Origin of the sequence: Streptomyces sp. Da 82-17, assembly GCF_046098215.1 — a bacterium.
In the GTDB taxonomy this organism is placed as follows: Bacteria; Actinomycetota; Actinomycetes; order Streptomycetales; family Streptomycetaceae; genus Streptomyces.
The window spans coordinates 163,637-209,152 of record NZ_JBJURH010000014.1 but is presented as its reverse complement, the minus strand read 5'-3'; the positions used below and the strand labels follow the sequence as shown (position 1 = coordinate 209,152).

45 protein-coding genes and 1 riboswitch (1 of these 46 running past the window's edge) are annotated in these 45,516 nt (G+C 71.7%); of the genes, 26 read left to right on the top strand and 19 right to left on the bottom strand.

Going from position 1 to position 45,516, the window contains the following annotated elements:
- The first annotated feature begins 82 nt into the window (after positions 1-82).
- The 10 genes from ACIDOF_RS24000 to ACIDOF_RS23955 all read left to right on the top strand — a co-directional run bounded on the left by ACIDOF_RS24000 (position 83) and on the right by ACIDOF_RS23955 (position 10,418).
- Positions 83-691, top strand: coding sequence for a CDP-alcohol phosphatidyltransferase family protein (locus ACIDOF_RS24000; protein ID WP_409008120.1), 609 nt, complete (start codon positions 83-85; stop codon positions 689-691).
- A gap of 111 nt (positions 692-802) precedes the next feature.
- Positions 803-3,298 carry a sugar phosphate nucleotidyltransferase gene (locus ACIDOF_RS23995; RefSeq protein ID WP_409008119.1) on the top strand — a complete coding sequence of 832 codons (2,496 nt, stop codon included), beginning with the start codon at positions 803-805 and terminating at the stop codon, positions 3,296-3,298.
- Positions 3,299-3,376: 78 nt separating this feature from the next.
- Positions 3,377-4,273, top strand: a complete 897-nt coding sequence (locus ACIDOF_RS23990) for a DUF881 domain-containing protein (protein ID WP_409008118.1) — start codon at positions 3,377-3,379, stop codon at positions 4,271-4,273.
- Positions 4,270-4,602 carry a small basic family protein gene (locus tag ACIDOF_RS23985; protein ID WP_019708255.1) on the top strand — a complete coding sequence of 111 codons (333 nt, stop codon included), beginning with the start codon at positions 4,270-4,272 and terminating at the stop codon, positions 4,600-4,602. The genes ACIDOF_RS23990 and ACIDOF_RS23985 overlap by 4 nt, the downstream gene beginning before the upstream one ends.
- A gap of 5 nt (positions 4,603-4,607) precedes the next feature.
- Complete coding sequence (locus ACIDOF_RS23980; RefSeq protein WP_409008117.1) at positions 4,608-5,540, top strand: DUF881 domain-containing protein; 933 nt, start codon at positions 4,608-4,610, stop codon at positions 5,538-5,540.
- Between the two features lie 85 nt (positions 5,541-5,625).
- The gene (locus ACIDOF_RS23975; RefSeq protein ID WP_409008129.1) at positions 5,626-6,579 is read left to right on the top strand and encodes an FHA domain-containing protein; all 954 of its coding nucleotides are present in this window, start codon (positions 5,626-5,628) and stop codon (positions 6,577-6,579) included.
- A 44-nt stretch (positions 6,580-6,623) separates the two neighbouring features.
- Positions 6,624-7,370: a MerR family transcriptional regulator gene (locus tag ACIDOF_RS23970; RefSeq protein ID WP_409008116.1), complete on the top strand. Its 747-nt coding sequence runs from the start codon at positions 6,624-6,626 to the stop codon at positions 7,368-7,370.
- A 53-nt stretch (positions 7,371-7,423) separates the two neighbouring features.
- Positions 7,424-7,897 carry a bifunctional nuclease family protein gene (locus tag ACIDOF_RS23965; protein ID WP_347731313.1) on the top strand — a complete coding sequence of 158 codons (474 nt, stop codon included), beginning with the start codon at positions 7,424-7,426 and terminating at the stop codon, positions 7,895-7,897.
- A 122-nt stretch (positions 7,898-8,019) separates the two neighbouring features.
- Complete coding sequence (locus tag ACIDOF_RS23960) at positions 8,020-8,697, top strand: MerR family transcriptional regulator (protein ID WP_409008115.1); 678 nt, start codon at positions 8,020-8,022, stop codon at positions 8,695-8,697.
- A gap of 71 nt (positions 8,698-8,768) precedes the next feature.
- A complete protein-coding gene (locus ACIDOF_RS23955; protein WP_409008114.1) occupies positions 8,769-10,418 on the top strand; it encodes a DNA polymerase IV in 1,650 nt (549 codons plus the stop codon).
- Here ACIDOF_RS23955 and ACIDOF_RS23950 read toward each other — a convergent pair.
- Positions 10,322-10,711, bottom strand: a complete 390-nt coding sequence (locus ACIDOF_RS23950) for a PRC-barrel domain-containing protein (RefSeq protein ID WP_409008113.1) — start codon at positions 10,709-10,711, stop codon at positions 10,322-10,324. The genes ACIDOF_RS23955 and ACIDOF_RS23950 overlap by 97 nt on opposite strands.
- Before the next feature lie 136 nt (positions 10,712-10,847).
- Positions 10,848-10,953: riboswitch (glycine riboswitch) on the top strand.
- A gap of 181 nt (positions 10,954-11,134) precedes the next feature.
- On the opposite strand from ACIDOF_RS23950, the gene gcvP reads away from it, so the two are divergent.
- Positions 11,135-14,020, top strand: coding sequence for an aminomethyl-transferring glycine dehydrogenase (gcvP, locus tag ACIDOF_RS23945; protein ID WP_409008112.1), 2,886 nt, complete (start codon positions 11,135-11,137; stop codon positions 14,018-14,020).
- A 96-nt stretch (positions 14,021-14,116) separates the two neighbouring features.
- Here gcvP and ACIDOF_RS23940 read toward each other — a convergent pair whose 3' ends face one another.
- Positions 14,117-14,323: a DUF5999 family protein gene (locus ACIDOF_RS23940; protein ID WP_409008111.1), complete on the bottom strand. Its 207-nt coding sequence runs from the start codon at positions 14,321-14,323 to the stop codon at positions 14,117-14,119.
- Between the two features lie 246 nt (positions 14,324-14,569).
- Positions 14,570-15,247 carry a hypothetical protein gene (locus tag ACIDOF_RS23935; protein ID WP_409008110.1) on the bottom strand — a complete coding sequence of 226 codons (678 nt, stop codon included), beginning with the start codon at positions 15,245-15,247 and terminating at the stop codon, positions 14,570-14,572.
- A 472-nt stretch (positions 15,248-15,719) separates the two neighbouring features.
- On the opposite strand from ACIDOF_RS23935, the gene ACIDOF_RS23930 reads away from it, so the two are divergent.
- A complete protein-coding gene (locus ACIDOF_RS23930; RefSeq protein WP_409008109.1) occupies positions 15,720-17,252 on the top strand; it encodes a glutamate--cysteine ligase in 1,533 nt (510 codons plus the stop codon).
- Between the two features lie 18 nt (positions 17,253-17,270).
- On the opposite strand, the gene ACIDOF_RS23925 is transcribed toward ACIDOF_RS23930, so the two are convergent.
- The gene (locus tag ACIDOF_RS23925) at positions 17,271-19,037 is read right to left on the bottom strand and encodes a substrate-binding and VWA domain-containing protein (protein ID WP_409008108.1); all 1,767 of its coding nucleotides are present in this window, start codon (positions 19,035-19,037) and stop codon (positions 17,271-17,273) included.
- A gap of 169 nt (positions 19,038-19,206) precedes the next feature.
- Here ACIDOF_RS23925 and ACIDOF_RS23920 point away from each other — a divergent pair, with 169 nt between their 5' ends.
- Positions 19,207-20,007 (top strand): CPBP family intramembrane glutamic endopeptidase, encoded by an 801-nt coding sequence (locus tag ACIDOF_RS23920; protein ID WP_409008107.1) that lies wholly within the window; start codon positions 19,207-19,209, stop codon positions 20,005-20,007.
- Between the two features lie 49 nt (positions 20,008-20,056).
- Here ACIDOF_RS23920 and ACIDOF_RS23915 read toward each other — a convergent pair whose 3' ends face one another.
- The 4 genes from ACIDOF_RS23915 to ACIDOF_RS23900 form a co-directional block, all read right to left on the bottom strand.
- Positions 20,057-20,866, bottom strand: a complete 810-nt coding sequence (locus ACIDOF_RS23915; protein ID WP_409008106.1) for a PhzF family phenazine biosynthesis protein — start codon at positions 20,864-20,866, stop codon at positions 20,057-20,059.
- A 202-nt stretch (positions 20,867-21,068) separates the two neighbouring features.
- Entirely contained in the window at positions 21,069-21,785 is a 717-nt protein-coding gene (locus ACIDOF_RS23910; RefSeq protein ID WP_409008105.1) for a class I SAM-dependent methyltransferase, read from the bottom strand.
- A 78-nt stretch (positions 21,786-21,863) separates the two neighbouring features.
- Positions 21,864-22,472 carry a DinB family protein gene (locus ACIDOF_RS23905; RefSeq protein WP_409008104.1) on the bottom strand — a complete coding sequence of 203 codons (609 nt, stop codon included), beginning with the start codon at positions 22,470-22,472 and terminating at the stop codon, positions 21,864-21,866.
- Between the two features lie 297 nt (positions 22,473-22,769).
- Positions 22,770-23,471, bottom strand: coding sequence for a VOC family protein (locus tag ACIDOF_RS23900; protein WP_409008103.1), 702 nt, complete (start codon positions 23,469-23,471; stop codon positions 22,770-22,772).
- A 302-nt stretch (positions 23,472-23,773) separates the two neighbouring features.
- On the opposite strand from ACIDOF_RS23900, the gene ACIDOF_RS23895 reads away from it, so the two are divergent.
- Positions 23,774-24,382, top strand: coding sequence for a PadR family transcriptional regulator (locus tag ACIDOF_RS23895; protein ID WP_409008102.1), 609 nt, complete (start codon positions 23,774-23,776; stop codon positions 24,380-24,382).
- 120 nt (positions 24,383-24,502) lie between these two features.
- Here ACIDOF_RS23895 and ACIDOF_RS23890 read toward each other — a convergent pair whose 3' ends face one another.
- Together ACIDOF_RS23890 and ACIDOF_RS23885 are read right to left on the bottom strand one after the other, a co-directional pair.
- On the bottom strand, positions 24,503-24,931 hold the full coding sequence (locus tag ACIDOF_RS23890; RefSeq protein WP_409008101.1) for an SRPBCC family protein: 429 nt from the start codon (positions 24,929-24,931) through the stop codon (positions 24,503-24,505).
- Between the two features lie 77 nt (positions 24,932-25,008).
- A complete protein-coding gene (locus ACIDOF_RS23885) occupies positions 25,009-25,494 on the bottom strand; it encodes a hypothetical protein (RefSeq protein ID WP_409008130.1) in 486 nt (161 codons plus the stop codon).
- 269 nt (positions 25,495-25,763) lie between these two features.
- Between ACIDOF_RS23885 and ACIDOF_RS23880 the strand changes: the two genes are divergently transcribed.
- Complete coding sequence (locus ACIDOF_RS23880; RefSeq protein ID WP_409008100.1) at positions 25,764-26,267, top strand: Clp protease N-terminal domain-containing protein; 504 nt, start codon at positions 25,764-25,766, stop codon at positions 26,265-26,267.
- Positions 26,268-26,461: 194 nt separating this feature from the next.
- Complete coding sequence (locus ACIDOF_RS23875; protein WP_409008099.1) at positions 26,462-27,511, top strand: EamA family transporter; 1,050 nt, start codon at positions 26,462-26,464, stop codon at positions 27,509-27,511.
- Positions 27,512-27,611: 100 nt separating this feature from the next.
- On the opposite strand, the gene ACIDOF_RS23870 is transcribed toward ACIDOF_RS23875, so the two are convergent.
- Positions 27,612-28,295, bottom strand: a complete 684-nt coding sequence (locus ACIDOF_RS23870; RefSeq protein WP_409008098.1) for a pyridoxamine 5'-phosphate oxidase family protein — start codon at positions 28,293-28,295, stop codon at positions 27,612-27,614.
- A 23-nt stretch (positions 28,296-28,318) separates the two neighbouring features.
- On the opposite strand from ACIDOF_RS23870, the gene ACIDOF_RS23865 reads away from it, so the two are divergent.
- On the top strand, positions 28,319-29,650 hold the full coding sequence (locus tag ACIDOF_RS23865) for an aminotransferase class I/II-fold pyridoxal phosphate-dependent enzyme (protein ID WP_409008097.1): 1,332 nt from the start codon (positions 28,319-28,321) through the stop codon (positions 29,648-29,650).
- An 18-nt stretch (positions 29,651-29,668) separates the two neighbouring features.
- On the opposite strand, the gene ACIDOF_RS23860 is transcribed toward ACIDOF_RS23865, so the two are convergent.
- Positions 29,669-30,616, bottom strand: coding sequence for a DMT family transporter (locus ACIDOF_RS23860; protein WP_409008096.1), 948 nt, complete (start codon positions 30,614-30,616; stop codon positions 29,669-29,671).
- Between the two features lie 74 nt (positions 30,617-30,690).
- Here ACIDOF_RS23860 and ACIDOF_RS23855 point away from each other — a divergent pair, with 74 nt between their 5' ends.
- The gene (locus ACIDOF_RS23855; RefSeq protein ID WP_409008095.1) at positions 30,691-31,605 is read left to right on the top strand and encodes a LysR substrate-binding domain-containing protein; all 915 of its coding nucleotides are present in this window, start codon (positions 30,691-30,693) and stop codon (positions 31,603-31,605) included.
- Here ACIDOF_RS23855 and ACIDOF_RS23850 read toward each other — a convergent pair.
- Positions 31,602-32,084: a pyridoxamine 5'-phosphate oxidase family protein gene (locus tag ACIDOF_RS23850; protein WP_409008094.1), complete on the bottom strand. Its 483-nt coding sequence runs from the start codon at positions 32,082-32,084 to the stop codon at positions 31,602-31,604. The two genes, ACIDOF_RS23855 and ACIDOF_RS23850, sit on opposite strands and share 4 nt — an antisense overlap.
- A 162-nt stretch (positions 32,085-32,246) precedes the next feature.
- On the opposite strand from ACIDOF_RS23850, the gene ACIDOF_RS23845 reads away from it, so the two are divergent.
- Positions 32,247-32,882: a cysteine hydrolase gene (locus ACIDOF_RS23845; RefSeq protein WP_409008093.1), complete on the top strand. Its 636-nt coding sequence runs from the start codon at positions 32,247-32,249 to the stop codon at positions 32,880-32,882.
- A 45-nt stretch (positions 32,883-32,927) separates the two neighbouring features.
- Here ACIDOF_RS23845 and ACIDOF_RS23840 read toward each other — a convergent pair whose 3' ends face one another.
- The 3 genes from ACIDOF_RS23840 to ACIDOF_RS23830 form a co-directional block, all read right to left on the bottom strand.
- Positions 32,928-33,422 carry a Rieske (2Fe-2S) protein gene (locus ACIDOF_RS23840; RefSeq protein WP_409008092.1) on the bottom strand — a complete coding sequence of 165 codons (495 nt, stop codon included), beginning with the start codon at positions 33,420-33,422 and terminating at the stop codon, positions 32,928-32,930.
- Between the two features lie 176 nt (positions 33,423-33,598).
- Positions 33,599-35,710: a prolyl oligopeptidase family serine peptidase gene (locus ACIDOF_RS23835; protein WP_409008091.1), complete on the bottom strand. Its 2,112-nt coding sequence runs from the start codon at positions 35,708-35,710 to the stop codon at positions 33,599-33,601.
- A 90-nt stretch (positions 35,711-35,800) separates the two neighbouring features.
- Complete coding sequence (locus ACIDOF_RS23830) at positions 35,801-36,799, bottom strand: SDR family oxidoreductase (protein WP_409008090.1); 999 nt, start codon at positions 36,797-36,799, stop codon at positions 35,801-35,803.
- A gap of 176 nt (positions 36,800-36,975) precedes the next feature.
- Here ACIDOF_RS23830 and ACIDOF_RS23825 point away from each other — a divergent pair, with 176 nt between their 5' ends.
- The gene (locus ACIDOF_RS23825; protein ID WP_409008089.1) at positions 36,976-37,785 is read left to right on the top strand and encodes a universal stress protein; all 810 of its coding nucleotides are present in this window, start codon (positions 36,976-36,978) and stop codon (positions 37,783-37,785) included.
- Between the two features lie 131 nt (positions 37,786-37,916).
- Here the strand turns inward: ACIDOF_RS23825 and ACIDOF_RS23820 are convergent, their stop codons facing one another.
- From ACIDOF_RS23820 to ACIDOF_RS23810, 3 genes are all read right to left on the bottom strand, one after another.
- On the bottom strand, positions 37,917-39,143 hold the full coding sequence (locus ACIDOF_RS23820) for an NADH:flavin oxidoreductase (protein ID WP_409008088.1): 1,227 nt from the start codon (positions 39,141-39,143) through the stop codon (positions 37,917-37,919).
- Positions 39,144-39,241: 98 nt separating this feature from the next.
- Positions 39,242-39,739, bottom strand: coding sequence for a hypothetical protein (locus tag ACIDOF_RS23815; RefSeq protein ID WP_409008087.1), 498 nt, complete (start codon positions 39,737-39,739; stop codon positions 39,242-39,244).
- 127 nt (positions 39,740-39,866) lie between these two features.
- Positions 39,867-40,292, bottom strand: a complete 426-nt coding sequence (locus ACIDOF_RS23810; protein ID WP_409008086.1) for a DUF1801 domain-containing protein — start codon at positions 40,290-40,292, stop codon at positions 39,867-39,869.
- Between the two features lie 69 nt (positions 40,293-40,361).
- Here ACIDOF_RS23810 and ACIDOF_RS23805 point away from each other — a divergent pair, with 69 nt between their 5' ends.
- The 6 genes from ACIDOF_RS23805 to ACIDOF_RS23780 all read left to right on the top strand — a co-directional run.
- Positions 40,362-41,213, top strand: coding sequence for a HipA family kinase (locus ACIDOF_RS23805; protein WP_409008085.1), 852 nt, complete (start codon positions 40,362-40,364; stop codon positions 41,211-41,213).
- On the top strand, positions 41,210-41,593 hold the full coding sequence (locus ACIDOF_RS23800) for a DUF3037 domain-containing protein (RefSeq protein ID WP_409008084.1): 384 nt from the start codon (positions 41,210-41,212) through the stop codon (positions 41,591-41,593). The genes ACIDOF_RS23805 and ACIDOF_RS23800 overlap by 4 nt, the downstream gene beginning before the upstream one ends.
- A 184-nt stretch (positions 41,594-41,777) precedes the next feature.
- Complete coding sequence (fabG, locus tag ACIDOF_RS23795) at positions 41,778-42,539, top strand: 3-oxoacyl-ACP reductase FabG (RefSeq protein WP_409008083.1); 762 nt, start codon at positions 41,778-41,780, stop codon at positions 42,537-42,539.
- Positions 42,540-42,574: 35 nt separating this feature from the next.
- Complete coding sequence (locus tag ACIDOF_RS23790; RefSeq protein WP_409008082.1) at positions 42,575-43,330, top strand: SDR family oxidoreductase; 756 nt, start codon at positions 42,575-42,577, stop codon at positions 43,328-43,330.
- Positions 43,331-43,482: 152 nt separating this feature from the next.
- Positions 43,483-45,066, top strand: a complete 1,584-nt coding sequence (locus tag ACIDOF_RS23785; protein ID WP_409008081.1) for an ABC transporter substrate-binding protein — start codon at positions 43,483-43,485, stop codon at positions 45,064-45,066.
- 120 nt (positions 45,067-45,186) lie between these two features.
- A protein-coding gene (locus ACIDOF_RS23780; protein WP_409008080.1) for a uracil-DNA glycosylase crosses the window boundary here: on the top strand, positions 45,187-45,516 show its start. Its footprint extends 369 nt past the window's final position; only the first 330 of its 699 coding nucleotides appear in the window; the start codon lies at positions 45,187-45,189; the stop codon falls past the right edge of the window.

The following is a 45,516-nucleotide window of genomic DNA, read 5'->3' as shown; positions in this document are numbered from 1 at the left end:
GGACCCCTCTGCAGGACCTTCCGGAGACGGCAGGTAAAGTCATGGGGCATCGTTGGCACGTTTCCCCACAGGAGGCCCCCGGGTGGAGGTCCAGGAGACCCGCGTACAGACCGACCGGGTCCTCACCATCCCGAACATCCTCAGCATGGCGCGTCTGGTCGGCGTGCCCCTTTTCCTGTGGTTGATCCTCAGGCCGGTCTTCGGGGGCCCCAACAGCGACGGCTGGGCGTTGCTGGTGCTGATGCTCAGCGGCGTCAGCGACTATTTGGACGGCAAGCTCGCCCGTCGCTGGAATCAGATCAGCAATCTGGGCCGGCTCCTCGACCCCGCCGCGGACCGGCTCTACATTCTTTCCACGCTGCTCGGGCTGACCTGGCGAGAGATTCTGCCGATCTGGCTGACGGCGCTCTTGCTGGCGCGCGAACTGCTGCTGCTGGTGATGGTCGGTATCCTCCGGCGGCACGGATATCCGCCGCCGCAGGTGAACTTCCTTGGAAAAGCTGCGACGTTCAACCTCATGTACGCCTTCCCGCTGCTGCTTCTCAGCGACGGCACGGGGTGGCTCTCGTCGTTGGCTGCTATTTTCGGCTGGGCGTTCGCCGGATGGGGTACAACGCTGTACTGGTGGGCAGGGATCCTCTATGTGGTTCAGGTCCGCCGGCTCGTCAAGGCGGACTCCAAGGCCGATTGAGCCTGTCGAATCTGCGACCGAAGACCGGTACGCGGTCCGCGCTTGAGGCGGACCTGCTCGGACGGGCTAAGTCGGCAAGACAGTCGTCTCTTCGAGGAGGACGCTTCCGACATGAAAGCCGTCGTGATGGCCGGCGGCGAAGGCACTCGTCTTCGCCCCATGACCTCGAGCATGCCCAAACCGCTCCTGCCGGTGGCGAATCGGCCAATCATGGAGCACGTGCTGCGGCTGCTCAAACGGCATGGGCTCAGCGAAACCGTCGTCACCGTTCAGTTTCTGGCGTCGCTCGTCAAGAACTATTTCGGTGACGGTGAAGAGCTCGGAATGGAGCTCACCTATGCCAATGAGGAGAAGCCACTAGGCACCGCAGGGAGCGTCAAGAACGCGGAAGAAGCACTCAAGGACGATGCGTTCCTCGTCATCTCCGGGGATGCGCTGACCGACTTCGACCTCACCGAACTCATCAATTTCCACAAGGAAAAGGGCGCACTGGTCACGGTTTGTCTGACCAGGGTGCCCAATCCGTTGGAGTTCGGCATCACCATCGTCGACGAAGACGGCAAGGTCGAGCGCTTCCTCGAGAAGCCCACCTGGGGACAGGTCTTCTCCGACACCGTCAACACCGGCATCTACGTCATGGAGCCGGAAGTCTTCGACTACGTACAGCCCGACGTCCCCGTCGACTGGTCCGGTGACGTGTTCCCGCAGCTGATGAAGGACGGAAAGCCGATCTACGGCTTCGTCGCCGAGGGCTACTGGGAGGACGTTGGCACCCACGAGAGCTACGTGAAGGCCCAGGCGGACGTCCTCGAAGGAAAAGTCGACGTAGAACTCGACGGATTCGAGATCTCGCCCGGAGTGTGGGTCGCCGAAGGGGCGGAAGTGCACCCCGACGCCGTGCTGCGCGGGCCGCTCTACATCGGGGACTACGCGAAGATCGAAGCCGACGTGGAAATTCGCGAGCACACCGTCGTCGGCTCCAACGTCGTCGTGAAGAGCGGGGCGTTCCTGCACAAGACCGTGGTGCACGACAACGTGTATGTCGGGCAGCAGTGCAATCTGCGCGGTTGCGTCATCGGGAAGAACACCGACGTCATGCGGGCCGCGCGGATCGAGGACGGGGCCGTCATCGGGGACGAGTGCCTCATCGGTGAAGAGTCCATCGTGCAGGGCAACGTACGCGTCTATCCGTTCAAGACCATCGAAGCCGGCGCGTTCGTCAACACCTCCGTGATCTGGGAGTCCCGCGGCCAGGCGCATCTGTTCGGGGCCCGCGGAGTGTCCGGAATTCTCAACGTCGAGATCACGCCGGAACTGGCCGTTCGACTGGCCGGGGCCTATGCGACGACGTTGAAGAAGGGGGCCACCGTCACCACCGCCCGTGACCATTCGCGTGGCGCGCGGGCGTTGAAGCGGGCCGTGATCTCCGCGTTGCAGGCGAGCGCCATCGACGTACGGGATCTGGAGAATGTGCCGTTGCCCGTGGCGCGGCAGCAGACCGCGCGGGGCAGTGCCGGCGGAATCATGATCCGTACGACACCAGGGGTGCCGGACTCCGTCGACATCATGTTCTTCGACGGGCGCGGGGCCGACCTTTCGCAGGCCAGTCAGCGGAAACTCGACCGGGTCTATGCGCGGCAGGAATACCGGCGGGCGTTCCCCGGGGAGATCGGGGATCTGCGTTTCCCGGCCAGCGTGTACGACTCGTACACCGGGTCGTTGCTGCGGAATGTCGATACCAGCGGGATCGCGGAGTCCGGGCTGAAAGTCGTGGTCGACGCGTCCAACGGAAGTGCCGGACTCGTGCTGCCCAGCCTTCTCGGGAAGCTCGGGGTCGACGCCCTGACCGTCAATCCCGGACTCGACGAATCGCGGCCCACCGAATCCATCGAGGCGCGGCGGGCCGGGCTCGTACGGCTCGGGGAGATCGTCGCGTCCGCGCGGGCCGCGTTCGGTGTGCGGTTCGACCCGGTCGGCGAACGCCTGTCGCTCGTCGACGAGAAGGGGCGGATCATCGAGGACGACCGGGCGCTGCTCGTGATGCTCGACCTGGTGGCCGCGGAGCGGCGCAGCGGGCGCGTGGCGCTGCCGGTGACGACGACGCGGATCGCCGAGCAGGTCGCCGCGTACCACGGCACGCAGGTGGAGTGGACGACGACGTCGCCGGACGATCTGACCAGGGTCGGGCGGGACGACGCGACGATCTTCGGCGGCGACGGGCGCGGCGGGTTCATCGTTCCGGAGTTCAGCAGCGTCTTCGACGGTACGGCGGCGTTCGTACGGCTCATCGGACTGGTGGCGCGTACGCAGCTCACGCTCAGCCAGATCGACGCGCGGATCCCGCGGGCGCACGTGCTGCGGCGGGACGTGCCCACGCCGTGGGCCGTGAAGGGGCTCGTGATGCGCCGGGTCGTCGAGGAGGCGGGCGAGCGGTCCGTGGACACCACCGACGGCGTGCGGGTCGTGGAGGCCGACGGGCGCTGGGTGATGGTGCTGCCCGACCCGGCCGAGGCCGTCACCCATCTGTGGGCCGAAGGGCAGGACGACACCTCCGCTCAGCATCTGCTCGACCAGTGGTCCGCGGTGGTGGAGAGCGCCGGACGCTGACCTCGGGGCGTGCCGGGCGGCGCCCCCGCCCGGCACGCCGGTGGGGCCATTCGGAGGTACGGGGCGCGACGTGCGACGATGTGCGGCATGCCGCAGCCCCCCGTTCGGAGCACACCCTCCCCGCCCTCGCGCCCGGACGCTTCGATGTCGCTGCTCACCAACGTGATGGACCACAGCCTCGACGACGGCTACGCGGAGGCGGCGGCCCGCAAGCAGGCCGAGGGCAACGGCGGTCTGCCGCGTACGCTGCGGGCCAAACTGGGCCTCGCCGCAGGCCTTGTGCTGGCCGCGCTGGTCGTGACGGTCGGGGCGGCGCAGGCGCGGATAGCGGCGCCGGTCGTCGCGAAGGAGCGCGAGGAGCTCATCGACCGCATCGAGCGCGAGACGGACGCCGCCGAGAAGCTCGAGGGCGACGTCGACGCGCTGCGTGACGACGTCGGCCGGCGCCAGCGCGCCGCACTGCAGAAACACGGCGGTGACAAGGGCGAGTTGACGGCCCTGCTCTCGGGCGCGACCGAGGTGTACGGGCCGGGCGTCCGCCTGGTCGTCGACGATGCGAAGAACACCGAGCAGGGCGGGGGCGGGCCGCGCGAGAGCAGCGGCTTCTCCGACAACGGCCGGGTGCGCGACAGGGACATGCAGCAGGTCGTCAACGGCCTCTGGCAGTCCGGCGCGGAGGCCATCGCCATCAACGGCCAGCGGCTGACGTCGCTGTCGGCGATCCGTGCGGCGGGCGACGCCATACTGGTCGACAACAAGCCGCTGGTGCCCCCGTACACGGTGCTCGCGGTGGGGAACGGGCAGCAGTTGAGCACCGAGTTCCAGGACAGCGTCGACGGGCAGTATCTGCACGCGCTGCAGGAGAACTTCAACATCAGGGCGCGCATCTACGTGGAGGACGAGGTGCGGCTGCCCGCCGCGCCGAGCCTCATCGTTCGCAATGCTGAGCCGCTAGCAGGAAAGGGCACATCGTGATCGCCGTACTGGGCCTCGTCGTGGGAGTCGTGGTCGGACTTTTGGTCCGGCCAGAGGTTCCCGCGGTGGTCGAGCCGTATCTCCCGATCGCCGTGGTGGCGGCACTCGACGCGGTGTTCGGTGGCCTGCGCGCGATGCTCGACGGGATCTTCGACGACAAGGTGTTCGTCGTGTCCTTCCTGTCCAACGTGGTCGTGGCCGCGCTGATCGTGTTCCTGGGCGACAAGTTGGGCGTGGGCGCGCAGCTGTCGACGGGCGTGGTCGTCGTGCTCGGCATCCGGATCTTCTCCAACGCTGCCGCGATCCGGCGGCACGTGTTCCGGGCGTGAGGCCGATGCGGAGCGAACTGCCCCCAGAGGAGCCCAACAAGCCGGAGCAGTCCGGGGAAGCGGCGAAGCCCGCCGAGGCCGAGACACCGCCGTCCGCTTCATCTCGTACGGATCGTGCGGATGGTGCGGAAGGCGCGGATCGTACGGAGAAGTCGGCGGCCGACGCGGGAGCTCCGGCCGGTGACGCGACCGGTACGAAGGAGAGCGGCGGCGAGGCGGAGCTGACCGGTCGGCAGCGTCTCGCGCGGAGCCTGTGGCCGCCGAAGGTGTCGCGGGCCCAACTCATCGTCGCGCTGCTGCTGTTCGTGCTCGGGCTCGGTCTGGCGATCCAGGTGCGGTCCAACAGCGAGAGCAGTGCTCTGCGCGGCGCGCGACAGGAAGATCTTGTCCGCATTCTCGATGAACTCGACGACCGTACTCAGCGTCTTGAGGACGAGAAGCAGCGTCTCGACGACCAGCGCACCGAGTTGGAGAACAGCTCGGACCAGGCCGAGGAGGCGCGTAAGCAGACGATCGAGAAGGAGCGGCAACTGGGCGTGCTGGCGGGCACGGTGGCGGCGCAGGGACCGGGCATCACCCTGACCGTGACCGACTCCAGGGGCGCGGTCGAGGCGGACATGCTGCTCGACGCGATCCAGGAGCTGCGCGCGGCCGGTGCGGAGGCGATTCAGATCAACGACGTACGGGTCGTGGCGGGCACCTATCTCGAGGACGCCGCAGGGGGAGTGAGGGTGGACGGCCGCAAGGTCGCGGCGCCGTACCGCTTCAAGGTCATCGGCAAGCCGCAGGACCTGGAGCCGGCGCTCAACATCCCTGGCGGCGTTGTCCAGACGCTGGAGAAGGAGCAGGCCACGGTCGCGGTGGCACAGGCCGAGAAGATCGTCGTTGATGCCTTGCGACGGGCGAATCGTCCTGACTACGCTCGGTCGTCCTCCTAGTGAGGCGGGGGTACATGAGGGCAGTTGTGCAGGGACAAGGAGTAGCGGGGGGTCGACGCATCGGAAGCATGGTGCGTGGTGGAAACTGTCGGGTGGATACGGACGTTGTGACTATGTCCGTGTTTCCGATGTACGCCGGTGTGAGCATTCAGGGTTCGTCCTGCCCCACGGGCGGGTCTGTTTCGGTCAAGGGGAATCGCCCGTGAAGTTGTTTGCGAAGTTGTTCGGCAAGAGCGGCCGGGAGGACGGTGGCGACGCCACCGCTCGGCACCGCGCGCCGCACCAGGGAGACGCCGAGGCGCAGGGCGCCGAGCGGCCGTTGTTCCGTGACGAGGTGTCCGGCGGCAGCGGTGACCTTTCCGGCGGCCGGGGCGCGTCTTCTGTTGACCCTGCGGCGTCCGGCCGCATAGGTTTCGGGGAACCGTCAACCTCAAGTACGGGTGGAGAGTTTGCCTCCGGCCCGTACGCATCCGACGCCGCGCGGCAGGAGGATCCGTCCATGTCGGCCTTGCCGGTTTGTACCAGGTGCGGGCATCGGAACGCCGAGGCCAGCAGGTTCTGTTCCAACTGCGGTTCGCCGCTGCGCGCGGGCGCGGCCGCGGAGCGTCCCTCGGAGACGACGTCGACGATCTCGATCTCCGGCATCGAGGCGTACGACGCGGAGGCGACAGGGCAGACGCAGTCGCCCGCGCTGTCCCCGGAGGCCCAGGCCGCCGTGGACGCGCTGCCGCTCGGCTCGGCCCTCCTGGTGGTCCGCCGGGGCCCGAACTCGGGCAGCCGCTTCCTCCTCGACGGCGAGCTGACGACGGCGGGCCGGCACCCGCAGAGCGACATCTTCCTGGACGACGTGACGGTGTCGCGCAGCCATGTGGAGTTCCGCCGCGGCGCCGACGGCACGTTCACCGTCGCCGACGTGGGCAGCCTCAACGGCACGTACGTCAACCGGGAGCGGATCGACTCGGTCCCGCTGTCGAACGGCGACGAAGTGCAGATCGGTAAGTACCGGCTGGTCTTCTACGCGAGCCAGCGGAGCATCTGACCCTCCCCCTGGCTCCGTCCGGGGGAGCACTCCAGGGAAGGTCCATGCGTCAATCACCGAGGGGCGGTGCCGAATCCGGCACCGCCACCGCGGGCGGTCGCCTGGTGAGCATCGGTTCGGTGCTCAATCAGCTGCGCGACGAGTTCCCCGAGGTCACCATCTCCAAGATCCGTTTCCTGGAGTCCGAGGGGCTCGTCGAGCCGCAGCGCACACCGTCCGGGTACCGGAAGTTCAGCCCCGAGGACGTCGAGCGGCTCGCTCAGGTGCTGCGCATGCAGCGCGACCACTACCTGCCGCTGCGGGTCATCAAGGAGCACCTGGACGCCGCCGAGCGCGGCGAGGACGTACAGCTGCCCTCCGTGGGCCCGCAGCGCAGCCACGGGGATCTGGCGGACGACCTGCCGGAGGTCGTCGTGCACGCCGCCGCCCTGGTCGGGCGGGCGGAGTTCCTGGAGGCGGCCGAGGTCAGCCCGGAGCAGCTCGACGAGTGGGAGTCGTACGGCCTGATCACGCCGGTGGCGGACGGTGGGTACGACATCGAGGCCGTGCAGGTGGCACGGCTGATCGCGCAGCTGGGCGATTTCGGGATCGAGCCACGGCATCTGCGGGCCATGCGCGCCTCGGCCGAGCGGGAGGCGGGCCTGGTCGAGCAGGTCGTCGCACCGCTGCGCCGGCACCGTAATCCGCAGACCAGAGCCCATGCGGAAGCCCGTACGAAGGAACTGGCGACCCTGACGGTCCGGCTGCATTCGGCGCTGGTGCAGACCGCTCTGCGGGTCCGGTTGCACTGACGAGAAGTCGGCCCGACTACCCAAACCTGCCTGGCAGGTCCTAGGGTTGCTGTGTGAATGAGCTCGACGTCGTCGGTGTCCGGGTCGAAATGCCCTCCAACCAACCGATCGTGCTCCTGCGTGAAGTGGGAGGCGATCGGTACCTCCCCATCTGGATCGGTCCAGGGGAGGCGACCGCCATCGCCTTCGCACAGCAGGGGATGGCGCCTGCGAGGCCGCTGACGCACGACCTGTTCAAGGACGTGCTGGAGGCGGTGGGTCAGGAGCTCACGGAAGTGCGCATCACGGACCTGCGGGACGGTGTTTTCTACGCGGAGCTGGTGTTCGCCAGCGGGGTCGAGGTCTCGGCCCGTCCGTCCGACGCGATAGCGCTCGCGCTGCGCACCGGTACGCCGATCTTCGGCAGTGACGGTGTGCTCGACGACGCGGGGATCGCGATTCCGGACGAGCAGGAGGACGAGGTGGAGAAGTTCCGCGAGTTCCTCGACCAGATCTCGCCGGAGGATTTCGGCACCAACAGCCAGTGAAGCGCCGCTCACGCGGACCTGTCAGACCATTCGGCTAGCCTTTCCCGGCGGTGGGGCACCGGAAACCACTCTCAGGGTGATTATCACTCGGCATGCCGAGTGTGGCGTTCGTTGACGCACCCATGGGTACTGCCTACCGTCGAGAAGGCAGGTCAAGGACGGAGGTCGGCGTGAGAAGCAGCGGCGACGGTACGGCTGGGGGAGCTTCCGGGCGCAGTCCGGGAGAGAGCGGGCCGTATCCGCTCCACGGCAGGGCAGTCGGGCAGGGGCCTCAGCGGCCTGCACTGAGCGGGGTGGACATGACCCCGGAACAGGTGGGGTACCGAGGGCCGACGGCTTGTGCCGCGGCCGGCATCACCTACCGGCAGCTGGACTACTGGGCGCGTACGGGGCTCGTGGAGCCCAGCGTGCGGCCCGCGTACGGATCGGGCACCCAGCGGCTCTACAGCTTCCGTGACGTGGTCCTGCTCAAGATCGTGAAGCGTTTCCTGGACACGGGCGTCTCGCTGCAGAACATCCGCACGACGGTCCAGCATCTGCGCGACCGCGGGTTCGCGGACCTGGAGCGGATGACGCTGATGAGCGACGGTGCGACGGTCTACGAGTGCACGTCGCCCGACGAGGTCGTGGATCTGCTCCAGGGCGGCCAGGGGGTCTTCGGGATCGCCGTGGGCGTCGTGTGGCGTGACGTGGAGGCGGCACTGTCGCAGCTGCACGGCGAGCGCATCGACACCGGAGAGACGCTCATCGGGCACAACCCCATGGACGAGCTGGCCCGGCGCCGCAATCGCGCCGGTTGAGGGCGGGCGCGCCGGGGCCTGCGGGGGCTGAACGCGCCGCGTTGTCAGTGGCGTAGGGCAAGCTCGGTCTTGTGAGATCGACGCCCACGATTCTGCATCTGGACATGGATGCCTTCTACGCATCGGCGGAGCAGGCGGCCAAGCCCAGCCTGCGCGGAAAAGCCGTGATCGTGGGCGGGCTCGGGCCACGCGGTGTCGTGGCCACGGCGTCGTACGAGGCCCGGCGGTTCGGGGTGCACTCGGCGATGCCGATGGGGCAGGCGCGCAGGCTGGCGCCGAACGCCGCGTATCTGGTGCCGAGATTCGGGCTCTACCGGGACGTCAGCGAGCAGGTCATGGAGTTGCTGCGGGGGCTCTCGCCGCTGGTGGAGCCGCTCAGCCTGGACGAGGCGTTCGTGGACCTGGAGGCCGGCGGGGTCGCCTCGGACGAGGCGTCGGCCCGGGCCGTGGGGGAGCAGCTGCGGGCGGACATACGGCAGGTGACGGGGCTGACGGGGTCGGTGGGTCTGGCCGCGTCCAAGATGGTCGCGAAGATCGCCTCGGAGGAGGCGAAGCCGGACGGGCTGCGGCTGATCGTGCCGGGCACCGAGCGGGAGCTGCTCGGGCCGATGTCGGTGCGGACGCTGCCCGGCGTCGGGCCGGTCACCGGGGACCATCTGCGGCGGGCCGGGATCGTCACCGTCGCCGAGCTCGCTGAGGCCGGTGAGGACGAGCTGGTGCGGCTGCTCGGCAAGGCGCACGGCGGGCATCTGTACGAGATGGCGCTGGCGCGGGACGAGCGGCCGGTGGTGGCCGAGCGGGACACCAAGTCGGTGTCGGTGGAGGACACCTTCGACATCGACATCCACGACCGGGTGCGGGTCCGCCTCGAGGTGGACCGGCTCGCGGAGCGGTGCGTGCAGCGGCTGCGCGCGGGCGGGCACTCGGGCCGCACGGTGGTCCTGAAGGTGAGGCGGTACGACTTCTCGACGCTGACCAGATCCGAGACCCTCCGCGGCCCCACAGACGACCCCGGTGTCGTACGGGAGGCCGCGGCGCGGCTGCTGGAGTCCGTGGACACCACGGGCGGGGTGCGGCTGCTCGGGGTGGGAGTGTCCGGGCTCGCCGACTACACGCAGGAGGACCTCTTCGCGCAGGCGGCACAGGCGGCGGCACTGGTGGCTCAGGCCGAGGCGCAGGCGGCTCAGGACGCGCAGGACGCCCCGGCCGAGGAGACGCAGGGCAAGGAGGAGCTGGAACGGCGGGAGCGGGGCGAGGAGGCGGCCGAGGGGGAAGGGCCGGGCCCTGTGTCCGGGGAGGGCGTGCCGGGGCCGGAGGCGGCCGTCGAGGCCCCGGCGGAGCGGCGTTGGCTGGCGGGGCACGACGTCCGGCACGCGGAGTTCGGGCCGGGATGGGTGCAGGGCAGCGGGCTCGGGCGGGTCACGGTGCGGTTCGAGACGCCGTGGTCGCCGCCGGGGCGGGTGCGGACGTTCCGGAGCGACGATCCGCTCCTGGAGCCCGGGGAGCCGCTGCCGCTGGTGGTCCCGCCGGACGGCCCCGTCCCGGAGGGTGAGGGCGTGCACGCGGCTCGGGCGGAGCCGCGGGCGGAGGGGGAGGCGGCCGGTCGGGCCGGGGCTTCTCCGGCTCAGGCGGGGGCGTCCGGGTCCTCCGCGCCGGCGATGCGGCCGAAGTCGCGGTCCGGAGGCGGCTCTTCCATGGGGGCGGAGACGTCGATCCCGTAGTGGTGGTAGAGCTGCAGTTCCTGCTCGGGTGAGAGGTGGCGGCCCACGCCGAAGTCGGGGGCGTCCTTGATCAGGGAGCGTTCGAAGGGGACGCGCAGGGCGCCCTCCACCAGCTCGCTCGGCTCCAGGGGTACGAAGGCGTCCCGGCTGAACAGCCCCGTCCGTATCGCCGCCCACTCCGGGGTGCCGGTGGCGTCGTCGAGATAGACCTCGTCCACGGTGCCGAGCTTGGAGCCGTTGCGGTCGAACGCCTTCCGGCCGATCAGGCTCCGCGGATCCATGTCGGTCTGCACGGTCCCTCCAGAAGGTCGCGAGTCATCCGTCATCACTACGAAAGAGCAGTTTTCCGGCGAAGGCCACTCGAGCCTCGATGGGTCCGGCTCTCCCTGACTGGCCGGATGTCCGCGCTGGTAGGCTGGCCACGGCTGCTGACCCCGTGCGGGAGAGCTCTCCGATCGACGAAGACGCTGATCGGAGGCGCCGAAGGAGCAAATCCTCCCCGGAATCTCTCAGGCACCTGTACCGCACGGACGAGGTCACTCTGGAAAGCAGAGCGGGTGTCGACGGCTTCCGCTCTCACCGACGGTGAAAGCCGGGTCGCAGCGAGCGGGCGGTCCGGTGAAGCTCTCAGGTTGAGATGACAGAGGGGGAGGCCGTCCGGGTACCCGCGCCGTGGTGCCCCTCGTAGGTCGCAATCGACCAGGAGGCCTCCGCAAATGAACGCCCCTCGCATTCCGCTCTCCCAGCTGGAGCGCGGCATCCCCTTCGAGCAGCGCCACATCGGCCCCGACGCCGAGGCCCGCGCCAAGATGCTCGCCCAGGTCGGGTACGGCTCGCTGGACGAGCTCACCGCGGCCGCCGTGCCGGACGTCATCAAGAGCGCCGAGGCGCTGCAGCTCCCCGCCGAGCGCACCGAGGCCGAAGTCCTCGCCGAACTGCGGTCGTTCGCCGACCGCAACGAGGTCCTCGCCCCGATGATCGGCCTCGGCTACTACGGCACGTTCACGCCGCCGGTGATCCTCCGCAACGTCATGGAGAACCCCGCCTGGTACACGGCGTACACCCCGTACCAGCCGGAGATCTCGCAGGGGCGGCTCGAGGCGCTGCTCAACTTCCAGACCGTGGTCGCCGACCTGACCGGGCTGCCCACCTCCGGCGCCTCGCTGCTCGACGAGGGCACCGCGGCCGCCGAGGCCATGGCGCTGTCGCGGCGCGTCGGCAAGGTCAAGGACGGCGTCTTCCTGATCGACGCGGACGCCCTGCCGCAGACCGTCGCCGTGATCGAGACGCGGGCCGAGCCGACCGGCGTCGAGGTCGTCGTCGCCGACCTCAGCGAGGGCATCCCGGCCGAGGTGGCCGAGCGCGGCGTCTTCGGCGTGCTGCTGCAGTACCCGGGCGCCTCCGGCGCCGTACGCGACCTGAAGCCGGTGATCGAGCAGGCGCACGAGCTGGGCGCGGTCGTGACCGTGGCCGCCGACCTGCTCGCGCTGACGCTGCTGACCTCGCCCGGCGAGCTCGGCGCGGACATCGCGGTCGGTACGACGCAGCGCTTCGGCGTGCCGATGGGCTTCGGCGGGCCGCACGCCGGATACATGGCGGTGCGCGAGAAGTTCGCCCGCAGCCTCCCCGGCCGCCTCGTCGGCGTCTCCGTGGACGCCGACGGCAACAAGGCGTACCGCCTGGCGCTGCAGACCCGTGAGCAGCACATCCGCCGCGAGAAGGCGACCAGCAACATCTGCACCGCGCAGGTGCTGCTCGCCGTGATGGCCGGGATGTACGCCGTGTACCACGGTCCGCAGGGCCTCAAGGACATCGCGCAGCGCACCCACCGGTACGCCACGATCCTCGCCGAGGGCCTGAAGGCCGGCGGCGCCGACATCGTGCACGGCACGTACTTCGACACCCTGACCGTGCGCGTGCCCGGCCGGGCCGCGGGCGTCGTGGAGACGGCGCGGGAGCGCGGCGTCAACCTGCGCCTCGTGGACGCCGACCACGTGTCGATCGCCTGCGACGAGACCACCACGCGGGCCCAACTGGCCGCCGTGTGGGCCGCGTTCGGCGTCGAGGGCGACATCGAGGCGCTCGACTCCGCCGTCGCCGACACCCTGCCCGAGGGCCTTCTGCGCACCGACGCGTACCTCACGCACCCGGTGTTCCACCAGTACCGCTCCGAGACGGCGATGCTGCGCTACCTGCGCAAGCTGTCCGACCGGGACTACGCCCTGGACCGCGGCATGATCCCGCTCGGCTCCTGCACGATGAAGCTGAACGCGACGACCGAGATGGAGTCCGTCACCTGGCCCGAGTTCGGCGCGCTGCACCCCTTCGTGCCGGCCGAGCAGGCGCAGGGCTATCTGACGCTGATCCGTGAGCTGGAGGAGCGGCTCGCCGAGGTCACCGGCTACGACAAGGTGTCGCTGCAGCCCAACGCCGGTTCGCAGGGCGAGCTGGCCGGTCTGCTCGCGGTCCGCGGGTACCACCGGGCCAACGGCGACGAGCAGCGCACGATCTGCCTGATCCCGTCCTCCGCGCACGGCACGAACGCCGCGAGCGCCGTGATGGCCGGCATGAAGGTCGTCGTCGTGAAGACCGCCGACGACGGCGAGATCGACGTCGAGGACCTGCGCGCCAAGATCGAGAAGCACCGTGACGAGCTCGCCGTGCTGATGATCACGTACCCGTCGACGCACGGTGTGTTCGAGGAGCACGTCGCCGACATCTGCGCGCAGGTGCACGACGCGGGCGGCCAGGTGTACGTGGACGGCGCGAACCTCAACGCCCTGGTGGGGCTTGCCAAGCCGGGCCGGTTCGGTGGCGACGTCTCGCACCTCAACCTGCACAAGACGTTCTGCATCCCGCACGGCGGCGGCGGCCCCGGCGTCGGCCCGGTCGGTGTGCGCGAGCACCTCGCCCCGTACCTGCCGAACCACCCGCTGCAGCCCGCCGCGGGCCCGGAGACGGGGGTCGGTCCGATCTCGGCGGCGCCGTTCGGCTCGGCGGGCATCCTGCCGATCTCGTGGGCGTACGTCCGGCTGATGGGTGGCGAGGGCCTGAAGCGGGCCACGCAGGTCGCGGTGCTCGGCGCGAACTACATCGCCAAGCGCCTGGAGCCGCACTTCCCGGTGCTCTACACCGGGCCCGGCAACCTCGTCGCGCACGAGTGCATCATCGACATCCGCCCGCTGACCAAGGCCACGGGCGTCACCGTCGACGACATCGCGAAGCGCCTGATCGACTACGGCTTCCACGCGCCGACCATGTCGTTCCCGGTGGCCGGCACGCTGATGATCGAGCCGACGGAGAGCGAGGACCTCGCGGAGCTGGACCGGTTCTGCGAGGCGATGATCGCGATCCGCGCGGAGATCGAGAAGGTCGGCTCCGGCGAGTGGCCCGCCGAGGACAACCCGCTGCGCAACGCCCCGCACACGGCCGCCGTGCTCGCGGGCGATTGGGAGCACGCGTACAGCCGCGAGGAGGCCGCGTTCCCGGCCGGTGTCGAGGCCGCCGACAAGTACTGGCCGCCGGTGCGCCGCATCGACCAGGCCTTCGGCGACCGCAACCTGGTCTGCTCCTGCCCGCCGATCGACGCGTACGAGAGCTGATCCTGGCCGCCTGAGGCGGTTCGGGCACAGAAATGGGCCGGTTCGGAGAGTGATCTCCGGGCCGGCCCGTTGTGTTCGGTACGCCTGCGGCGCCCTCTACGCGGCGCGCACCACCTGGTCGGTGCCGAGCGGGCGGTGCGGGGCGATGATCTGCCCGTCCGGCAGCAGCTCACCGGTGTCCTCGAAGAGCAGGACTCCGTTGCACAGCAGGCTCCAGCCCTGCTCCGGGTGGTGCGCCACGAGCCGGGCGGCCTCCCGGTCGGCGGATTCGGCTGTGGGGCAGGGTGGCTGGTGCTGGCACATGGCTGTGTTCTTTCGGTCCGTCGTGGTTGGGATCTGCGTCCTGCGACTCGATGCGGCGTTCATACCGCCCCCCGTTTGTGTGTCGGTCCGATCCAAGTGTTGCCCTACAGACGTGAATCCGCAGGCATTTGACGGCAGCGCTCCACACCGGAGTAGGACGCGTCACTCGTGCGGACGGTTCAGCCAACTCCGTTGTCTCTTCGGGTGGTTCGGGGTGGCCGGATGGGGCTAGTCCGGTCGGGCCGGTCAGGCGGGGGAGCCGAGCAGGGGCGGTGCGGGTTTGATCCGGTGGGTGAGGACCGGCAGGAGGTCCGCGGCCCGGTGCGGGAGGTGCGCGGCGATCCCGGGCGGCGCGGGCGCCAGCGGTACGAGCAGGTCGGTCGGCCGGAGCGGGCCCGCGCCGGGGTCGGCGGCGGGGTCGCCGTGCAGCCACAGGGTGAGCATGTACAGCTCGGGCACGGACAGGAGCCGGGGCTGGTAGGCGGCGGGCAGGGCTTCGGCCTGGCGTACGGCGCTTTCGGCGGACGTGACGTACGGGCCTTCGAGGAAGTGGGAGAACGTCCAGCCGTCGGGCGTGAGCCGGGTGTCGGCGGCGGCGACCGTGCGGTCTCCCGGGGCGGCGACGGTGCGGACTCCGTTGTGGTCGGCGGTGCGGTCTCCGTTGCGGTCTCCGTTGCGGCCGCGGGTGTCGTCGCTGCCGGTGCGGAGCAGGAAGCGCCAGCCGGTGTGCCGGGTGCGGGGCGGGCCGCCGGCGGGGGCGGTGCGGCTCAACACGTGGACGGGGAGGGCGAGTTCGGGCCGCACGGGGCCGGTGGCGGAGCACAGGGCGGGCGTGCGCGCCTCGCGCACGGCGGTGGGGGAGCCGAGTGCCGCTAGGACGCTGCGCAGGGCGGGCGCGGGAGCGGTCGTGAAGTGCAGCGGCATGATGGGTCGCCTCTCGTTCGACAGGCTGGGCGTGCGCGATGCGCGGATGCGCGGGTGGCGGTGGGGCGCACGGGGCAGAGCGGGACGACGCTGTCGGCTCTGGGGGACGGCGGGGCGGGGAACCGGTCCGGAACGCCGTCCCGGGAGCGCCAACTCTCCGTCTCGTTCGCGGAGTTTATACGACGGGTGTTCAGTCGTTGTTTCGTCTATCGGCTTCCGTGAGGGCCCGCAAGACGTTATTCGGTCTGCTCAATACGGGGTGTGCCCGGGGGTTTTACGGAGGCCCCGCGCATGACCTCGGGATCTGTTCCGCGAGGGGTCGGCCTGATGTCGTCGGCGTTTTTCACGAGGCATGTTCGGCGAGCAACTGCACTTTGTCTCTTGCCCCTTGAATGTGCCGGACGGCCACAGGGTTGAGCTTAGTGGCCCGTGGGCATGTGCGGGGCGTTATCTATCGAGGAGGGACGCTTCGATGGGGGAGAAGGTCGCGGCCGGTGTGTTCGACCTGGCCGACAGGCAGCGGTACCGCAGGAAGGTGCAGCAGTGTCTCGCGGCGCTGCGGCGACTCCTCGACGAGGAGCGTTTCGACCGTCCCAGGAATCTGATGGGGATGGAGATAGAGCTGAATCTGGCGGGGCCCGAGGGGCTGCCGAGGATGCTGAATGCGGAAGTGCTGGAACGTATCGCGAGCCGTGATTTTCAGACGGAACTCGGCATGTTCAACCTGGAAGTCAACATTGCCCCGCACCGACTGCACGGCCGGGTTTTCGATCAGCTCGCGGAGGAGTTGCGGACGGGGCTCGGGTACGCCCACCGAAAGGCCAACGAGGTCGCCGCCGGGATCGTGATGATCGGTATTCTGCCGACGCTCGGCGAGGACGATCTGGTGCTCAGGAACCTTTCCACGGTGGAGCGTTACCGGCTGCTCAACGACCAGATGGTCGCGGCCCGCGGCGAGCATTTCACCCTGGACATCGAGGGCGTGGAACGGCTCGTGTGCACGTCGGCGTCGATCGCGCCGGAGGCCGCCTGCACCTCCGTACAGCTGCATCTGCAGGTGACGCCGGACCGGTTCGCGGATGTGTGGAACGCGGCGCAGGCTGTGGCGGCGGTGCAGATAGCGCTGGGGGCGAACGCGCCGTTCCTGTTCGGGCACGAGCTGTGGCGGGAGTCGCGGCCGCCGCTGTTCCTGCAGTCCACGGACACCCGGCCGCCCGAGCTGCAGGCGCAGGGGGTGCGTCCGCGCACGTGGTTCGGGGAGCGGTGGATCTCCTCGGCGTACGACCTCTTCGAGGAGAACCTGCGGTACTTTCCGCCGCTGCTGCCGATCTGCGACGACGAGGACGCGCTGCGGGTGCTCGACGAGGGCGGTGTGCCGAGCCTGGCCGAGCTGGCGCTGCACAACGGCACGGTCTACCGCTGGAACCGGCCGGTGTACGGGGTGGTGGACGGCGTACCGCATCTGCGGGTGGAGAACCGGGTGCTGCCCGCGGGGCCCACGGTCACGGACGTGATCGCGAACGCCGCGTTCTACTACGGCGTGGTGCGGGCGCTCGCGGAGGACGCGCGCCCGGTGTGGTCGCGGCTGCCGTTCGCGTCGGCGGCCCGGAACTTCGACGCGGCCTGCCGGTACGGCATCGAGGCCGAGCTGGAGTGGCCGCGCGGTGGCCGGTTCGGCGGTACGCAGCTGCTGCCGGCGGTCGATCTCGTACGGGACGAGCTGTTGCCGTTGGCGGCGGCGGGCCTGGACGCGTGGGGGGTGGAGCCGGGGGACCGGGATCTGTATCTCGGTGTGATCGAGGGGCGGTGCACCCGGCGGGCCAACGGAGCCTCGTGGCAGGCGGCGACCTTCCACCGGGCGGTGCGGGGCGGGCTCGCGCGGGAGGAGGCTCTGGCGGCGACGACGCGGCGGTACAGCGAGCTGATGCGGTCGGGGGAGCCGGTGCACACGTGGCCGGTGGGGTTGCTGTCGGAGCTCGCTCCGGGGGAGCCGGCCGGATCGTGAACGCGCCCTCCCCAGGCGTCAGTTGCCGCCCGCCGCGATGATCGCCTTCAGGATGACCTCCTGCATCTGGGCGGGGTCGTCGATCTGGTAGCCCGTGCCGCCCGTGGCCGCCGCGATCTCCTGGACCTCGTTCTTGTCGGCGTCCGGGCCGACGGCGATCGCGATCAGCGGGACGGGCCGCTTCGGGTCGGCGAGCCGCTTCAGCTCCTTGACGAGGGCGGCGCGACTGATGGACCCCGGGTCCTGGTTGGCGCCGTCGGTGAGGATCACCAGGGCGTTGAACTTGCCCTTCACGTACGACTTCTGCGCGTCCTTGTACGCCGCGAGGGTCGTGTCGTACAGGCCGGTGTAGCCCGGCTTCGGCTGGAGGGCGCCGTACGCGGCGATGAGGCGTTCGCGCTGGGTGGTGCCGTTGCCGGCGCTGTCGCCGAGTCGGCGGGTGTCGACCAGCTTGCGGTAGTCCCGCTCGCCGTCGAGGTAGGTGGCGAACTCCCAGACGCCGATCTCGTCCTCGGACGTGAACTGCGACAGCGCCTTCGTCAGGGAGGCCTTGGTGACCTCCAGGCGGGACTGGCCGCGGGCGGGCACGGTGCGGCCCATGGAGTTCGACACGTCGACGACGGTGGTGAGCCGGGCGCTCTGCACCGTGATCGTCCACATGCCGAGGGTGGCCTGCAGATCCTTCGGCGACGGCGGCTCGGCCGACGCCGTCGCGTACGGCTGGGGCTCGCGGCCGCCCGCCGCCGTCACCAGGTCCTCGGACGGGTCCTGCGTGCCGGTGCGGAATCCGTGCTTCTCGAAGACGCCGCGGCTGTCCTCCTCGCCGAGCAGCGTCATGAACCGCAGCGCGGCCCGGCTCTCGTCGGTGGACATGCCGGGCTCGTCGACCAGCGTGTACGGATAGTCCAGCCGGGGCGCGCCGTCCTTCGGGTAGAACAGCTCCAGCCGGCCGTCCTGGTTCGCCGACCGGTTGTGCGCGAACGCGGCCTGCTCGGAGACGATCAGGGCCTGGTTGCGGCGCGGGTTGCCCTGTTCCGTGCCGGAGTCGTCGCGGGCCACGGTCTCCAGGGCGTGGGTGTCGCTGTCGGACACGCGCTGGGCGAGCAGCTTCGCGGTGGCGGCGACCTGCGTGTCGCTCTCCGGGCCCTCGGCCTTCGCGGCGGACTCGCCGATCTTCGTGAGCGCGAGCAGCCCGCTGGCGCTGCGCGCGGGGTCGGCGGCGCCGAGGCGCACCTTGTCGTCCTCGGTGGCGAGCGCGGTCAACTCGGCCCACGTGTACCGCTTCTCGGGCCAGCCCGCCGAGTCGGCGGCCGACGGCACCATGCCCATCGTGACCGGCGACGACGCGATGTTCCCCGCCGGGGTCAGGGGCACCCCGTCGTCGCCGAGGCCCGCCCGGTCCACCCACAGGTCGGAGTCGGGCACCCACACCTCGAACTCCGGTGAGTCGGTGGCCTGCAGGGATCCGGCCACCTTGTGCGCCTCCTTCGACTGCACCCGTACGTCGAGACAGCGGCCGTCGGACGTCACGTCCTGGTCGCGGGCGCGGTCGGCTGCCTCGTCCAGGGCGGGGGCGATGTCGGGGGAGGCGAGGACGTCGACCCGGACCGCGTCGTCCTCGCAGGCGCCGGCGAACGTGAGGAGGCCCTGCTTGGCTGCGACTCCGGCCCCCGTCGCCACGCCGAGCACCAGGACCGTCGCGATGGCCACGGTGCGGCGGCGGGCGCGGGGGCGCGATCGCGCCACGTCCGTCGCGTACGGTGCGGGCGATTGGTGACGTCCCATGACGGTTGGTGCCCCTCCTCAGGCGCAGCGACCGGGCGAACGGAACGAGGCGGCCCGCCTCGCGTCGACGTACGCTCCCCCTCGGTCCTGCACGATCTTCGTACCTGCTTTCGAGACCCTAGCGGGGCGAGGATGGGGATGCGGTGGGATTGAACAGATGGAGGCAGGAGTGCAGTCGGAGGCAGAGTCGGTGGCCGGTTCTTTTCGCCCGGAACGACCGACAAGACGGATCTTCCGGGACGAGACCTTGCTCGTCCTCGCGCTGTCCCTCGGCGCGAGCGCGGTGTCCGCGCTGATCAGCTTCGTCGGGTCGGCCACCAAGCCGGGGGGCCTGAAGGACCAGGCGGCCACGCTCAACTCCTCGGCGGCGCCCGGCCGTCCGTGGCTCGATCTGGCCTGGCAGCTGTTCGGCATCGCGACGGCCCTGGTGCCGGTCGCGCTCGTCGCCCATCTGCTGCTGCGCGAGGGCGCCGGGCTGCGCGTGATCGGCTTCGACCGGCGGCGGCCGCTCCCGGATCTGGGGCGCGGGGCGCTGATCGCGGCGGGCATCGGCAGCACCGGCATCGCGTTCTATCTGGCCACGCGGGCGCTCGGCTTCAATCTGACGGTGGTGCCGGAGGGGCTGCCGGAGGTGTGGTGGAAGTTCCCGGTCCTGATCCTGTCGGCGGCGCAGAACTCGATCGTCGAGGAGGTCATCGTCGTCGGCTATCTGCTGCGCAGGCTCGACCAGTTGGGCTGGTCGCCGGGGGCGTCGATGGCGGCGAGTTCGGTGCTGCGCGGCTCGTACCACCTCTACCAGGGCATCGGCGGGTTCGTCGGGAACATGGTGATGGGGGTGGTCTTCGTGTACCTGTACCGGCGGTGGGGCCGGGTCGGCCCGCTCGTCGTCGCGCACACGCTGCTCGACGTGGGCGCGTTCGTGGGGTACGCGCTGCTCGCGGGGAAGGTGGGGTGGCTGCCCACGGCTTGATGCGCGTGGGCAGCCGTGACCGGTGGATCGTCGCGCTCAAGTCGCCCGGTCAGGCGTGGAGTTCGCCCTCGATGACGGTGACCGCGCTCCCGGTGAGCAGAGTGCGGTCGCCGCGCAGCGCGGTCCGGACCCGGCCGGAGCGCGGGGACGCCTGCAGTCCGGTGAGCTCGTCCCGGCCGAGCCGCTGCGACCAGTACGGGGCGAGAGCGGTGTGGGCGCTGCCGGTCACCGGGTCCTCGTCGATGCCGACGCGGGGGAAGAAGCAGCGGGACACGAAGTCGTAGCCGCGGGTGGGGTCTTCGGCGCGGGCGGTCGCGATGATGCCGCGCTCCGAGTGGGCGACGAGCGCCTTGTGGTCGGGGCGCAGGGCGTGCACGGCCTGTTCGTCGGCCAGCTCGACGAGCAGGTCGCCGACGTTCCGCCCGGTGTCGACGGCGGCGACGGGCTCCGCGCCGAGGGCCTTGCCGATGGCCGGGTCGACGGCGACTTCGGTGAGCGGCGCGGTCGGGAAGTCGAGCGTGATCGAACCGTCGTCGTGGGCGGTGGCGGTCAGCACACCGGAGCGGGTGGCGAACCGCACGGGGCCGTCGGCGGCGTCGGTGGAGCGCAGCACGTGGGCCGTGGCCAGGGTGGCGTGGCCGCACATGTCGACCTCGGTGGCCGGGGTGAACCAGCGCAGCGCCCAGTCGGCCTCGCCGCCTTCGGGCAGCGGGTGCGCGAAGGCGGTCTCGGCGTGGTTGACCTCCAGGGCGACGTTCTGCAGCCAGTCGTCGGAGGGGAAGGCGTCGAGGAGGAGCACGCCGGCGGGGTTTCCGGCGAAGGGTCGGTCGGTGAAGGCGTCGACGATTCGAATCCGCATACCGGGGACGCTACGGGGGCCGGTCCGGACCCGGCCAAGGCCAATTCGGGACGGGTGGACTCCTTTCCGGGGCGTTGCCTGTGGTGCGTGGTCGGTGGCGGCTTCAGGCTCGGTCGGCTTCAGGATCGGTCTGGTTTCACGCTCCGTCCGGCTTCACGCTGGGTCGGCTTCACGCTCGGTCTGGCTGAACGCTCGGGCGGCTTCACGTTCGGGCGTCGGCCGGCCGTCTGGCCAGGAACGTGGCGAAGGAGCGTCTGGCGTCGCCCTCGTGGGCCTGGTCGGTGCGGGAGGTGATGAACAGGCCCGCGCCGACCAGGAGTTGGGCGATCTCGTCGGCGGGCAGCAGGTGGGACTCGTACGACACCGGGTGCCCGTAGGCCTGCTGGGGGCGGAAGTGGAGGCCGGCGCCGACGTGTCCCGCCAGCATCAGCGTGCCGCCCGGGGCGAGCGTGCGGCGGAACTCGGCGTACACGCCGGGCAGCGCCTCGGGCGGCAGGTGGTGGGTGGAGTAGTACGCGAGGATGCCGCCGAGTGCGCCGTCCCGCACGGGCAGGGCGGTCATCGAGCCGACGGCGAAGCGGGTGTGCTCTTCCGCGCCTCGGCGGCGCGCGGCCAGCTCGACCATCCGCGGGGAGAGGTCGATGCCGTACACCCGCAGGCCCGACTCCCTCAGGTGCGCGGTGACTTTGCCCGGCCCGCAGCCGACGTCGACGACCGGTCTCCCGAGCCCGTCCGCCCGTACGACCTCGGCGAACGCGGACAGCAGGGCCCGCGACAGCGGGTCGAGCTCGGCCGGGGGCTTGACCTGCCGGTCGTAGTCGACGGCGACCGTGTCGTACGACTCGCGGATCGCGTCGAGGTGGGACGGGAGGGTTCGGTGGACGGTTCGCTGAGGGGGCGGCTGGGCGGTTTCGGTCACGTCGGCGAGCCTAGGGGAGGGGTCTGACAACGGCCGGGCCGGTCCGCCGAGGCCGAGCCCGAATCGCCTGCTCAGAGCCTAAGTTGTGGGCTTGTCGGCCGCTCGGGCGGCGCGTTCCAGGCGGTCCCGGTAGTCCTGCCACCAACTGTCGTCACCCGGAGGGATGTTGGTGTTGCCGGCGCCCATGCCGACCGAGCCGTCGAGGAGTTCGCGCAGGATGTCGGCGTGGCCGGCGTGCCGGTGGGTGTCGGCGATGACGCGTACGACGGCGTGGTTCAGCGTCAGTCGGGCGCGTTCGGCGGGCCACCACGGCACGGTGCCGACGGTGTCGAGGGGCAGCGCGTCGATCGTCGCGTCGGCGTGCGCCCACGCGCGGTGGTAGAGGCCGACGACGAACTCCCGCGACTGGTCGGCGGTGGCCCACATGTCCGCGTTGGCCTCGGCGTCCTCCGCGACCCAGGGCAGGGGTTCGCCGTGCGGGCGGCCGAACGTGTCGCCGAGGTAGCCGAGTTCGACGGTCGCCGCGTGTTTGACGAGGCCCAGCAGATTCGTGCCGGTCGGCGTGAGCGGCCGCCGCGCGTCGTACTCGGAGAGCCCCTCCAGCTTCCACAGCAGGGCGTCCCGCGCGGACTGCAGATAGAAGCGGAGCTCGGTCTTCGAGTCGGTCGGGGGTACGAGTGAAGTCATGGGCCCAGTCTGGCGGTTGGGGCGGGTCGGTGGGCCCGGGAGTGGGTGCGTAGGTGCGTAGGTGCGTAGGTGCGTAGGTTCGTTGGGCGTCGGCCGGGCGGCTTTCGGGGCTCCGGGCTGTGGGCTCCGGGACGTGGGCCGTAGGCCGTGGGCCTTGGGCCGTGGGTTTCCGTGTGGGTTGCGGCGGCAGCGGACGGCCAGGCGCGGCTTGTCGTGGCCGGAGCCGTCGAGGCTGCCGGACGCGTCGTGGAGAGGCTCGTCGAAAGGCTCGTCGTGGAAGGTCATCGGCCTTCCGTATCACGAGCCGCCCGTCCCCAGGACGCAGAACTCATGCCCCTCCGGATCCGCCAGTACGCCGTGGCCCAGGTCGGTCGCGCCGAGGGTGCCCAGGCGGGCCAGCTCGGTGGCGCGGTCGGCGTCGGGGTGGGGGAGGAGGGCGAGGCGGAGGCGGTCCGGGAGGGTGCTCGGGGCGGGGGTGCGGAGGAACTCCAGGTACGGGCCGACCCCCTCAGGGTGCCGCAACGCCGCCTGCCCGTCGGCCACTTCGTGCACGGTCCAGTCGGTCGCCGCACTCCAGAAGCGGGCCATCGCGCGCGGGTCCACGCAGTCGACGACCACGGCGGCGATCGGCCCGGTGTCCCGGTACGTGTCGCGCGGTTCGAGCACGCAGAACTCGTTGCCCTCCGGATCGCCGAGCACCGTCCACGGCACGTCGCCCTGGCCCACGTCGGCGGGCGTCGCGCCGAGCGCCCGGAGCCGGGCGACGAGTTCCGATTGATGGGCCGGGGAACTGCTCGCGAGGTCGAGGTGCAGCCGGTTCTTGGCCGCGCGCTTCGGTTCCGGTACGGGTACGACGCCGATCCCCACCGGCCCGCCGGACCCCACGTACGCGCTCGCCCCGCCGTCGTACGCCGGCCACCCCAAGGCCTCCGCCCAGAACCGCACGACGCGGGCGACATCGACCGCCCCGACGTTCACCAGCCCCAGACGCAGCGCCATGCAACCGATCCTAGGCACGCCCCCCGACACCGGCCCACACGGCGAGGCCCGCACGCCGGTGTGTCTCGAACCGGAGGCGCAGGGCCGACACGACACAGCCCCGGACGCCACACGCCCCCGCCTCGGCCGCTCCCACCAGGCTGTTTGCCGAGCGAAGTGTTCCGATATATCGTTGAGGCATCGCGATCGGAACGTGATGGGTCACGGAACTGTCTGTCGATCACTGCACGGCCGGGGCGCGATTCGAGTGAAGTGAGGCATCGGTACGGAAGTACGGACACGTAGAGAAGGAAGTGGTTCCCATGCGTTCGCACGGACATGGACACGGTCATGAGCATCACCACCCCCACTCCCGCCCGCACGGCTGCGGCGAGTTCGAGGGGCGGCGTCCCGCCTTCGGCCCGTTCGGGCCCGGCTTCGGCGGGCCCGGCGGCCCCTGGGGCGGGCGCGGGCGCGGTGGGGGGCGCGGCAGGGCGCGGCGCGGTGACGTACGCGCGTCGATCCTGGCGCTCCTGAAGGAGCGGCCGATGCACGGGTACGAGATGATCCAGGAGATCGCCGAACGCAGCGGCGGCGCGTGGAAGCCCAGCCCCGGATCGGTCTACCCGACGCTCCAACTCCTGGAGGACGAGGGCCTGATCGTCAGCGAGACCGAGGGCGGCAAGAAGCTGTTCTCGCTCACCGAGGCCGGTACGACCGCGGCCGACGACGGCCCCGACGCCCCGTGGGAGGACGCCGGCCGCGGCGTCGACTGGGAGACGATCAACGAGATCCGGCAGGCCGGCTTCGGTCTGATGGAGGCCTTCGGGCAGGTCTGGAAGACCGGCTCGGTCGACCAGCGGCAGAAGGCGCTCGCGGTCGTCAACGAGGCCCGGAAGAAGCTGTATCTCATCCTGGCCGATGAGGACTGAGCGGCACGAAGCTGAGGGGTACGAAGCGGTGCACGCGCCCACGTCGCAGTGAGTGCGTGCACCGCCGTCCGTCCCGCCCCCCCCGGCCCCGTCCCGCGGCGCGCGGGCCGGACCCCGCGCTCACACCACCAGGGCGGACAACTTGCGCAGCGACTCGTTGAGCGCCGCCGTCGCCGACTCCTTCAGCTTGGCGGCCATCAGCGTGACCGCCGCGCCCGTGAACTCCCCGTCGATCCGCACCGTCGTGCCGTCGCCGTCCGGCGTGAGCGAGTAGCGCGTACCGACGTTCACGCCCATCGGGCCCTTGCCGCGGATGGCGAGCGCGCGGCCGGGCTCCAACTCGTCGACGGTCCAGGTGACTTCGGCGGGGAAGCCCATCAGCTTCATGTTCTCCTCGAACGTGCCGCCCTGTTCGAGCGAGGTCGGCGCCCCCTTCGGGAAGCCGGTGTGGGTCGTGCTCCACTCGCCGTAGACGGAGAAGTCCGTGAGCTTCGCCCAGACCTTCTCGGCGGGCGCCTCGATACGTGCTTCGGCGGTGACTTCGGCCATGTGCGACCACCTCTCTCGTCGGGCGCTGCGGCGGGCGCAGCCGGTGTGTCGCGGAACGTAGCGGCGGGGCCCGCAAGTTACAAGACTGACGACCCGTCAGAATCCCCGTCGGGGTCCCCCTGGTGCAGGTTGCCTATGTGGCGTATCACCGCGGTGTCGAACACGTCGTACGCGCGCGGGTGCGGCCCCTCGTCGTGGCAGTGCCAGGCCTCCCAGAACAGGTCGCCGAGCAGCGCGTCCGGCGGGGCGTACACCCGGTACACATAGCTCTTGCCGTCGACGGCGACCAGGGCGACCAGCCAGCAGCCGTACTCCTTGGCGCCCGCCTCGAAGTCGTCGAAGTCGTCGAAGCCGTCCAGCTCGTCGAAGCTGTCGAATTCGTCGAAGTCGCCGAAGTCCTCGGCATACTCGTGGCTCCCGCCGTAGCCGTACTCGTCGTCGTGGCGCCCGTGTCCGTACCCGTATCCGTACTCGTACGCGTAGCCGTATCCGTCGTCCCCGTACCCCGTGTCCTCGGCAGGCGTCGCCGCACCGAGGGTGGTGCCGCGTGGGCCGGAGGGCATCTGGGGGTTCCTTCGCGTGGGTACGTGAGTGGTCCCGGAGGTGTGGGGTGTCGGGTGTGGATGTCGTGGGGCTCTCCTGTGGGACGTGTACGGGTGGGACATGGTTGCGCAGGGGGAGCGAAGCAAGTCGGCGCGCGCCCCTCCGGGCAGAACGGGCAGATCTCATCCGTAAGGAGGAGAACCCGTACATGCATGCCCAACCTGCGTCGGACGCGCAAATGCTTCCCGGCGGGGATGCTACGGCCGATCGCCACTGATGGGGTGGGGATGTGCATAGCCCGACCCCGGCCGCCGAGCCCGGACCGACCAGTACCGCCGCCGACGATCGGCTCAGCGACGAGCTGACCTCGGTCGTCGCCGCCGCGCGCAGGCGTGCGCTCCGGGACGGGGACCGGCACATCGACACCGCGCATCTCCTGCACTCGCTGCTCGAGACCGACCCCGCGGTGCGCGCCCTCTTCGACGACGGCCAGGTCGCCCGCCTCCTCGGCTACCTCGTGCAGCGCAGCATCGGCTACGGGCTGCAATGGCAGGGCACCGTCGAGGATTCCGGCGCCGTTCCGGTCGTACGGGACGCCGCCGGCTGGTCCCCGGCCGCCGCCACCGCGATGGAGGCCGCGCTCGCCCGGGCCGACCGGCGCGGCGGCGACCGGGTCGGCGGGGTCGACCTTCTCGTCGCCCTCGCGCGGGACCCGGAGTGCCGGGCCGTCGAGGTCCTGGGGCGCGCGGGCGTCGACCCGAGGACGCTCGTCGCGCAGGCCCCGCCGCGCTGAGCCTTCGGACCGGCACTTCTCGCACTTCGCGTACGGCACGCGCGCGGCCCTCCACGCCCTGGCGTCGACGGCCCCGTACCTCCCGGTGTCGACGGTCGCGTACTTCTCGGCGTCGGCGGTCGCGTGCCGTGCGGTCTCGCGCACTGAGATGTCAGGCGTAACGGTGGTGACACTCATTACCCGGCTGCCATGATGTGCCGGTGTCCACATCTCACGAGATTCAGGGGAACCCCGCAGGTCCGGGCGGTCCGGGCGGCCGGGGAGCGGGTGGCGGCCGAGGCGCCGGGCTCGGTCTCGCGCTCGTCTCGGCCTTCGCGTTCGGCGGTTCCGGTGTCGCGGCCAAACCGCTGATCGAGGCCGGGCTCGACCCGCTGCACGTCGTGTGGCTGCGGATCGCCGGCGCGGCCCTGATCATGCTGCCGCTCGCCTGGCGCCACCGGGCGCTCGTGGTGCGCCGGCCCGCGCTGCTCGCGGGCTTCGGGCTGCTCGCCGTCGCCGGTGTGCAGACCTGCTACTTCGTGGCGATCTCCCGCATCCCCGTCGGTGTCGCGCTGCTCATCGAGTACCTCGGTCCCGCGCTCGTGCTCGGCTGGATCCGGTTCGTGCAGCGGCGGCCGGTCACGCGGGCCGCGGCGATCGGCGTGGTCCTCGCCGTCGGCGGTCTGGCGTGCGTCGTCGAGGTGTGGGCGGGCATGCGGTTCGACGCGCTCGGCGTGCTCCTCGGCCTCGGCGCGGCGGTCTGCCAGGCCGGGTACTTCATCCTCGGCGACCACGGCAGCGACGCCGGCGAGGAGGCCCCGAACCCGCTCGGCGTCATCTCGTACGGCCTGCTCATCGGCGCCGTCGTCCTCACCGTGGTGGCCCGGCCCTGGACCATGGACTGGTCGGTCCTGAGCGGGCAGGCCGACATGAACGGCACGTCCGTGCCCGGCCTGCTGCTGCTCGGCTGGATCGTGCTCATCGCGACCGTCCTCGCGTACGGCGCCGGGGTGATGGCCGTACGACGGCTCTCGCCGCAGGTCGCGGGCGTCGTGTCCTGCCTGGAGGCGGTCGTCGCCACGGTCTTCGCGTGGATCATGCTCGGCGAGCACCTCTCCGCGCCGCAGGTCGTCGGCGGGACGATGGTCCTCGTCGGCGCCTTCATCGCGCAGAGCAGCACGCCCGCCAAGCCCACCCCCGATCCGGTCGCGGGCGGGATGCCGGACAAGGAGGGCGAGTTGTCGCCCTCGCGCAGCTCCGCGTGACGCTGCGGGCTTTTCGTACGACCTCTGCATGACACTCGGGCCCGGCCGTGGCAGACACGGCCGGGCCCCTTTGCGTCGTACCCGTACCAGTGCCCGTACCTCAGAGGGACCTGAGGTAGTCCGGCAGAGCCACGCCCGGTGCCAGGTCGTCCGCCGGGACCGGGGCGCCGTACGTCGGGGTGACGGGCAGGACGCCGGTCCAGTACGGGAGTTCCCGGTCCTCGGGGTCGTCGTTCGGGCCGCCGGTGCGGGCCTTCGCCGAGACCTCGTTCAGGTCGAGGCTGAGCACGGCCGTCGCCGCCAGCTCCTTGGCGTTGGCGGGGCGCGAGTCGGCGGCGCGGCCCGGCAGCACGTGGTCGACGAGCGCGTCCAGGGCGCTGCGCTTCTCCTCCGGGTCCGTCACCTGGTGGGCGACGCCGTGCACCACGACGGAGCGGTAGTTGACCGAGTGGTGGAAGGCCGAGCGGGCCAGGACCAGACCGTCCACGTGCGTGACCGTCAGGCACACCGGCAGCCCCGGGTCGCGCTGCCCCGCCTCCCGCAGCGGACGCGAACCGGTGGAACCGTGCACATAGAGGCGCTCGCCCACCCGCCCGTACAGCGTGGGCAGGACGACCGGCGCGCCGTCGCGCACGAAACCCAGATGGCACAGGTACCCGGCGTCGAGTATCGAGTGCACCGTCTCCCGGTCGTACGCGGCGCGGTCGCGGGAGCGGGTGGGCACGGTCCGGTCCGTCGGAGCGTACGAGGCCGGGGCGGGCTGCACGGACATTGCGATCTCCATTGCACTAGTGCATAATCTCGTTTGTGCTAGGAGAGTATCGGATCACGGGGAAGCGCGCAGCCGAGATCGCGGCGAGCGTGGAGCGCGGCATCGGCGAAAGCCTGCTCGAACCGGGCCAACTGCTGCCTCCCATGCGGGAGTTGGCGGGCGAGCTCGGCGTCAATCCCAATACGGTCGCGGCCGCCTACCGCACCCTGCGCGAGCGCGGCGTCATCGAGACGGCCGGGCGCAAGGGCAGCCGCGTGCGCTCCCGGCCGGCCAGCTCCGCGCGGGACGCGATCGGCGTCGACGTGCCGGAGGGCGTGCGCGACGTGTCCACCGGCAACCCCGACACCGCGCTGCTGCCGTCCCTGGTCGGCCCGCTCACGGCCGCCGCCGAGCGCGCCGGGCGGGAGCCCGTGCTGTACGGAGACCCCGCCGTGGAGCCCGAGTTGGCACGGGCGGCGCGGGACCTCTTCGACGCCGACGGGGTGCCGGACGGCCCGGTCGCCGTCACCTCCGGCTCCCTCGACGCCATCGAGCGGGTCCTCGCCGCCCACCTCAAGCCGGGGGATGCCGTCGCCGTCGAGGACCCCGGCTGGGGCAGCCTCCTCGACCTCGTCCCGGCCCTCGGCCTGCGCGCGGTCCCCGTCGGCGTCGACGACGACGGCCCGCTGCCCGACGACGTCGACCGCGCCCTCCGCAACGGGGCCCGCGCCCTCGTCGTCACCGACCGCGCCCAGAACCCGACCGGCGCGGCCGTCGGTGCCGCACGCGCGCGTGCCCTGCGGTCCGTCCTCGCCGAGCACCCGCAGGTCCTGCTCGTCGAGGACGACCACGGCCACCACATCGTCGACGTGCCCCTGCACCCCCTCGCCGGCGTCACCGACCGCTGGGCCGTGGTCCGTTCGACGGCCAAGGCGTACGGGCCCGACCTGCGGCTCGCCGTGCTCACCGGGGACGCCGTCACCCTCGACCGGGTGCGCGGACGGCAGCGCCTCGGGCCGGGCTGGGTCAGCCGGCTGCTGCAGTACGCGGTGGTGCGGCTGTGGTCCGAGAAGGCCGTGCACGCGCGCGTGGTGGCGGATTCGTACGGCCGTCGCCGGGAGGCGCTGATCGCCGCGCTCGCCGCGCGCGGCGTCGAGGCGCACGGCCGGACCGGCATGAACGTCTGGGTCCCGGTCGCCGACGAGACGGGCGCCGTCGCCCGCCTCCTGCACGCCGGCTGGGCGGTCGCCCCCGGCGCCCGGTTCCGGATGAACGCGGGGCCCGGCGTGCGGATCACGGTGTCGCCCCTGGCCCCCGACGAGATCGAGACGGTCGCCGACGCGGTGGCGGCGGCGGTGGGGGGCGGGCAGGTGCGGAGATACGGCTGAGCCTGCGCGATCGGCGTCCTATCGGCGGGCTCTGGACTGGGTCAGGGCCGCGCCCGCGATGACGATCAGCGCGCCCACCGGGGTCGACCAGGTCAACGGCTCCCCGAGCAGGGCGACGCCCGCGGCGGTCGCGATCACCGGGATGAAGTACGTGACCATCTGGGCCGTCGTCGGCCCCACCTCCGAGACGAGCCCGAACTGCAGCAGGACGGCGAGCCCCGTGCCCAGGGCGCCGAGCGCCGCGACCGCGAGCAGCGGGACCACCGGCAGGCTCGTCGGCAGTGTCGTGAACAGCGGGGTGACGACGGCCAGTTGGGCCGTTGCCAGGAGCAGCTGGCCGCCCGTGAGGGACAGGTTCGAGTGCGCGCTGCCCGCGAGCGTGCGCCGGACGTAGATCCAGCCGACCGGATAGCTGAGCGAGGCGAGCAGGGCCAGCGCCGTGCCGCGCGCGTCCAGGCCGCTGAAGCCCTGCCAGGCGCCGAGCACGGTGAGCACCCCGAGGAAGCCGAGGCCGAGGCCCGCCACCCGGCGCCGCGTCGGCCGGTCCTCGGACAGCGCGACGAGCGACAGGACCATGCCCCACAGCGGCGACGTGGCGTTGCAGATCCCCGCGAGCGTCGACGGAATCGTCAACTCCGCGTACGCGAACAGGGAGAACGGCAGCGCGTTCAAAAGCAGCGCCGCGACCGCCAGATGCCCCCACGTGCGCGCCCCGCGCGGCAGCCGCTCCCGCTTGACGGCGAGCGCGACGGCCAGCACCGCCGTCCCGAACAGCAGCCGCCCGAAGGTGACTTGGAAGGGCGCGAAGCCCTGCGTACCCACCTTGATGAGCAGGAAGCTGAAACCCCACACCACGGAGAGAGCGGCGAACCGGACGCGCCAGTCGAGGACGGGGCGCGGTCTGTGAGGAGTGGCGGCAGCGGGCGTGGACGGGGCAGTGGGGCGCGGTGTGGTGACGGAGGCCATGACCCTCACGATGGCGGACGCCATTTCGTAGAACAAGCGAGATTTTGTCAGTGGGATTGCGTAGCATCGCTTACATGTTGAATCTGGAGCGCCTGCGGACCCTCGACGCCCTGGCCAGGCACGGTTCGGTGAGCAAGGCCGCCGCCGGGCTGCATGTGACGACGTCGGCGGTCTCGCAGCAGATGACCAAGCTGGAGCGCGAGGTCGGGCAGCAGCTGCTCGCCAAGAACGGCCGCGGCATCCGCCTCACCGACGCCGGGCGGCTGCTCGCCGACCACGCGGGCCGGATCCTGTCGCAGGTCGAGCTGGCGCAGTCGGACCTGGAGGCGCAGCGCGGCCGGGCCGTCGGCGAGCTGCGGATGGCCGCGTTCCCCACGGCCGCGCGCGGGCTGTTCCCCTCGGCGCTGGTCGCGCTGCGTGAGGAGCACCCCGGACTGCGGGTCAGATCACGGGAGTTGGAGCCGGAGGAGGGCGCCGCGGCGGTGGTCCGCGGCGACCTGGACCTGGCGGTGGTCCTCGACTGGTACAACAAGCCGCTGCCCGTCCCGGACGGCCTGGCGAAGGCCCCGCTGCTCGACGACCCGGCGGACGTGGTCCTGCCCGCCGCGCACCCGCTCGCCACGCACGCGGAGATCGCGCTCGAAGAGCTCGCCGAGGAGGACTGGATCACCTGGCCGGAAGGCGCGTACTGCGCGGACTGGCTGCTGTACACGCTCCGCGCCAAGGACATGGAGCCCCGCATACGGCACTACGCGGAGGAGCACCACACCCAACTCGCCTTCGTGGCGGCGGGACTCGGCGTGTGCATCACCCCGCGCCTGGGCCGCGGCGTCCTGCCGGACGGGGTGAGCGTGGTGCCGGTGCGGCAGGGAGTGCGGCGGCACGTGTACGCGGTGTGGCGCGCGGACGCCGACCGAAGACCGTCCATCCGCGCGGCGGTGGCGGCGCTCCAGGAGGCGGGGCAGAGGCTGACGGACCGGGCGGACTAGGAGCCCGCCCCGCCCGGCCCGCCCAGCTTGCGGAAGTCCCACGACACGACGGACTCCGGTACGAGCCGGGCCCAGGCGTGCCGGCCGTCGTGGGGCATGGCGTCGAGCCCGAAGTTCTTGCGGGCGAACAGCTTCTCCGGAACGGCCAGTTCGGGACACGGCTCACCCGTACGCGGCGCCTCGCCCACGAACTCCACGCTGCCCGACAGCTCGACGCCCCGCAGCTCCCCGTACTCCTCGCCCGCGTCCACCACGACCGCGATGCGCGGGTCGGCGCGCAGGTCGGACCAGCGCTTGCTGCGGGTGATGGAGTACAGCCACAGCGCCGTGCCGTCCCAGGCGAACCAGAGCGTGCTGGCGTGCGGGGCGCCGTCCGGCGACACCGTCGCGACCCGGCACGTGCGCTGCTCCGTGAGGAACGCGTCCCGCTCCTCCGGCGTCATCATGATCTTCCGCCCCCTGCGCTGCGTACCGGCCATGCGCCCTCCGTCCCGACGGAACCGGCGCCGTTCGGCCGGGCCGAAAAGGCCCTCACGGCACCTGAACTGACTAAGCGTCAGGAAATCATGAACGCTCTTCCACCCGTACGCAATGGGGGCTACGCTCCGGCGGCCGAGCGACCGCCACCGACAGGGGGACCCATGCCGTCCAGCGACCGGCTCGCCGCACTCCTCGACCCCGCCACCACCGCGCTGCTCACCGTCGAGTGCCAGCGGGGCGTCGTCGGCGAGGAGAGCGCACTGCCCGAACTCGCCCGCGCGGCAAGGGAATCGGGGGCGCTCGGCAACGTCGCACGCCTGGTCGACGCCGCGCACGCCGCGTCCGTGCAGGTGCTGCACGCCGTGGCGGAACGGCGCCCCGACGGCCGGGGCGCGAACCGCAACGCGCGCCTCTTCCGCGCGGCCGAGCGCCTGCCGGTGCAGCAGCTGTCGGGCACGAGCGCCGTCGACGTCGCGCCGCCGATCGAGGTCGCCGAGGCCGACCTCGTCGTACGCCGGCTGCACGGGCTGTCGCCGATCGCGGGCACGGACGTCGACGCGCTGCTGCGGAACATCGGCTGCCGCACGCTGATCGTGACGGGGGTCTCCGCCAACGTCGCGATCCCCAACGCCGTGTTCGACGCGGTCAACCTCGGCTACACGGCGGTCGTCCCGGCCGACGCGATCGCCGGGGTGCCCGCGGACTACACGCCGGTGCTGGTCCGCAACACCCTCGCCCTCGTCGCCACGGTCACCGGCACGGACGAGGTCCTGGAGGCGTGGAAACGGAGTGGCTGAACTCGCGCGCCGGCCGGCCGAGTCGAGCCGTCGGCGGCCCCCTCCTCAGGGCAGCTTGATCTCGTCGCCCGACACCTCGATCTTCGCGCCCGGCAGCGGCTTCGTCGCCGGGCCGTGCTTCACACTGCCGTCGGCGACCGCGAACTTGCTGCCGTGGCAGGCGCAGTTGATGGTGCCGCCCGAGACGTCCCGTACGACACAGCCCTGGTGCGTGCAGGTGGCGGAGAAGGCCTTGAAGTCGCCCGCCGTGGGCTGGGTGACGACGACGCCCTCGTCCTTGAAGATCTTGCCGCCGCCCTCCGGGATGTCGGAGGTCTTGGCGAGCGCGGTCCCGCCGCCTCCGCCCGTGTCGCCGCCGGTCTCCTTCGTCGGGCCGCCCGTCGGCTCCTCGGCGGTCCCGCCGGTGGTGCCCTCCTCGGAGCCGGAGTCGCCCGAACCGCCGCACGCCGCCACGGCTGCGGCGAGCCCGGCGGCGCCCACGGCGGTCACCACGGCACGCCGTGCGGGGTCGAGGCGAGAGGTGTCCTGCGATGCGGCCATGCGATCCTCCATGCGGTCTGGGGTTGCGGGGCGTCCGCCCGCCCCGGGGAGTACGTCGCGCTCCCCGGTTCCGTTCAACGTTCCACCGCCCGGGCGGCGAAATCCAGAGGACGCACGGGCGCCGCGCCAACCCCAGCTCTTCGGCTCGTACGACTTCACCGCCCCGCGTCAGGGCCTCACGGCAGGGCGAGCGCCTCGCGGAGGAAACCGAGTTCGTGCCGGAGCAGTGCGTCGGCCAGGCCCTCGCCGTCGGCGCGGTGCGTGGCCGTCGCCAGCGGCAGCACCGAGTGCGGCCGGCCGGCGGCGAGCAGCGCGGCCGAGAACCGCAGCATGTGCGCGACCACCACGTTGTCGTCGGCGAGCCCGTGGACCAGGAGCAACGGGCGGGTGAGGCGGTGCGCGTGGGTGGGGAGCGAGGCCTCGTCGTAGCGGTCGGGGCGCACGCCGGGGTGCCCCAGGAAGCGCTCCTTCCAGTACGTGTCGTACAACCGCTGGTCGGCCGTGGCCGCGCCCGCGACCGCCGCGTGGAACACGTCCGGCCGCAACAGCACCGCGCCCGCGGCCAGATAGCCGCCGAACGACCAGCCGCGGATCGCGACCCGGCCGAGGTCGAGGTCCGGGTGGGCGTCGGCCGCGGCGTGCAGGGCGTCCACCTGGTCGTCCAGGACCGGCCCCAACTGGTCGCCGTGGACGGCCCGTTCCCACGCCCGGCCGCGCCCCGGCGTGCCGCGGCCGTCGGCGACGAGGACGGCGAAGCCCTGGTCGGCGTACCACTGGCACACCGCCGCATGCCACGGCCGCGCCCGTACGACGAGCTGGACGCCCGGGCCCGCGTACGGGCTCAGCAGCACCGGAAGCCGCCCGCTGCCCGGCTCGTGGCCGGTCGGCAGGTACAGGCGGCCCCGCAACTCCCGCTCGCCGAGGCGGAGTTGCCGCGGAGCCGGACGGACGACGGGCTCCTCCGCGCGGCTCGCGATCCGGCCCGTCTCCACGCCGTCGCGCAGCAGCCGCACCGTGTCGCCGTCCGGGGTGCGGCTCTCCAGCGCGAGCAGCGGCCCACCGGCCACCGCACCGTGCAGCCCCGCTCCCGCGCTGATCCGCGTACAGCCCCGGCCCGGCTCGTACGACCACACATGGGTCTCCTCCGGGTCCTCGCTCGCCGTGAACAGCACCCGCTCCCCGGCCGTCGCCAGGACCTCGCGCACTTGCAGGCCCTCCGGCGTGACGGCGGCGCCGTCGACCTCGATCCCGTCGCTGTCGCCCACCGCGCGGTGCACGACGAGGGCGCCCGACACGGTGCGGGCCGGGGTGCCCGGCAGGGACGTGACCCAGACCGGATCGTGCCGCCGGTGCAGCACGTCGGCGGCGCCGGTCGCCGGGTCGAGGCCGCAGACGTACGCCGTGCGCTGGTCGCGGGTGAGGACGGCGGCGAGCGGGCCGTGCGCGTCCCACGAGGCGTGCGTGACGTACTCGAAGGCCGGGTCCGTCCACTCGCCCCCGGGCCGGCCGTCGGCGTCCGCCGCGGCGGGCAGCCGCATCCGCAGGGGCTCCCCGGCGAGCGGCACGACATGCAGCGTGGTGACCGAGTTGGCCGTGCCCGCCGCCGGGTACCGCACCGCGCGCGGCGGCCGGTCCGGACGCGCCGGGTCCGAGCGGTACCAGCGCTGCACCGGGCCGAGGTCCACGCGCGCGACGAGCAGCGCCGTGCCGTCCGGCGACCACCAGTGCCCCCGGTGCCTGCCGATCGACTCGGCAGCCGTGTGATCCGCAAGCCCGTACGTCACGTCCGCCGACTCCGGCACGGCCAGCGCCCGGTCGCCCGTGCCGTCCACGCCCACCACGCGCAGCGCGCCCCGCGACACGTACGCGACGAGCGACCCGTCGGGGGAGGGGCGCGGGTCGACCACCGGCCCCGCCGTCGGCACCCGCTGCGGCACGCCCCCGTCGGCCGCCACCACCCACAGGGCGCCGCCCAGCGAGAACACCACCACGCGCGCGTGCCGGTCGCAGGCGTACGCGACGATCCCGTCCGACGACTCCCGCGCCCGCTCCCGCCGCACCCGCTCCTCCTCGGGCACCGCACCGTCCCGGTTCAACGCCGCCGGGTCGGCGATCAGCCGCTCCGCGCCGCCCTCGTACAGCCACAGCCCGGCCAGCGGGTCGGAGCCGTGCCCGGAGCGCAGGAACAGCACCCGGTCCCCGTCGGGCGAGACGGTGAGGGCACGCGGAGCGCCGAGCGTGAAACGACGGGTACGGGCGAACTGCAGGGGAAGATCCGGTGATTCCATGGCGGGCACTCTGACAGGGAACGGCCCGGCCCGACACCCCGAGGGGCGGCGACCGGGCCCGGGTCCCTCAGCCGCCGGTGACCCCGCCCGTCACCGATACCCCGTCGCGTCCGCCGGCTTGCCCGCGTCGTCGACCTCCACGAGGTAGCGCCAGCAGTCCGGGCGGGAGCCGTCGAGGTCCGTGAAGCCGTACTCCTGGGCGAGTTGGCCGCTCGACAGCGACGCGCCGTTCCACCGCGCCACGTCGGCGTCCCCCGCGAGCGCCGCCACCGCGCGGCCCACGTACGACGGGGTCTCCGAGATGCAGAAGTGCGGGACCTGCTCCAGGGCGTCGCGCCAATTCGCCTCGGTGACACCGAAGTTGGCGAGCATCATCTCCGAGCGCAGCCAGCCCGGCGTGAGCGCCACGGCCGTCCCGCCGTACGGCTTCAGCTCGTGGGCCTGGACGAACGCCATCCGCAGCACGCTGTTCTTCACCAGGTCGTAGAAGTACGAGTTGCGGTAGTTCGCTCCGTTGTACGCGGCCGTGCCGTCCGTCATCTCCACGACCAGCCCGCCCGGCCTGCGGACCAGCAGCGGCAGCAGGAAGTGGCTCGTGATCGCGTGCGTCTCCACGCCGAGCCGCATCAGCCGCAGCCCGTCGTCCAGGTCGTGCTCCCAGACCGGGGTGTCGAACGCGAACAGCCGCTCCCCGCCCCAGACGTCGTTGACGAGGACGTCGAGCCGCCCCCGCTCCGCGTCGATCCGCTCGGCCAGGGCGCGCACCTGCTCGGGCTCCAGGTGGTCGGTCGGGACGGCGACGCCCTCGCCGCCCGCGGCCGTGACCAGCTCCGCGGTCTCCTCGATCGTCTCCGGGCGGTCGTACTCGGAGCGGCGCCCCCTCGTCGAGCGGCCGGTGACGTAGACGGTCGCGCCGGCCGCGCCGAGCTGTACGGCGATGCCGCGCCCGGCGCCCCGGGTCGCACCGGCGACCAGGGCGACCTTTCCGGTGAGATCGGGGGGCGCTGCGGATGCGGAGCCGGATGCGGATGCGGAGGGGGATGCGGAGGGGGAATCGGATGCGGATGCGGATACGGGCGTGGACTCCATCGAGGTCCTCTCACGGGTTCGGTTCACCGGGCCGGTCGTCGTCCTGCCGCACCATGCTCCGCCCGAATCCCGACACCTACTGGCCTGATTACCCGGCGGAGTCGCGCGACTGCCCGATTGCAGGAACCCGGCCCCGGAGTGAGGCTGGAAAAACCCGAGCGAGCGCAGGAGGAACGGTGGGCAACCTCGTCGTCGTAGGAGTGGACGGTTCGCCGGCGAGTCTTGCCGCGGTCGAGCAGGCGGCGCGGGAGGCGCGGCGGCGCCGGGCGGAGCTGCGGGTGGTGAACGCGCTCAACTGGCCGGTCCGGCCGATGTACTCGCCGCTCGACACCTCGCCCCTCGACCGCCAGGTGGAGGAGGCCGCCGAGCGCGCCCGCAGCGTCGCCCCCGACGTGCAGGTCACGTCGGCCGTGGAGGGCGGCGAACCGGTGGCCGTCCTGGAGGCCGAGTCCCGCTCCGCCGACCTGCTGGTCCTCGGCACCCGCGGGAAGGGCGGCTTCCTCGGCATGCTCCTCGGCTCGACGGCCGCGTCCCTGGCGGCCCACGCCCAGTGCCCCGTACTGGTAGCCCGCGAGGACTCGGTCGAGGACGGTCCCGTCGTGCTCGCCGTCGACGGGTCGCCGCTGGGCCAGGAGGCGGTCGAGCTGGCCTTCGCCGAGGCCTCGCTGCGCGGTGCGGAACTGGTCGCCGTGCACGTCTGGCAGCCCGACCTGGCCCCGCCGGGCACGGGCGTCGAGGGCGCCGAGCGGCTCGTCGCGCAGGCCCTGGCCGGGCGGATGGAGAAGTACCCGGACGTGCGGGTCAGCCAGGACGTGCTGAGCGGCGAACCGCGCGAGACGCTGATCGAGGCGAGCCGGAACGCCCAGCTCCTGGTCGTCGGCGCGCGCGGCCGCGGCGGCTTCGCCGGTCTGCTCCTCGGCTCGGTCAGCCAGGCCCTGCTGCACCACGCCCACTGCTCGGTCGCCGTCGTACGCGGCAAGGAGTGACGGGCGGGCGGACGGCGCCATGCCGAGCGAACCGCCCGAACGAGCCACCCCGCCCGAACGAGCCGCCCCGCCCGAACGAATCGCCCCACCCGAACGAGCCGCCCCGGCAAGGAAGTTGACGTGGCGCGCGCTCACGCGAGCACGCAGCGCGTCCCCGAGAAGTTGGTCGGCATGCACTTGTTGCAGTGCACGCACAGCGAGCGCGCCGCGCTCTCGCGCCGTACCCGGTCGACGAAGTCCGGCTCGCGCAGCAGCGCGCGGGCCATCGCGACGAACTGGAAGCCCTCGGCCATCGCCAGGTCCATCGCGGCCCGGCCGGTGATCCCGCCGAGCAGCACCAGCGGAAGGTCGAGCGCGGCCCGGAACTGCCGGGCCTCCTCCAGCAGGAACGCGTCGCGGTAGGGGTACTCGCGCAGGAACCTCCCGCCGACCAGACGCACGCCGAGCCGCTGCGGCTGGGGCAGGGCGGCCGCGAAGTCCCGTACCGGGGCAGGGCCCTTGAACAGGTACATGGGGTTGAGCAGGGAGCTGCCCACGGTCAGTTCGAGGGCGTCGACCGAGCCGTCCGCCTCGATCCAGCGGGCGACCCGCAGGGCCTCGTCGAGCCAGAAGCCGCCGCCGACCCCGTCGTCCATGTTGAACTTCGCCAGGATCGCGATCCGGTCGCCCACCGCGTCCCGTACGGCCCGCACCGCGGCGCGCGCGACCTTCGCCCGGTTCTCCAGCGAACCCCCGTACGCGTCCCGGCGCTTGTTGATCCGCGGGCTGAGGAACGAGCTGGCGAAATAGTTGTGTCCGAGGTGCACCTCGACCGCGTCGAACCCCGACTCGACGGCCAGCTCGGCGGCGGTGCCGTGGGCGCGGACGATGCGGTCGACGTCGGCGGGGGTGGCCGCACGGGTGAACCGCCCGCCCAGCTGGTTGAACCGCCGGCTCGGCCCCAGCGCCGGCAGCCGGTTGGAGCGCGGGTTGGCGACCGGTCCCGCGTGCCCGAGCTGCGCGGAGGCGGCGGCCCCCTCGGCGTGCACGGCCTCGGTGAGCCGCCGCAGCCCCGGCGCGGCCTCGGGCCGCATCCAGATCTGGTCGTACTGCGTACGCCCCTCGGGCGCGACCGCGCAGTAGGCGACGGTGGTCATGCCCACCCCGCCCGCCGCCACGGCCCGGTGGAACGCGACCAGTTCGTCGGTGACGAGCCCGCCGTCGCTGCGGCCCTCGAACGTGGCGGCCTTGACGGTCCGGTTCCGCAGCCGCAGCGGACCGATCCGCCCCGGCGACAGCACATCGGGAACGGCCGCGCCGGTCACGGAGGCGGGTGCGGGTTCGCCGGTCGCGGGAACGGGAAGGGGCTTGCCGGTCATGCGGCCTCCTGGGTGAGAGGGGTGCCTCGACCGCGCCATCTGTAGCGGCTCGCACCGGCGATTGCCATGGCCGCGACACCCTCGTCCGTGGGCGAGCCTCACCGCGTCGCGAGCGCCCGCTTCCCCCGCAGGTCCTCGGCCTGGTACGTGCCGCCCGCCTTGTCGGTGACGGTGAGCGTGAACGCCGAGTAGACGCGCCTGCCGTCGACCGTCCTCGGGTCGAGGAGGCGGAGCGTCGCCTTCAGCGGCCTGTCCAGGCAGGTCTCGGCGCACCAGCTCCCGGTCACCCGCCCGACCCCGACCGCCTGCTCCGCGCCCCAGCGCTCCCACCGCAGCCCGTGCGCGGTGGTGAACTCCGACAGCACCAGGCGCTCGGGCCGCCGCTGCGCGCTCCCGGCCTCCGCGTTCGCCTCGCCGTGGTGGTTCAGTACGTACGGCTTGGCCGCGGCCGAACGTTCCGCCGCGTCACCCGGGCCGAGGGCGGCGTCCGGCACGAGGGCGGCGCTCGCCGACGGGGCCGAGGCGGCCAGGGCGAGCGCGGCCGCGGTGGCGAGAGCAGCGGTCAGGGCGGCGGTCTGCTTCGTGGTGCTGTTCATGCTTTCCTGCTCCGATGTGGTGGGGGTCACAGCAGAGGAAAGCTATAGCGGGCCGCGGTCGCACCGGCCCGAACGGCCGCGGCGACACGAAAGCCCCATCAGAAGGGAGGCGGAAGCGAGCGTGCGTTCAGAACAGCTCGTCGCCGGGCAGCGCCGCCGCCTGCCGGATCCAGTCCGCGACGAGGTCCTCGTCGATCCCCTCGTCCTCGCGGATGTCGAGGTACCGCACCCGCTCGTGCTTGGAGCTGCCCGGCGGCTGCGGGTCGAGCGAGGAGCCGTTGAGCCAGGTGACCTTCACGTACGAGGTGAAGCAGTGGAAGCTCAGGAACCAGCCGTTGTCGGGGACGCCGTAGAACGGGGAGTTCCAGCGAACCGCCTTGCGCACGCCGGGAGTCGTGCGGACCACGAGCTCGTCCAGACGCCGGCCGACGTCCCGCTTCCAGCCCGGCATGGCCTCGATGTATGCGGCTACCGGCCCCTCGCCGTCGCCCTTCGGGATCTGCGGGTTGCCGCCGGACAGCAACTTCGGCTGCTGCGGTGCTTTTCCGGTCATAGGCCGCATTTTAGTGCCGCTGTTCGATCACGCCCGCCCCGTCCGGTCCAGGCCGGATAACCTCGAGCAATGCTCACCGAAGTCACAGCGACCCGCTATGTCACGCCCTTGCGTGAGGGCGGCTCGCTCCCCGGGATCGTCGAGGCGGACGACCTCGGGACGTACGTCATGAAGTTCACCGGCGCGGGCCAGGGCCGCAAGACGCTCGTCGCGGAGGTCGTCTGCGGGCAGCTGGCGCGCGGGCTCGGGCTGCGGGTGCCGGACCTCGTGCAGATCCAGCTCGACCCGGTGATCGGCCTGGGCGAGCCGGACCAGGAGGTGCAGGAGCTGCTCAAGGCCAGCGGCGGCCTCAACCTCGGCATGGACTACCTGCCGGGCTCGCTCGGCTTCGACCCGCTCGCGTACGAGGTGAGCGCCGCGGAGGCGGGCCGCGTGGTCTGGTTCGACGCGCTGATCAACAACGTCGACCGGTCCTGGCGCAACCCCAACATGCTGGTGTGGCACGGCGACCTGTGGCTGATCGACCACGGCGCCAGCATGATCTGGCACCACAACTGGCGCACCGCCCAGGCCGCCGCGGCCAAGCCGTACGACGCGTCCGACCACGCCCTCGCGCCCTTCGGCCCGGACGTCGCCGCGGCCGCCGCGGAACTCGCCCCGCGCGTCACCGAGGAACTCCTCACCGCGGCCGCCGCCGACGTGCCCGACGAGTGGCTGGTCGACGAGCCCGGCTTCGACACCCCTGACGCCCTGCGCCGCGCGTACGTCGACGTGCTGCTCGCCCGCGTCCAGGGCCTCGCCGAGCGGATCACCCTCGGCCCCCGGGTCGAGCGGAAGCAGGCCAACCCGCCCGGCTGGCTCACCGACCACCTCCCCGCATGGCCGCACACCGGCAAGACCGAGAAGGACGCAGGCCAGTGACCGAGCGCGATGTCTTCGAGTACGCGCTGCTGCGCGTCGTCCCGCGCGTGGAGCGCGGCGAGCTGTTCAACGCGGGCGTGGTGGTCTACTGCCGCGCCAGGTCCTTCGTGGCCGCCCGCACCCACCTCGACGAGCGCAAGCTGACCGCGCTCGACCCGGCCGCCGACGTCGCGGGCGTACGGGCCGCGCTGCGCGCCGTCGAAGGCGTCTGCCGGGGCGGCGCGGACGCGGGGCAGGCGGCCAGGGACGACGCGGGCCGGCGCTTCCGCTGGCTGATCGCACCCCGCTCCACGGTCGTCCAGCCCGGCCCCGTGCACACCGGCCTGACCGCCGACCCGGAGGCCGAAGCGGAACGCCTCCTGGACCTCCTGGTGCGCTGACCCGGCCCCGGACGACCGACGTGCTGAAGCCCTGGCACCCGGTGGGCCGTTGACACCGGGTGCCAGGGCTTCTAGCGTCACGGATGCTGTAGGTACTAAGCGGTCGCTCACCGAACGGGACGTGCCCCGGGCCGGGGCGCCGCGAGAGCCGCGAAGCCGTATCCAAGGGCGAGGGAGAACCAGCATGTCCACCACCGAGCAGCGCGTCGCCGTAGTCACCGGAGCCGCACGCGGCATCGGCGCCGCCACCGCGATCCGACTGGCCGCCGAAGGCCGCGCCGTCGCCGTCATCGACCTCGACGAGGCCGCCTGCAAGGACACCGTCGAGCAGATCCGGGCCGCCGGCGGCACGGCGCTCGCCGTCGGCTGCGACGTCTCCGACGAGGAGCAGGTCGAGGCCGCCGTCGCGCGGATCGCGGACGAGCTCGGCGCGCCCACGATCCTGGTCAACAACGCGGGCGTGCTCCGCGACAACCTGCTCTTCAAGATGAGCGCGTCCGACTGGGACACGGTCATGAACGTCCACCTGCGCGGCGCCTTCCTGATGTCCAAGGCCTGCCAGAAGCACATGGTGGACGCCAAGTTCGGCCGGATCGTCAACCTCTCCAGCTCGTCCGCGCTCGGCAACCGCGGCCAGGTCAACTACTCGGCGGCCAAGGCCGGCCTGCAGGGCTTCACCAAGACCCTCGCCAAGGAGCTCGGCAAGTTCGGCGTCACCGCCAACTCCGTCGCCCCCGGCTTCATCGTCACCGAGATGACGAAGGCCACCGCCGAGCGCGTCGGCATGGGCTTCGAGGAGTTCCAGGCCGCGGCCGCCACCCAGATCCCGGTCCAGCGCGTCGGCCGCCCCGACGACATCGCCAACGCCATCGCCTTCTTCACCGGCGACGCCGCGGGCTTCGTCTCCGGCCAGGTCATGTACGTCGCCGGCGGCCCGCTCAACTGACCCGGCCGCACCCCGACAGACGCAAAGGACGGAACATGACCGTGCAGGACAGCGGGCGCGCGGCGCTCGTCACCGGCGCGAGCCGCGGCATCGGATACGGCATCGCCGAGGCGCTCGTCGCCCGCGGCGACCGGGTCTGCATCACGGGCCGCAACGAGGACGCCCTCAAGGAGGCCGTCGAGAAGCTCGGCTCCGACCGGGTCATCGGCGTCGCAGGCAAGGCCCACGACGAGGCCCACCAGGCCGTCGCCGTCGAGCGCGCCATGGAGGCCTTCGGCCGCCTCGACTACCTGGTCAACAACGCCGGTACGAACCCGGTGTTCGGGCCGATGGCCGACCTCGACCTGAACGTGGCCCGCAAGGTCTTCGAGACCAACGTGATCTCGGCCCTCGGCTTCGCCCAGCAGACGTGGAAGGCCTGGCAGTCGGAGAACGGCGGCGCGATCGTCAACATCGCCTCGATCGCCGGCGTCTCGGCGTCGCCGTTCGTCGGCGCGTACGGCATGAGCAAGGCCGCGATGGTCAACCTGACCCTGCAGCTCGCGCACGAGTTCGCCCCCAAGGTGCGGGTCAACGCCATCGCGCCCGCCGTGGTGAAGACCAAGTTCGCCAAGGCGCTGTACGAGGGCCGCGAGGAGGAGGTCGTCGCCGCCTACCCGCTCGGCCGGCTCGGCGTGCCCGCGGACATCGGCGGGGCCGCCGCGTTCCTCACCTCCGACCAGTCGGACTGGGTCACGGGGCAGACGCTCGTCGTGGACGGCGGCATCTTCCTCAATGCGGGCGTCGGCTGACCAAACGCCCAAGCCGGAAACGCAGCCGCGTACCCCGGCAGAACGTGACGACTCAGTACATCAAGTGCCCTGCCCGGCCTGGACGTTGGCCGGGCAGGGCACTGCGGTAAGGTGCGCCAACCCCCTGGCGTGGTTGATCGAGGAGCGTGCGCGTGTTCAACCGGACCCGAAGTCTGCAGGCCGCTGCGACTCTTGCGTCCATATCCCTGCTCGCGGGATGCGGTGTCTTCACTTCCGAAAGCACCGACGAGGAGAAGCCGATCGTCGTCGGCACCACCAGTGCGCCCAGCACTCTCGACCCCGCCGCGGCCTGGGACGGATCCTGGGAGCTGTACCGGAACGTCTACCAGACCCTGGTCAGCTACCCGACGGGCGCGGCGACCCCCGAGCCGGACGCCGCCGAGGCCTGCGAGTTCACCGACGAGTCGAACACCGCGTACCACTGCAAGCTGCGCGAGGGCCTGAAGTTCTCCGACGGGGACGCGCTGGACGCCAAGGCCGTCAAGCACTCCATCGACCGGATCGGCAAGATCGGCGTCAAGGGCGGCCCCTCCGGCCTCCTCGGCAGCCTGGAGCGCGTCACGACCAACGGCGACCGCGACGTCACCTTCCACCTGAAGAAGTCCGACGCGACCTTCCCGTTCGTCCTCGCCACCCCGGCCATGTCGATCGTGGACCCGCAGGAGTACCCCGCGGACTCGCTGCGCAAGAGCAGCAAGATCGTCGGCTCCGGCCCGTACGTCCTGGACTCGTACGAGGAGGGCAAGACCGCCGAACTCACCCGGAACCAGAACTACAAGGGCTTCGCCGAGCGCAAGAACAACGCCGTCACCATCCGCTACTTCCAGGACTCGGCCGCCATGGTCAAGGCGCTGCGGAAGAAGCAGATCGACGTCACGTTCCGCGGTCTCACCTCGCAGGACATCGTCGACCTGCAGGGCCCGGAGGCCGCCGAGGCCAAGCTGCAGCTGGTCGAGGGCGCGGGCACCGAGACCCGCTTCCTGGTCTTCAACCCCAAGGACCAGTGGGCCAAGAACCCCGCGGTGCGCGAGGCCTTCGCCCAGGTCATCGACCGCGGCGCCATCGCGCACAACATCTACAAGGACACCGTCGAGCCGCTCTACTCGATGGTCCCGACCGGCGTCGCCGGCCACACCACGGGCTTCTTCGACACGTACGGCAAGCCCAGCGCGGCCAAGGCGAAGAAGATCCTCACCGAGGCCGGCATCACCCGCCCCGTCCCGCTCACCCTCTGGTACGCCACCGACCGCTACGGCTCGGTCACCAAGCCGGAGTTCGAGGAGATCAAGCGCCAGCTGAACGACTCCGGCCTCTTCGACGTGACCGTCAAGGGCCGCCCCTGGAAGCAGTTCGAGGAGGGCTTCCGCAAGGGCGAGTACCCGGTCTTCGGCCGCGGCTGGTTCCCGGACTTCCCGGACCCGGAGAACTTCATCGCGCCCTTCGTCGGCGAGCGCAACAACCTGGGCACGCCGTACGCGAGCCCGCGCATCACCGACCAGCTGCTGCCGCAGTCGCGCCGTGAGACGGACCGCGGCGCCGTGGCCGAGGAGTTCGAGAAGGCCCAGGAGATCCTCGTCGAGGACGCCCGCCTGCTGCCGCTCTGGCAGGGCAAGCAGTACGTCGCGGCCTCCGAGGAGATCGCCGGCGGCGAGCGCGCCCTCGACCCGTCGACGATCATGACGATGTGGGAGCTGAGCCGGAAGACCAGCTGGTAGCCACGGCTGCGGAGCGTGAACTGCCCGAAGGGCGGCCGGAATCCGGCCGCCCTTCGGCGTTGTCAGTGGTCGGCGGTAGGTTCGACGGTGAGAAGTGACCGCACCATGGAGGTTGTTCACGTGACGGACCCGACCACCGCAGCCCTGCTCCCCGCGTCCTGGCGCGAGGTTCTCGGCGAGGAGCTGGACAAGCCCTACTTCAAGGAGCTCACCGAGTTCGTCGAGGAGGAGCGCGCGAAGGGCCCCGTCTACCCGCCCCGCGACCAGGTCTTCGCCGCCCTGGACGCCACGCCGTACGAGGACGTGAAGGTCCTCGTCCTCGGCCAGGACCCGTATCACGGCGAGGGCCAGGGCCACGGCCTGTGCTTCTCGGTCCGCCCCGGCGTGAAGACCCCGCCCTCCCTGCGGAACATCTACAAGGAGATGCAGGCCGAGCTCGGCACCCCCATC

Bases quoted from the DNA above. Each gene is read 5' to 3' on its own strand.
- ACIDOF_RS23895 (WP_409008102.1), top strand. From the start codon at position 23,774: ATGCGTTCGCACGGACATGGACACGGTCATGAGCATCACCACCCCCAC.
- ACIDOF_RS23915 (WP_409008106.1), bottom strand. From the start codon at position 20,866: ATGCGGATTCGAATCGTCGACGCCTTCACCGACCGACCCTTCGCCGGA.
- ACIDOF_RS23925 (WP_409008108.1), bottom strand. From the start codon at position 19,037: ATGGGACGTCACCAATCGCCCGCACCGTACGCGACGGACGTGGCGCGA.
- ACIDOF_RS23980 (WP_409008117.1), top strand. From the start codon at position 4,608: ATGCGGAGCGAACTGCCCCCAGAGGAGCCCAACAAGCCGGAGCAGTCC.
- ACIDOF_RS23900 (WP_409008103.1), bottom strand. From the start codon at position 23,471: ATGGCGCTGCGTCTGGGGCTGGTGAACGTCGGGGCGGTCGATGTCGCC.
- ACIDOF_RS23930 (WP_409008109.1), top strand. From the start codon at position 15,720: ATGGGGGAGAAGGTCGCGGCCGGTGTGTTCGACCTGGCCGACAGGCAG.
- ACIDOF_RS23935 (WP_409008110.1), bottom strand. From the start codon at position 15,247: ATGCCGCTGCACTTCACGACCGCTCCCGCGCCCGCCCTGCGCAGCGTC.
- ACIDOF_RS23855 (WP_409008095.1), top strand. From the start codon at position 30,691: ATGTTGAATCTGGAGCGCCTGCGGACCCTCGACGCCCTGGCCAGGCAC.
- ACIDOF_RS23790 (WP_409008082.1), top strand. From the start codon at position 42,575: ATGACCGTGCAGGACAGCGGGCGCGCGGCGCTCGTCACCGGCGCGAGC.
- ACIDOF_RS23850 (WP_409008094.1), bottom strand. From the start codon at position 32,084: ATGGCCGGTACGCAGCGCAGGGGGCGGAAGATCATGATGACGCCGGAG.
- ACIDOF_RS23815 (WP_409008087.1), bottom strand. From the start codon at position 39,739: ATGAACAGCACCACGAAGCAGACCGCCGCCCTGACCGCTGCTCTCGCC.
- ACIDOF_RS23970 (WP_409008116.1), top strand. From the start codon at position 6,624: ATGCGTCAATCACCGAGGGGCGGTGCCGAATCCGGCACCGCCACCGCG.
- gcvP (WP_409008112.1), top strand. From the start codon at position 11,135: ATGAACGCCCCTCGCATTCCGCTCTCCCAGCTGGAGCGCGGCATCCCC.
- ACIDOF_RS23845 (WP_409008093.1), top strand. From the start codon at position 32,247: ATGCCGTCCAGCGACCGGCTCGCCGCACTCCTCGACCCCGCCACCACC.
- ACIDOF_RS23835 (WP_409008091.1), bottom strand. From the start codon at position 35,710: ATGGAATCACCGGATCTTCCCCTGCAGTTCGCCCGTACCCGTCGTTTC.
- ACIDOF_RS23905 (WP_409008104.1), bottom strand. From the start codon at position 22,472: ATGACTTCACTCGTACCCCCGACCGACTCGAAGACCGAGCTCCGCTTC.
- ACIDOF_RS23940 (WP_409008111.1), bottom strand. From the start codon at position 14,323: ATGTGCCAGCACCAGCCACCCTGCCCCACAGCCGAATCCGCCGACCGG.
- fabG (WP_409008083.1), top strand. From the start codon at position 41,778: ATGTCCACCACCGAGCAGCGCGTCGCCGTAGTCACCGGAGCCGCACGC.
- ACIDOF_RS23810 (WP_409008086.1), bottom strand. From the start codon at position 40,292: ATGACCGGAAAAGCACCGCAGCAGCCGAAGTTGCTGTCCGGCGGCAAC.
- ACIDOF_RS23820 (WP_409008088.1), bottom strand. From the start codon at position 39,143: ATGACCGGCAAGCCCCTTCCCGTTCCCGCGACCGGCGAACCCGCACCC.
- ACIDOF_RS23890 (WP_409008101.1), bottom strand. From the start codon at position 24,931: ATGGCCGAAGTCACCGCCGAAGCACGTATCGAGGCGCCCGCCGAGAAG.
- ACIDOF_RS23995 (WP_409008119.1), top strand. From the start codon at position 803: ATGAAAGCCGTCGTGATGGCCGGCGGCGAAGGCACTCGTCTTCGCCCC.
- ACIDOF_RS23870 (WP_409008098.1), bottom strand. From the start codon at position 28,295: ATGGAGATCGCAATGTCCGTGCAGCCCGCCCCGGCCTCGTACGCTCCG.
- ACIDOF_RS23830 (WP_409008090.1), bottom strand. From the start codon at position 36,799: ATGGAGTCCACGCCCGTATCCGCATCCGCATCCGATTCCCCCTCCGCA.
- ACIDOF_RS23860 (WP_409008096.1), bottom strand. From the start codon at position 30,616: ATGGCCTCCGTCACCACACCGCGCCCCACTGCCCCGTCCACGCCCGCT.
- ACIDOF_RS23840 (WP_409008092.1), bottom strand. From the start codon at position 33,422: ATGGCCGCATCGCAGGACACCTCTCGCCTCGACCCCGCACGGCGTGCC.
- ACIDOF_RS23805 (WP_409008085.1), top strand. From the start codon at position 40,362: ATGCTCACCGAAGTCACAGCGACCCGCTATGTCACGCCCTTGCGTGAG.
- ACIDOF_RS23885 (WP_409008130.1), bottom strand. From the start codon at position 25,494: ATGCCCTCCGGCCCACGCGGCACCACCCTCGGTGCGGCGACGCCTGCC.
- ACIDOF_RS23960 (WP_409008115.1), top strand. From the start codon at position 8,020: ATGGGTACTGCCTACCGTCGAGAAGGCAGGTCAAGGACGGAGGTCGGC.
- ACIDOF_RS23990 (WP_409008118.1), top strand. From the start codon at position 3,377: ATGTGCGGCATGCCGCAGCCCCCCGTTCGGAGCACACCCTCCCCGCCC.